We start from the raw sequence: 41,138 nt of genomic DNA, 5'->3' as shown, positions 1-41,138 counted from the left end.
ATCCACAACGCCCTCGGCAACACCGCCGGCCCCACCCCCGACCTCACCGTCCACGCCACCACCGCCTACGGCGACATCACCGCCCGCAGCCTCTGAACCACGGCGCCCGTCCCCGGCGCCACGGCTGTCGCCACCGCCGTCGCCGCCACGGGTCACCACCGCCGTCACCGCCACGGGTCGCCGCCACGGGGCAGCACCGCAGTCACCGCCAGGGGTCGGGCAGCACCGCAGTCACCACCGCAGTCACCACCACTCTCACCATCGAGGCAGGTCGAAAGAATGAGCACCACTCAGCACTACCAGGCCGCAGAGCGGCTCCTCCGCCGACCCGCCCGCCCCGGTGAGCTCGTCGTCGGCGACAAGGTCAGGCCGCAGTGGACGGACGGCGGCGCCCGCTTCCGGTACACCGTGAGCAACGGTGCCGGCCGGCGGTTCATGCAGGTCGACCCGGCGGCGGGCACCCGCGAGCCGGCCTTCGACCACACCCGGCTGGCCGCCGCGCTCGCCGCCGCCTCCGGGCAGCCGGTCGACCCCGAGGCCCTGCCGTTCGCCGCCGTCGAAACGGCCGGGAACGCCGTGGAGTTCGTGGCGTTCGGCGCGTACTGGCGCTGCGGCCTGGACGACTACGTCTGCGAGCCGGCCGAGTTCACGCCGCCGGGCAACCCGCTGGAGGTCCCGTCGCCCGACAGGAAGCACGCGGTGTTCCTGCGGGGGCACGACCTGTGGGCGCGCTCGCTGTCCGACGGCCGCGAGTGGGCGCTGACCACCGACGGCGCACCCGACCACGCGTACGGCTCCGGCCCGGCATCCACGGGCAACGCCACCCTGCTGCGCAAGATCGGCCTGCCCCATCTGCCGCCCGCGCTGGCCTGGTCGCCCGACTCGACGAAGGTCCTCACCCACCGGACCGACGAGCGGGCCGTACGGCGGACCCACCTCGTGGAGGCCGCGCCCGCCGACGGCGGCGCGCCCCGCACCCACTCCCAGCGGTACGCCTACGCCGGGGACGAGCACCTGCCGCTGGCCGAGCTGGTCGTCCTCGACGTCACCGCGGGGACGGTGGTCCGCGCGCAGGCCGAACCGCTGCTCATGCCGGTGTTCTCGCCGGTCGCGGCCCGGTGGGCGTGGTGGGCCCCGGACGGCTCGGCGGTGTACTACCTCGGCCGGCCCCGCGATCCGCGGGCGCTCACCCTGTACCGCCTCGACCCGGCCACCGGGGAGGTCGCCGCGGTGCTCACGGAGACCGGGGAGACCCGTGTGGAGCCCAACCAGTTCATGACCGAGCCGCCGATCGTGCGGGTCCTCGCCGACGAGGTGCTGTGGTACTCGCAGCGGGACGGCTGGGGCCATCTCCACCGGTACGACTTGCGCACCGGCGCGCCGCTGGGGCAGGTCACCTCCGGACCGTGGGCGGTACGGCAGATCCTGCGCGTCGACGAGGCCGAGCGGGTGGTGTACTTCACCGCCTCCGGGCTGGTGGACGAGGACCCCTACCGGCGCTCGGTGTGCCGGGTCGGTCTGGACGGTTCCGGATTCGCGAGGATCACGGACGACGCGCTGGACCACGTGGTCACCGTGGCGGACGACCGGGCGTACCCGGACGGCCAGGAGTACTTCGTCGACTCCGCGTCCACCGTCGACACCCCGCCGGTCACCCGCGTCCGTGACTGGAGCGGACGGGTGCTCGTCGAGCTGGAGCACGCCGACATCGGGAAGCTCGCCGCCACCGGCTGGACGCCGCCGGAGCGTTTCCGCGTCAAGGCCGCCGACGGGGTGACGGACATCTACGGGGTGCTGTACCGGCCGCGGGGCTTCGACCCCGCCGAGCGCTACCCGGTGGTGGACAACCTCTACCCGGGTCCGCAGGTCAACCGGGTCGCCCCGTGCTTCGACCCCGGCGGTATGGGCATGGACGCGGAGCCTCTCGCGGCGCTGGGCTTCGTGGTGGTGGCGCTGGACGGGCGCGGCACCCCGGGGCGGAGCAAGTCCTTCCACGACGCGTCCTACGGCCGGCTGGTCGACGCGGGCTGTCTGGCCGACCATGTCGCGGCGCTGCGGCAGCTGGCCGCGGACCGGCCGTGGATGGACCTGGACCGGGTGGGGGCGTTCGGTCACTCCGGGGGTGGTTTCGCCGCGGCGCGGGCGATGCTCGACTTCCCCGGGACGTACCGGACCGGGGTCGCCCTCTCCGGCTCGCATGACGCCCGCTTCTTCAATCCGGGCTTCGTGGAGGCGTACGACGGCGCGGACGCTCCCGAGGCCTGGGCCCGTACGGCCGGCCCGGACCTCACGGACCGGCCGGTGGGCAGGCTGTTGCTCGTCCACGGCGAGATGGACGACCAGGTCCACCCGCAGCACACCCTGCGGCTGGCCGAACGGCTCCTCGCGGCCGGCAAGGACTTCGAGCTGCTCCTGGTGCCCGGGGCGGAGCACACGTTCCTCGACTGCCTGGCCTTCGTGCGGACCCGCTGCTGGGACTTCCTGGTGCGCGAGCTGATGGGGACGCGACCCCCGGCGTACCGCCCCGCTCCGATCGCGGTCGGCCCCGAGCTGCTCGGTGAGATGTTCGCCTGAGCGCGACACCGGGGAGGCGGTCACGGGCAGCCGGGCATGACCCGGCGGCGGGGATGCACTAGAGTTATCTCGACATCGAGATAACTGCTTACGGCGCACCGTGGCCGCCCACCCGGTAAGGCTTACCTAACTAAGTCTTACCTTAGCGGATCGGCGAGGAGTCGTGGCGGCAGCATGGCGGTAATACGCGCACATTGATGAAGGAGACTGTCGTGTCGGCGAACAGCTTCGACGCCCGCAGCACGCTGCGCGTGGGCGACGAGTCGTACGAGATCTTCAAGCTGGACAAGGTCGAGGGCTCCGCGCGCCTCCCGTACAGCCTGAAGGTCCTCCTGGAGAACCTGCTCCGCACCGAGGACGGCGCGAACATCACCGCCGACCACATCCGGGCCCTGGGCAGCTGGGACTCGCAGGCCCAGCCGAGCCAGGAGATCCAGTTCACGCCGGCCCGCGTGATCATGCAGGACTTCACCGGCGTTCCCTGTGTCGTCGACCTCGCCACCATGCGCGAGGCCGTGGCGGCCCTCGGCGGCGACCCGGCGAAGATCAACCCGCTCTCCCCGGCCGAGATGGTCATCGACCACTCCGTCATCGCCGACAAGTTCGGCACGAACTCCGCCTTCGCGGAGAACGTCGAGCTGGAGTACGGCCGCAACAAGGAGCGCTACCAGTTCCTGCGCTGGGGCCAGACCGCCTTCGACGACTTCAAGGTCGTCCCCCCGGGCACCGGCATCGTCCACCAGGTGAACATCGAGCACCTGGCCCGTACGGTCATGGTCCGCAACGGCCAGGCGTACCCCGACACCCTCGTCGGCACCGACTCGCACACCACCATGGTCAACGGCCTCGGTGTGCTGGGCTGGGGCGTCGGCGGCATCGAGGCCGAGGCCGCGATGCTCGGCCAGCCGGTCTCCATGCTCATCCCGCGCGTCGTCGGCTTCAAGCTGACCGGCGAGCTCCCGGCCGGCACCACCGCCACCGACCTGGTCCTCACGATCACCGAGATGCTGCGCAAGCACGGCGTCGTCGGCAAGTTCGTCGAGTTCTACGGTGAGGGCGTCGCCGCCACCTCCCTCGCGAACCGCGCCACCATCGGCAACATGTCGCCGGAGTTCGGCTCCACCGCCGCCGTCTTCCCGATCGACGGCGAGACCCTGAACTACCTCAAGCTGACCGGCCGCTCCGCGCAGCAGGTCGCGCTGGTCGAGGCGTACGCCAAGGAGCAGGGCCTCTGGCTCGACCCGGCCGCCGAGCCGGACTTCTCCGAGAAGCTGGAGCTCGACCTCTCCACGGTCGTCCCCTCCATCGCCGGCCCGAAGCGCCCGCAGGACCGCATCGTCCTCGCGAACGCCGCCGCGCAGTTCGCCCAGGACGTCCGCAACTACGTGGACGAGACGGACGAGGCGGGCAAGGAGTCCTTCCCGGCCTCCGACGCCCCGGCGAACCACCCCAACGGCGCCCCGTCGAAGCCGGTCACCGTCACGGCCCCCGACGGCTCGACCTACGAGATCGACCACGGCGCCGTCACCGTCGCCGCGATCACCTCCTGCACCAACACGTCGAACCCGTACGTGATGGTCGCCGCCGCGCTCGTCGCGAAGAAGGCCACCGAGAAGGGCCTGACCCGCAAGCCGTGGGTCAAGACCACCCTCGCCCCGGGCTCGAAGGTCGTCACCGACTACTTCGACAAGGCGGGTCTCACCCCGTACCTCGACAAGGTCGGCTTCAACCTCGTCGGCTACGGCTGCACCACCTGCATCGGCAACTCCGGCCCGCTGCCGGAGGAGGTCTCCAAGGCCATCAACGAGCACGACCTCGCCGTGACCTCGGTGCTCTCGGGCAACCGTAACTTCGAGGGTCGTATCAACCCCGACGTCAAGATGAACTACCTGGCCTCCCCGCCGCTGGTCGTCGCGTACGCCCTCGCGGGTTCCATGAAGGTGGACATCACCAAGGACGCCCTCGGCGTCGACCAGGACGGCAAGCCCGTCTACCTGGCCGACATCTGGCCGACGGAGGCCGAGGTCAACGACGTCGTCGCCAACGCCATCGGCGAGGACATGTTCAACAAGTCCTACCAGGACGTCTTCGCGGGCGACGCCCAGTGGCAGGCGCTGTCGATCCCGACCGGCAACACCTTCGAGTGGGACACCGAGTCCACCTACGTGCGGAAGCCCCCGTACTTCGAGGGCATGACGATGGAGACCACCCCGGTCACCGACATCGTCGGCGCCCGCGTGCTGGCCAAGCTGGGCGACTCGGTCACCACCGACCACATCTCCCCGGCCGGTGCGATCAAGGCCGACACCCCGGCCGGCAAGTACCTCACCGAGCACGGTGTGGAGCGTCGTGACTTCAACTCCTACGGCTCGCGCCGTGGCAACCACGAGGTCATGATCCGCGGCACCTTCGCCAACATCCGCCTGCGCAACCAGATCGCGCCGGGCACCGAGGGCGGCTTCACCCGCGACTTCACCGTCGAGGGCGCGCCGGTGTCGTTCATCTACGACGCCTCGCAGAACTACCAGGCCGCCGGCACCCCGCTGGTCATCCTGGGCGGCAAGGAGTACGGCTCCGGCTCGTCCCGCGACTGGGCCGCCAAGGGCACCGCACTCCTCGGCGTCAAGGCCGTCATCACCGAGTCGTACGAGCGCATCCACCGCTCGAACCTCATCGGCATGGGCGTCCTGCCGCTCCAGTTCCCGGCCGGCCAGTCGGCCGACTCGCTCGGCCTGACCGGCGAGGAGACCTTCTCCATCGCGGGTGTCACGGAGCTGAACGAGGGCACCACGCCGAGCACGGTCAAGGTCACCACCGACACCGGTGTCGAGTTCGACGCGGTCGTCCGCATCGACACCCCCGGTGAGGCGGACTACTACCGCAACGGCGGCATCATGCAGTACGTGCTCCGCAACCTGATCCGTGGCTGAAACCGGCCTCGGCCGATGATCTGATCGGGTAGGACGCAAAGGGCCCCGCTCCTCGGAAGAGGAGCGGGGCCCTTCGTTCGTTCACCCGTGGGTGGACGAAGGATCAGAACATGAGGCGGTAGGTGTTCCAGCCGCTGGTGCCGATCACGACGCGCGGCTTGAACGGCGCGCCGGCGCTGCCCGTGCCCGAGTAGCGGTAGAGCTTGCCGGACGTGTCGCGCGCGATCAGGTCGCTGCGGCCGTCCCAGTCGAGGTCGCCCACACCCAGGAGGTAGTTGTAGGAGCCCCAGCCGCCACCGATCTTGGTGCGGCCGGTGAAGGGGGCCTTCCAGTCGCCGGTGCCCTTGTACAGCCACAGGATGCCGGAGGCGTCCTTGGCGACGATGTCGGCCTTGCCGTCACCGCTCAGGTCGCCGACGCCGGCGATCTGGTTGTAGGCGTTCCAGCCGCCACCGATCTTGGTGCGGGGAGCGACCTTGCCGTTGCCGTAGCCGAGGTACAGCCACAGGACGCCGGACGCGTCGCGGGCGATGATGTCCGCGGCCGCGCCGCCACCGAGCTGACCCGGGGAGACGATCTTGTTGTAGGCGTTCCAGCCGCCACCGATGGTGGTGAACGACGTGTCGCTGGACTCGCCGGCGGCGTACGCCATGGTGCCGGAGGTGTACCAGATCCAGGTGTCGTCGGCGATGCCGTCGCCGTCGTTGTCCGCCTGCTGGGCGTTCTTGACGCTGCCCCAGGTGCCGGTGGCCCACTCGCGGGCCTCGTAGCCACCGGAGCCGTTGGGCTCGTAGTAGTAGAGGGTGGAGCCCTGGACGCCGCCCAGGAAGCGGAGCTCGGCGTCGGCGGCGGCCGCGGTGGTGCTCGCGGCGGAGGCGGCCGGGGCGGTGGTGGTCGGCTTGACAGCCGCGGCGCTCTGCGGCGCGTCCGCCGCCACCGCGGCCGTGGTGGTGCCCACGAGGGCGGCCGTTATGGCGGCCACGGTGATACGGGACAGGACGCCCGTGCGGTTCAGGCCAGAAGAGTTGGCCACGTAGTACTCCAGATCCGAGAGGAAAAAAGGCAGGTTCCCGCCTCGCGGCCGTACGCGACGGCCGTACACGGCGGGACCCCCATGATCCCGGATCGTCCTTACAAGACCTTCACCGGGAGGCGGGTCTGTGACACAACTGTTTCGATCCCGGTCATATGTCCCTCTTTGTGCCCGCGGATCCGGCCGGCAGGTGCCGCCACCCCCGCCGCGTCCCCCAGTACGGGCTGATCTGAGGAAGTGTCAAGGGTATTGACAGACGAATGGTTGGACGAAACGCCGCAGATCGAGCCTGCTTATCCCGGAGGTCTCAACTCGGGAAAGATGGCCGTCGAAACCTGCTTTCGATCTTGCTCAGGCGAAGGGAAGTGGACTATACCTGTCGGCGTCCAGCCAGTCGTTTCCATCACACGACGGCCCGACGCCTGCACGACCCGGCTGCAAATGACCGCGGTGGCGGGGCCCTTCGCCTGTGGCGAGAGTACGGGCGACCGGTACACCGCCTGAGTCCTGAATGAAGGCGAGGACTTGAGCATGGGATCCACCTCCGCACACACCAATGAGGGCCTTGGCCGTCGCGATCTGATCAAGCGTTCTGCCGCTATCGGTCTGATCTCCGTACCGACGATGGGCTTCCTCTCCGCCTGTGCGAGCAGTGACAGTGGTGGCAACGGAAAGGTCGAGAAGGGCACGAAGTCCGAAAAGAACCCGCTCGCGGTGAACGAGTCGGCACCGCTCGATTTCGTCCTCTTCGACGGTGGATTCGGACAGCAGTACGCCAAGGACGCGGTCAAGATCTATGAGACCAATTACCCCAAGGCGAAGGTCAAGTTCACCCCGACCCAGAAGATCACCACCACGCTGCAGCCGCGCTTCAACGGTGGCAACCCGCCGGACCTCATCGACAACTCCGGCGCCGAGCAGATGGACATGGGTGTCCTCGTCGGCCAGAAGCAGCTCGCGGACCTCACCCCGCTCCTGGACGCGCCGTCCATCGACGACCCCAAGAAGACGGTCCGTGACACCCTGCGGCCGGGCATCGTCGAGATGGGCCAGTTCGACGGCCAGCCCTGCTGGATCCTGAACTACGCCTACACGGTCTACGGCGTCTGGTACTCGCAGAAGCTCCTCGACTCGCTCGACGCGAAGTACCCGGAGACCTGGGACGAGATGATCGCCGTCTGCGAGAAGGCGAAGAAGAAGGGCATCGCCGCCTGGACGTACGCGGGCAAGCACCCGTACTACGTCCCCTTCTCGCTGTACCCGATGATCGCCAAGGTCGGCGGCCGCGAGGTCCTGGACGCCATCGACAACCTGGAGCCGAAGGCCTGGGAGCACCCCGCGGTCAAGGCGTGTTTCGAGGCGTACTACGAGCTCGTGAGGAAGGGGTACATCCTCAAGGGCACCCCCGGCCTCGACCACATCCAGTCGCAGACCGCCTGGACCGAGGGCAAGGCGCTGTTCATCCCGAACGGCTCCTGGGTCGAGAACGAGGCCGCGAAGACCATGCCGGCCGACTTCGGCCTGGCCGTCTCCGGCCCGACCGGCCTCGACGCCTCGGACAAGATGCCGTTCGGCACCATCTGGGCGGCCGGCGGCGAGCCCTTCATCGTCCCGGCGAAGGCGGCGAACCCCGCGGGAGGCATGGAGCAGCTGCGCATCATGCTCAGCGAGGCCTCCTCCAAGAACTTCACCCAGTCGGTGAAGTCCCTGACGGCCCTGAACGGCGGCACCGACGGCATCGAGCTCTCCCCGGGCCTCAAGTCCGGCGTCGCGGCGCTGGAGAAGGCCGGTCAGAATGTGGTCAACCCGCGCCTGCAGGACTGGTACGTCGCCCTTCAGAAGGAGAAGATCGGTGTCGCCGGCATCGGTGAGCTGATGGCGGGCCGCGCGACCCCGGCCGAGACGATCAAGAAGATCCAGAAGTACGCCGACGAGGCGGCCCAGGACTCCTCGATCAAGCACTACAAGCACCAGTGAGCAGTGCCGGGGCCCCTTCCCGCCGACCGGGAGCGGGCCCCGGCCCCCATAGCGCGTGGCACCAGCGGCGCGCCTCCGCGGGAAGATCGGGGTCGGTAGGAATGCAACACGGCAAGTACCGTTTCATCGTGGGGTTCCTGGCGGCCCCCCTCGCGCTCTACGCGCTCTTCGTCGTCTGGCCGTTCATCCAGTCCATCTACTACTCGTTCACGGACTGGACCGGACTGAGCCCCGAATTCGGGATGGTCGGATTCGACAACTACAGCAGAATGCTGGACGACGAGGTCTTCTGGAAGTCGTTCCAGCACAGTCTGACCTTCGCGGTGGTGCTGCCGCTGGTGACCGTCGGACTCGCGCTGTTCTTCGCCTTCATGCTCAATGTCGGCGGTCGGCGCCGTAGGGGCGCGGCCATCGCGGGTGTGCGCGGATCGTCTTTCTACAAGATTGTCTATTTCTTCCCGCAGGTGCTGTCGATCGCGATCGTGGCGCTGCTCTTCCAGTTCGCGTACAACCCGAACAGCGGAGCCATCAATTCCGTTTTGAAGGGTGTCGGTCTCGGCAGTGTCCAGCCGGACTGGCTCGGCGATCCGGACCTCGCCCTCATCTGCGTGATGATCGTCCTCGTCTGGTCCACCGTCGGATTCTTCGTCGTCCTCTTCTCGGCCGGCATGGCGTCCATTCCGCGGGACTTCTACGAGGCGGCCCTGCTGGACGGCGCGAACCGTTTCACCACGTTCTTCAAGATCACCCTGCCGCTGCTCTGGGACACCGTGCAGTCGGGCTGGATCTACATGGGCATCCTGGCGCTCGGCGCGGAATCCTTCGCCGTCGTCCAGATCATGACCGTCGGCCCCAGCGGCGGCGGGCCCGACTACTCGACCATCGTCCTTCCGCTGTACGTGTACCAGAAGGCGTTCCGGGACGGTCAGGCCGCCTACGCAACGACCATCGGTGTCGCGCTCCTCCTCGTCACGCTGGCCTTCGCGGCCGTCGTGATGAAGCTGGGCCGGCGCGAGCGGCTGGAGTTCTGATGAAGACGACCGACACTGCCCCCACCGGCGTCGAGACCCCCGGCTCCCCGGGCGGCTCGGGACCCGTGGTCACCAAGGCGACGGTGGCCACACCCCGCAAGCGGTCCAAGAGCGAGGGCGCGACCCTCAACGTCTTCTCGCACGGCGTCCTGATCATCTGGGCGATCATGGTCGTCATGCCGCTGCTCTGGGCGGTCATGACCTCGTTCAAGACCGACAAGGCGATCTTCACCTCGCCGTGGGCGCTGCCCGACAAGCTGCACTTCGAGAACTGGTCGCGCGCCTGGACAGAGGCGCACATGAGCGACTACTTCCTGAACACGATCCTGGTGGTCGGCGGCTCACTGTTCGGCACGCTGCTCCTCGGCTCGATGGCGGCCTACGTCCTGGCCCGCTTCGACTTCCCGGGCAACCGCTTCATCTACTTCCTCTTCATCGGAGGGATGAGCTTCCCGATCATCCTGGCGCTCGTGCCGCTGTTCTACGTGATGCAGAACATGGCCCTGCTCAACACCCTGCACGGCCTGATCCTCGTCTACATCGCGTACTCGCTGCCGTTCACCGTCTTCTTCCTCACCGCCTTCTTCCGGACGCTGCCCAGCTCCGTCGCGGAAGCGGCCTTCGTCGACGGCGCCTCGCACACCCGGACCTTCTTCCAGGTGATGCTGCCGATGGCCAAGCCGGGCCTCATCAGCGTCGGCATCTTCAACTTCCTCGGTCAGTGGAACCAGTACCTGCTGCCGACGGTGCTCAATACCGAGCCGGAGAAGAAGGTGCTCTCGCAGGGTCTGGTCCAGCTCGCCGTCAGCCAGGGCTACAAGGGCGACTGGTCCGGTCTCTTCGCCGGTCTGGTGATGGCGATGCTCCCCGTGCTCGCCGCCTACATCATCTTCCAGCGGCAGGTGGTGGCCGGTCTGACCGCCGGCGCCGTGAAGTGATCCCGGGGCCCCTCCGGCCCCTTCCTCCCGACCCCGAAGGGCCCCCGGCGCACCGCGCGCCGGGGGCCCTTCCCGTTCCCCGGCGCCGGGGGAGAGCGGCCTCGGGCACCGTGTGACACAGACCCTCCGCCACTCAAGGTCTTGACGGGGAGCAAGCCGAAAGCGTCCCCTTAGAGTTCACATGTTGGAGAAAACGGTGGGAGTGAGTGAGTCGATGGAGACTCCGGGGTCGCAGACGTCTCTGCACAGGGCCAATCTCGAACGGGTCGTCCGGGCGGTGCGGATGGCCGGCTCGCTGACCCAGGCGGAGATCGCCCGGGCGACGGGCCTGTCCGCCGCCACGGTCTCCAACATCGTCCGGGAGCTGAAGGACGGCGGCACCGTCGACGTCACACCCACCTCCGCGGGCGGCCGCCGGGCCCGCAGCGTCTCGCTCTCCGGGGACGCCGGGATCGTGATCGGCGTCGACTTCGGCCACACCCACCTCCGGGTCGCCGTGGGCAACCTCGCCCATCAGGTGCTCGCCGAGGAGGCCGAGCCGCTGGACGTGGACGCCTCGGCCGCCGAGGGCTTCGACCGGGCGGAACAGCTGGTCAAGCGGCTCATCCTGGCCACCGGGATCGGCCCGGACAAGGTGATCGGCGTCGGGCTCGGCGTACCCGGTCCGATCGACGTCTCCTCGGGGACCCTCGGCTCGACCTCGATCCTGCCGGGCTGGAGCGGGATCAACCCCGCCGAGGAGCTCTCGGGCCGGCTCGGCGTCCCCGTGCACGTCGACAACGACGCCAACCTGGGCGCGCTCGGCGAACTCGTCTGGGGCAGCGGGCGGGGCGTCAAGGACCTGGCGTACATCAAGGTGGCCAGCGGTGTCGGCGCCGGCCTCGTCATCGACGGGCGGGTCTACCGGGGTCCCGGGGGCACCGCGGGGGAGATCGGGCACATCACGCTCGACGAGTCGGGCCCGGTCTGCCGGTGCGGCAACCGGGGCTGCCTGGAGACCTTCACCGCCGCCCGGTACGTGCTGCCGCTGCTCCAGCCCGGTCACGGCCCCGATCTGACCATGGAACGGGTCGTCCAGCTGGCCCGCGAGGGCGACCCCGGCTGCCGCCGGGTGATCGCCGACGTCGGGCGCCACATCGGCAGCGGTATCGCCAACCTCTGCAACCTTCTGAACCCGAGTCGGGTGGTGCTCGGCGGCGACCTGGCGGAGGCCGGAGAGCTGGTTCTGGCGCCCATCAGGGACTCCGTCTCGCGGTATGCGATCCCCAGTGCCGCCCGGCAGCTCTCGCTGGCTCAGGGGGCCCTCGGAGGGCGCGCGGAGGTGCTCGGCGCACTGGCCCTCGTGCTGAGTGAAATGGGCGATTCGACCCTGTTGGAGAGTGCGCTGCCGACGGCCGCGCCTGCCTCCCGTCTTGCCTTCACTTAGATAACGAACACCACCGTTGTCATCTCGTTAAGAATTTACTTCTTGACGGCAACGTTGCGGCCGAGTTGACTTCGGGACACCTCGGCCGCAACGTCGCGGCCTCGTCAGGGAGGCAACCCACATGAACGCAGTGACGCGTCGTGCCGTCATAGCAACGGCCGCGGTTTCGATGGCTCTCTCGCTCGCCGCCTGCGGCCAGGCCGGCGGCGGTGACAAGGAAGACAAGGGCAGCTCGACCAAGATCGGTCTGCTCCTTCCGGAGAACAAGACCTCGCGCTACGAGGCCCTGGACAAGCCCCAGTTCGAGAAGGCCGTCAAGGCCGCGTGCGGCGACTGCGAGGTCGTGTACAACAACGCGGTCTCCGACGTCGTCAAGCAGAAGCAGCAGTTCGACCAGCTGATCGCCGACGGCATCAAGGTCATCGCGCTCGACCCGGTCGACGCCACCAAGGCCGAGGGCTGGATCGCCGAGGCCAAGGCCAAGGGCGTCAAGGTCGTCGCGTACGACCGTGCCGTCAAGGGCGCCGACGCCTACGTCAGCCACGACAACAACAAGGTCGGCGAGCTCCAGGGCCAGGCCCTCCTCGCGGCCCTCGGCGGCAAGGCCGCCTCCGCCAACGTCGTGATGATCAACGGCGACGAGAAGGACCCCAACGCCGCGCTGTTCAAGAAGGGCGCCCACACCGCGCTCGACGGCAAGGTCGGCAAGATCGCCTACGAGGCCTCCGGCGAGTGGGACCCGAAGGTCGCCGGCGAGAAGATGTCCGCCGCGATCTCCTCGGTCGGCAAGGACAAGATCGGCGCCGTCTACTCCGCGAACGACGGCATGGCGGGTGGCATCGTCACCTCCCTCGAGAACGCCGGCATCAAGAACATCCCGGTGGGCGGTCAGGACGCCGAGGTCGCGGGCATCCAGCGGATCATCGCCGGTTCGCAGACCTTCACGATCTACAAGTCGCCGCTCCAGCTGGCCCCCGAGGCCGCCAAGTTCGCGGTGAACCTGCTCCAGGGCAAGGACCTCGGCGCCCAGGGCGCGACCGACGGCGTGCCGTCGACGCTCTTCCCGCCGGTGGTGGTCGACAAGACCAACATCCAGACCACGGTGATCCAGGACGGCATCTACAAGGCCGCCGACCTCTGCACCTCGGACCTGGCCGCCAAGTGCACGGCTCTGGGCATCAAGTAACCCCCTGAGCCGAGCCCGCCGGGCCTCATGGCCCGGCGTCACGGATCCCGCCGTCCCGCCCCCGTACAGAGGATGAACACCCCTCCAGAGGGTGACGAGCCTTCCAGAGGGTGAACGCGCCTCCCCGGAGGGTGAGCGCCTCTCGAGGTGAGCACCCCCCCCGGAGGGTGAACACCCCGTACGGCCGCCCGGCGCACGACGACCGGATCCGCCCCCCTGCCCGTCCGGCCCCCGGCCGACCCAGACCCCGCTGTCGGTCCGGGGGCCGGACGAGCTCAGCCCCCCTCGAACTTTGGCGCTGCACCGGCGGCGCGACATGCCGCCGCCCGCGCGCGGCGAAGGAGTTGGTTCACGTGTCCCAGACGCCCGTGTTGGCGTTGCGCGGGATCTTCAAGCGATTCGGAGCGGTTCAGGTCCTCTCCGGTGTCGATCTCGAAGTCCACGCAGGAGAGGTCGTCGCGCTCGTCGGCGACAACGGAGCGGGTAAGTCCACGCTGGTCAAGACGATCGCCGGCGTGCACCCCATCGACGAGGGCGTCATCGAGTGGGAGGGCGAGCAGGTCGAGATCCAGCGCCCGCACGACTCCCAGAACCTCGGTGTCGCGACCGTCTACCAGGACCTCGCGCTCTGCGACAACCTCGACGTCGTGGCCAACCTGTTCCTCGGCCGCGAGATCAAGAAGGGCGGCGTCCTCGACGAGGTCGCCATGGAGAAGCGGGCCAAGGACCTGCTCTCCACGCTCTCCATCCGCATCCCCAGCGTCCGCATCCCCGTCGCAGCCCTCTCCGGCGGTCAGCGCCAGGTCGTCGCCATCGCGCGCGCCCTGGTCGGCGACCCCAAGATCGTGATCCTGGACGAGCCGACCGCCGCCCTCGGCGTCGAGCAGACCGCCCAGGTCCTCGACCTGGTCGAGCGGCTGCGCGAGCAGGGCCTCGGCGTCATCCTCATCAGCCACAACATGGCCGATGTGAAGGCCGTCGCCGACACCGTGGCCGTGCTGCGCCTGGGCCGCAACAACGGCACCTTCCCGGTGGCCACCACCACGCACGAAGAGATCATCGCCGCGATCACCGGTGCCACGGACAACGCCGTGACCCGTCGCCAGGCGCGCAACGCGGAGGTAGCGAAGTGAGCAACACCCCTTCCACCGCGAGCGACGAGGCCTCCGTGCCCGAGCCGCGCACCGCCGACGAGCAGGCCCCGGTGACCGAGACCCCGGCCGCAGCCGCGATCCCCGCCGTCGACCCCCGCCTCCTCGTCCGCGAGCAGGGCTTCAAGGGGTACGTCGAGGAGTTCAAGCGCAAGATCCGCTCCGGTGAGATCGGCTCGCTGCCCGTCGTGGTCGGCCTGATCGTCATCGGCATCGTCTTCCAGGCGCTCACCGGCAACTTCATCACCTCGTACAACCTGGACCAGATCACGCTGTACGCGGTCGGCCCCGGCATCATGGCCGTCGGCATCGTCTTCGTGCTGCTGCTCGGCGAGATCGACCTCGCGGTCGGCTCCGTGGCGGGCCTGGCCGGCTCGGTCTGGGGCGTCCTCGGCACCGACATGCCGGACGGCCTCGCGATCCTCCTCGGCATCCTCTCCGGCACCCTCCTCGGCGCCTTCCACGGTCTGGTCTTCGCCAAGATCGGCGTGCCCGCCTTCGTCGTCACCCTCGCGGGCTTCCTCGGCTGGGCCGGCCTCCAGACCTGGGTGATGGGGGACAAGTCCACCATCCCCACGCCGATCGGCAGCTTCGTCGCCGACCTCACCAAGTACTACTTCGCCGACGTCGCCGCCGCCTACGGCCTCGCCGTGGTCGTCGTCGCCGCCTTCTACCTCGCCCAGCTGCGCGACTCCCGCCGCCGCAAGGCCGCCGAGCTGCCGCACCGCCCGCAGAGCGAGATCATCCTGCGCACCGCGATCCTCGCGGTCCTGGTCCTCGTCGCCGCCTACGGCTTCAACCAGGAGCAGGGCCTGCCGCTCTCCCTGGTCATCTTCCTGGTGATCCTGCTCGTCACCGACTTCGTGCTCCGCCGCACCACGTACGGCCGCCAGGTCTTCGCGGTCGGCGGTGGCATCGAGGCCGCCCGCCGCGCCGGTATCAACGTCTCGTGGATCCGGATCTCGGTCTTCATGATCTCCGGCACGATGGGCGCCATCGGCGGTCTCTTCCTCGCCTCCGCGACCGGCGGCGCCGACCGCTCCCTCGGCGGCGGCAACCAGCTGATGATGTGCATCGCCGCGGCGGTCATCGGCGGTACGTCCCTGTTCGGCGGACGCGGCAAGGTCTGGTCGGCGCTCCTCGGCATCCTGGTCATCCAGTCGATCGTCCAGGGCCTCAACCAGATGAACCTGTCCTCGAACGCGATCCAGTACATGATCACCGGAGCGGTCCTGCTCATCGCCGTGATCATCGACTCGGTCTCCCGCAAGACGCAGAAGACTGCAGGACGCGCCTGACGGCTCCGTCCCGCACGCAGCACAACCGGGTCACGCGCGCGCGTAACGCTCGCCACACCGCCCGGCGCCGTGAAACCGGCGCCGGGCACTGCTGCGTCCGGAGCAGTGCCCGACCCGTACAGAGCCGTACAGATCAGCGGCATGTAGGCCATGAGGGTGATGCCTCACCCCCCGGCCCGATGCCCACGATCCAAGACGGAACATTAGACTCGACAAATCGGCAAGCTCGACCAGCTCAAACGCAAGGAGGCACGGGTGGCTCTGCTGACCCGTATCAGGGGACCGCGAGATCTGGACCGGCTCTCCCCGGAACAGCTGGACCAGCTGGCCGACGAGATCAGGACGTTCCTCGTGGACGCCGTCTCCAAGACCGGCGGGCACCTCGGGCCCAACCTCGGCGTGGTCGAGCTGACCATCGCCCTGCACCGCGTGTTCGACTCCCCGAAGGACAAGGTCCTCTGGGACACCGGCCACCAGAGCTACGTCCACAAGCTGCTCACCGGCCGCCAGGACTTCTCGAAGCTCAAGATGAAGGGCGGCCTCTCCGGCTACCCCTCGCAGGCGGAGTCCGAGCACGACGTCATCGAGAACTCGCACGCCTCGACGGTCCTCGGCTGGGCCGACGGCCTCGCCAAGGCCAACGAGGTCCTGAAGAAGGACGACCACGTCGTCGCCGTCATCGGCGACGGAGCCCTCACGGGCGGCATGGCCTGGGAGGCGCTGAACAACATCGCCGCCGCCAAGGACCGCCCGCTCGTCATCGTCGTCAACGACAACGAGCGCTCCTACGCGCCCACGATCGGCGGCCTCGCCAACCATCTGGCGACCCTGCGCACCACCGACGGCTACGAGCGCTTCCTCGCCCGCGGCAAGGACATCCTGGAGCGCACCCCCGTCGTCGGGAAGCCGCTCTACGAGACCCTGCACGGCGCCAAGAAGGGCCTCAAGGACTTCATCGCCCCGCAGGGCATGTTCGAGGACCTCGGCCTCAAGTACGTCGGCCCCATCGACGGCCACGACATCGAGGCCCTGGAGTCCGCCCTGACGCGCGCCAAGCGCTTCGGCGGCCCGGTGATCGTCCACTGCCTCACGGAGAAGGGCCGCGGCTACCAGCCGGCCCTCCAGGACGAGGCCGACCGCTTCCACGCCGTCGGCAAGATCCACCCCGACACCGGCCTGCCCATCGCCTCCTCCGGCGCCGACTGGACCGGCGTCTTCGCCGAGGAGATGGTCGCGCTCGGCAAGGAGCGCGCGGACGTCGTCGCCATCACGGCGGCCATGCTCCAGCCCGTCGGCCTCGACAAGTTCGCCAAGGCCTTCCCCGAGCGGGTCTTCGACGTCGGCATCGCCGAGCAGCACGCCGCGGTCTCCGCGGCGGGCCTCGCCACCGGCGGACTCCACCCGGTCTTCGCGGTCTACGCGACCTTCCTCAACCGCGCCTTCGACCAGGTCCTGATGGACGTGGCCCTGCACAAGTGCGGTGTCACCTTCGTCCTGGACCGGGCCGGTGTCACCGGCACCGACGGCGCCTCCCACAACGGCATGTGGGACATGTCGATCCTCCAGGTCGTGCCCGGTCTGCGGCTCGCCGCGCCGCGCGACGCCGACCAGGTCCGCGCCCAGCTCCGCGAGGCCGTCGAGGTCACCGACGCCCCGACCGTGGTCCGCTTCTCGAAGGGCGCCGTCGGACCGGCCGTACCCGCCCTGCGCCGCGTCGGCGGCATGGACGTGCTCCGCGAGCCCGGCAGCGACCGACCGGACGTCCTCCTGGTCTCCGTGGGCGCCCTGGCGCCCATGTGCCTGGAGATCGCCGACCTGCTCGACCGGCACGGCATCACGACCACCGTCGTCGACCCCCGTTGGGTCAAGCCGGTCGACGAGGCCCTCGCCCCGCTCGCCGAGGGCCACCGGGTCGTCGTCACCGTCGAGGACAACAGCCGCGTCGGCGGCGTCGGCTCGGCCGTCGCCCAGGCGCTGCGCGACGCGGGCGTGGACGTGCCGCTGCGTGACTTCGGCATCCCGCCGCGCTTCCTCGACCACGCCTCGCGCGCCGAGGTCATGGCCGAGATCGGGCTGACCGCCCCGGACATCGCCCGTCAGGTCACCGGTCTGGTCTCGCGGCTCGACGGCAGGTTCGAGAGCAGCGCGCAGGCCGTGGAGCCCGCCCGCGACTGACGCCCCCCGTCACCAGGTGTCACCTCGGGGCCGATCGGCTCACTCTTCGGAGTGCCGATCGGCCCTTTCGCGTGCATTCTGACCTGAGGGCGGGCAGCCCCATGGCAGGGAGGTACGACGGTGAGCACGGACCAACAACCACGAGCCAATTCCGGAGTCTTCCGGACCAAGTCGGTCGAGCAGTCGATCCGCGACACGGAGGAACCGGAGCACGCGCTCAAGAAATCCCTGTCCGCCTGGGATCTGATGGTGTTCGGTGTCGGCGTCATCATCGGCACCGGCATCTTCGTCCTCACGGGCAAGGTCGCCAAGGAGAACGCGGGCCCGGCCACGGCCCTCGCCTTCGTCGCGGCCGGCATCGTGTGCGCGCTGGCCGCCCTCTGCTACGCCGAGTTCGCCTCGACGGTGCCGGTGGCGGGATCGGCGTACACCTTCGCGTACGCCTCGATCGGAGAGCTGCCCGCCTGGATCATCGGCTGGGACCTCGTCCTGGAGTTCGCCCTGGGTACGGCGGTGGTCGCCGTCGGCTGGTCGGGCTACGTCCGCTCGCTCATGGACAACATCGACTGGCATCTACCCGCGGCGCTCGAAGGACCGGACGTGCCGGGCGGCACCTTCGACATCCTGGCCTTCCTGCTCGTCCTGGTGCTGACCGTCGTCCTCGTGCTCGGCATGAAGCTCTCCGCCCGGATCACCGCGCTCGTCGTGGCGATCAAGGTGACCGTGGTGATGATCGTGATCGTCGCCGGTCTGTTCTTCATCGTCGGCGACAACTACAAGCCCTTCATCCCGCCGGCCGTCACCCCCGAGGGCGGCGGTTCCAACTGGGACTCCCCGCTCGTCCAGCTGATCTTCGGGTACGAGCCGACCAACTTCGGCGTCATGGGCATCTTCACCGCCGCCTCGGTCGTCTTCTTCGCCTTCATCGGCTTCGACGTGGTGGCCACCGCCGCCGAGGAGACCAAGCTGCCGCAGCGGGACATGCCCCGGGGCATCCTCGGCTCGCTGTTCATCTGCACCGTGCTCTACGTGGCCGTGGCCCTGGTCGTCACCGGCATGCAGCACTACACGGAGCTGTCCGTCAGCGCCCCGCTCGCCGACGCCTTCAAGGCCGCCGGGCATCCCTTCTACGCGGGTGTGATCAGCTTCGGCGCCGCCGTCGGTCTCACCACGGTCTGTCTGATCCTGCTCCTCGGCCAGACCCGGGTGTTCTTCGCGATGAGCCGTGACGGCCTGCTGCCGCGCTTCTTCTCCGTCACCCACCCGAGGTTCAGGACCCCGTACCGCCCGACGATCCTGCTCGGTGTGATCATCGCCATCGTCGCCGGCTTCACCAGCATCAACGAACTCGCGACCCTGGTGAACATCGGCACCCTGTTCGCCTTCGTCGTGGTGGCCGTCGGCGTGATGGTGCTCCGCCGCACCCGCCCCGACCTGCCGCGCGCCTTCCGCACCCCCTGGGTGCCGGTGCTCCCGATCCTCTCCATCGCCGCCTCGTTCTGGCTGATGCTGAACCTGCCCGGCGAGACCTGGTTCCGGTTCGCGGTGTGGATGGTGATCGGCATCGTCGTGTACTTCCTGTACGGGCGCAGTCACAGTCGGCTCGGACAGGCGGGCCGCGACGCCAGGTACTGAGGGCGATACCGAAGGCGCGGAAGGGAGCGTTCGGGAGGGCGACTAAAGTCGGCTCGTACCCGAACTCCTTCCGACGACCGGAGTGCTGGATCCCCCCATGGCGAATCGATCCCAGGCCCCCGCCGACCGTTCTCACGGCTCCTCCTCAGCCCCTCTGCTCCAGGGTGCCTGGCTGACCAGAGGGGAGGAGGGCAGGTTCAGCGCCTATCTGCCCCGGGACGGAGAGGTGGTGCGCTGGACCGAGGAGCCGGACGGCCGCTGGAGCGGCCCCGTCTCGCTCGGCGGCGACGGTCTGACCCCCTTCCTCGCGGTCGGCCAGGGCGCCGACCGCTACGTCCACCTCGTCGGCCTGCGACCCACCGCGGGGGGAGAGGGACACGTCGAGCTGGTGCACAGCGTCCAGTTCCAGACGGGCCGCCCGGCGGTGGCCTGGCGGCCGATCGGGCACTCCAACGGCAAGGGGCCGTGGACCGGCAACCCGGCCGTCGCGGTGGACGCCCAGGGCCGCGCGTACGCCTTCGTCCGCAACGGGGGCGGCGGACTGAGCGTGCGGGCCCAGAAGGACGCCGGCGGCTGGCACCCCTGGTGGGACCTGCACGGCTGGAGCACCGACCCCTCCCCGGTCGCCGTCTGCAACGGCGAGGGGCGCGTCGAGCTCCTCACGGCCACCGACAAGGGCCTTCTGCGCTACGTCCAGGAGGAGTCGGGCGCCCGCCCCGTCCGCAAGGACGTCCTGCCCGCCGAGGTCACCTTCGGCACCCTCGCGGCCGTCACCGGCCCCTCCGGGCACGTGACGCTGTTCTACGTCGACAAGGCCGGCCAGGTCCGTGCCTGGTCGCCGGGGCGCGACCTGGAGCCCACGCCCCTCGGCAAGGCGGTCGGCACCGGCCGGCTCGCCGCCACCCGCTGTCTCATCGACGGCTTCGACTGCACGGTCCTCGCCCAGCAGTCCGAGGACGGCCGGCTCGCCCTCGCCGCCTACCCGAGCGAGCAGGAGACCGAGGGCATCGAGTGGTCGGAGACGGGGGAGCCGCGGGGCGACCTCGACACCGTCCTCACCCGCGGCCTCGACGGCCGGCTGGTCGCGGCGTCCCTGGCCGGCGGGAGCTCGCCGATCATCACCCGGCAGAAGGCCGGTGCGGAGGGGCTGCTCCTGGAGAGCTGGCGCTCCATAGGGTGACCGTCACTCCCTGACGGGCACACCCCGTGAAGAGACGGGAAAAGGCCACGGCCCCGGCACCTGGAGAAGGTGCCGGGGCCGTACGCGTACGTCCTGAGGTGCTACGCGGGGACGCTCGCCACGCCCTGCGCCAGGAAACGCTTGCCGTTGACGCGCTCGGAGACGCCCTCACGGTCCAGGTACGGAGTGATGCCGCCCAGGTGGAAGGGCCAGCCCGCACCGGTGATCAGGCAGAGGTCGATGTCCTGCGCCTCGGCGACGACACCCTCCTCCAGCATCAGACCGATCTCCTGCGCCACCGCGTCCAGGACACGGTCGCGGACCTGCTCCTCGGTCAGGACGGTGTCGCCCTGGACGAGGAGGGCGGCGACCTCCGGGTCGAGCTCCGGCTTGAAGCCGTTCTCCGCGTTGTAGACGTAGAAGCCGCGCTTGCCGGCCTCGACGACGCGCTTGAGGTTCGGCGAGACGGTGAAGCGCTCCGGGAAGGAGCGGTTCAGGGTCTCGGAGACGTGCAGACCGATCGCCGGGCCGACGAGCTCCAGGAGCACCAGCGGCGACATCGGCAGGCCGAGCGGCTCGATGGCCTTCTCGGCCGTCTCGACCGAGGTGCCCTCGTCGATGACGTTCTGGATCTCGCCCATGAAGCGGGTCAGGATGCGGTTCACGACGAACGCCGGGGCGTCCTTGGTGAGGACCGCGGTCTTCTTGAGCTTCTTCGCGACACCGAACGCGGTGGCGAGGGAGGCGTCGTCCGTCTGCTCGCCGCGCACGATCTCCAGGAGCGGGAGGATCGCGACCGGGTTGAAGAAGTGGAAGCCGACCACGCGCTCCGGGTTCTGGAGCTTGGAGGCCATCTCCGACACGGACAGCGAGGAGGTGTTGGTGGCGAGGATCGCGTGCGCCGGGGCGACCGCCTCGACCTCCGCGAACACCTTCTGCTTGACGGACATCTCCTCGAACACGGCCTCGATGATGAAGTCCGCGTCCGCGAAGCCCGCCGCCTTGTCCAGGACACCGGAGACCAGGCCCTTGAGACGGTTGGCCTTGTCCTGGTTGATCCGGCCCTTGCCGAGCAGCTTCTCGATCTCGGCGTGGACGTAGCCCACACCCTTGTCGACGCGCTCCTGGTCGATGTCGGTCAGGACGACCGGCACCTCGAGGCGGCGCAGGAAGAGCAGGGCCAGCTGGGAGGCCATCAGACCGGCGCCGACGACACCGACCTTGGTGACCGGGCGGGCCAGCGACTTGTCCGGGGCACCGGCGGGGCGCTTGCCGCGCTTCTGCACCAGGTTGAAGGCGTAGATGCCGGAGCGGAGCTCGCCGCCCATGATCAGGTCCGCGAGGGCCTGGTCCTCGGCGTCGAAGCCCTTCTGCAGGTCGCCGTCCTTGGCGGCCTCGATGATCTCGAGGGCGCGGTAGGCGGCCGGGGCGGCGCCGTGCACCTTGGAGTCGGCGATGGCGCGGCCCTTGGCGACGGCCTGGTCCCAGGCCTCGCCGCGGTCGATCGCGGGGCGCTCGACGGTCACGGAGCCGTTCAGGACGGAGGCCGTCCAGATCAGCGACTGCTCCAGGAAGTCCGCGCCCTCGAACAGCGCGTCGGCGATGCCGAGCTCGAAGACCTGCTTGCCCTTGAGCTGACGGTTCTGGTTCAGGGAGTTCTCGATGACGACCGAGACGGCCTTCTCGGCACCGATCAGGTTCGGCAGGATGGCGCAGCCGCCCCAGCCGGGCACCAGGCCGAGGAAGACCTCGGGCAGCGAGAAGGCCGGAAGGGCCTTCGACACGGTGCGGTAGGTGCAGTGCAGACCGACCTCGACGCCGCCGCCCATGGCCGCGCCGTTGTAGTACGCGAAGGTCGGCACGGCGAGCGCGGACAGACGCTTGAAGACGTCGTGGCCGCCCTTGCCGATGGCGAGCGCCTCGTCGTGCTTCTTCAGCAGCTCGACGCCCTTGAGGTCGGCGCCGACGGCGAAGATGAACGGCTTGCCGGTGATGCCGACGCCGGTGATCTCACCGTTCGCGGCCTCGGCCTCGACCTGGTCGATCGCCGTGTTCAGGTTGGCGAGCGACTGCGGGCCGAAGGTGGTCGGCTTGGTGTGGTCGAAGCCGTTGTCCAGCGTGATCAGGGCGAACCGGCCCGCACCGGCGGGCAGTTCGAAGTGCCGTACGTGGGCGCTCGTGACGACCTCGTCGGGGAAGAGCTCCGCGGCGCCCTTCAGAAGCTCGGCGGTGGTGCTCACTTGCCCTCCCAGTGGGGGTTTTCCCAGATGACCGTGGCGCCCATGCCGAAGCCGACGCACATCGTGTTGAGGCCGTAGCGGACCTGCGGGTTCTCCTCGAACTGGCGGGCCAGCTGCGTCATGAGACGGACGCCGGAGGAGGCGAGCGGGTGACCGTAGGCGATGGCGCCGCCGTACTGGTTGACGCGCGCGTCGTCGTCGGCGATGCCGTAGTGCTCGAGGAAGGCGAGGACCTGGACGGCGAAGGCCTCGTTGACCTCGAAGAGGTCGATGTCCTCGATGGACAGACCGGCCTTCGCGAGGGCCTTCTCGGTCGCCGGGATCGGGCCGTAGCCCATGACCTCGGGCTCGACGCCGGCGAAGGCGTACGAGACGAGGCGCATCTTCACCGGGAGGTCGTGCTCGCGGGCGAAGTCCTCGGAGGCGATGATCGAGGCGGTGGCACCGTCGTTGAGACCGGCCGCGTTGCCCGCGGTGACGTTGCCGTGGACGCGGAACGGCGTCTTCAGGTTGGCCAGCGACTCCAGGGTGGTGCCCGGGCGCATCGGCTCGTCGGCGGTGACCAGGCCCCAGCCGGTCTCACCGGTGGAGGCGTCGGTGCGGCGCACCGAGATCGGCACCAGGTCCTGCTGGATCTTGCCGTCGGCGTACGCCTTGGCGGCCTTCTCCTGCGAGCGCACGGCGTACTCGTCGGCGCGCTGCTTGGTGATGCTCGGGTAGCGGTCGTGCAGGTTCTCGGCGGTCATGCCCATGAAGAGGGCGGACTCGTCGACGAGCTTCTCCGACACGAAGCGCGGGTTCGGGTCGACGCCCTCACCCATGGGGTGACGGCCCATGTGCTCGACGCCACCGGCGATGACGGCGTCGTACGCGCCGAAGGCGATCGAACCGGCGACCGAGGTGACGGCGGTCAGCGCGCCGGCGCACATGCGGTCGATGGAGTAGCCCGGCACCGACTGCGGCAGCCCGGCGAGGATGCCCGCCGTGCGGCCGAGGGTCAGACCCTGGTCACCGATCTGCGTGGTCGCGGCGATGGCGACCTCGTCGATCTTCGCGGGGTCCAGGCCGGGGTTGCGGCGCAGCAGCTCCCGGATGGCCTTGACGACGAGGTCGTCGGCGCGGGTCTCGTGGTAGATGCCCTTCGGGCCCGCCTTGCCGAACGGGGTGCGGACGCCGTCGACGAAGACGACGTCCCTGACGGTACGAGGCACGATGGCTCTCCTCCAGGGTGCGGGATGGCACTGCTGCGGCACACGCCTAAGCGTGCGCTTGCTTCCTCCATGCTACTTGCGGGTAACCGGGCTGCCCAGTCCCTGGGGCCCAAGCGGCGAAGGTCACATTCAGAGGATGCCACCGAGGCGGCCGCGCACCCCCGCGTACGCCCGTCCGATCGGAGGCTCCCGCGACCCGATGGTCCCGGGGCGGCGGCCGTGTCACGGCGCGGGCGCCCACCGGCAGGCGGAGTCCCGCACCGGTCCGGGGCGCGAGGCTCCGGCCCCGTCCACGGAATCGACGGCACGACCGACGGCGTCTTCGACATGGACACCGCCGGCGATCCCACCCGTTCCGCGGACGACGGAGCCCCCGACGCCCGTCCGGGCGTCGGGGGCTCTCCCGAAGGGGTCACGCGGTCGCGGTCAGCGCCTGCACCAGGAGCGGGGTCACCAGCTCCACCTGCCACCGACGGGCGCCGTGGCCCGCCAGGGCGGCGGCGACGCCGTCCGCGTCGGCCGGGGCCGGCGGCTCCCAGCAGACCCGGCGCACGGTGTCCGGGGTGATCAGGTTCTCCTGCGGAAGGTTCAGCTCCTCCGCGAGCGCCGAGACCGCCGCGCGCGCCGCCGACAGACGGGCCGCGGCGACCGGGTCCTTGTCCGCCCAGGCGCGCGGCGGGGGCGGGCCGGCCACCTGCTGGCCCGGCTGGGGAAGCTCGCTCTCGGGCAGGGCGCGGGCGCGATCGACGGCCGCCTGCCACTGCTCCAGCTGGCGGCGGCCCATCCGGTGCCCGAAACCGGGCAGCGCGGTGAGCGCGGTCACGTTCACCGGGACCGCGAGCGCGGCCTCCACGATCGCCGCGTCGCTCAGCACCTTGCCGGGGGAGACGTCCCGGCGCTGGGCGACCGCGTCACGGGCCGTCCACAGCTCCCGTACGACCGCCATCTGGCGACGGCGCCGCACCTTGTGCATGCCGGAGGTCCGCCGCCACGGGTCCTTGCGCGGCGGGGCGGGCGGGGCGGAGGCGATCGCGTCGAACTCCTGGTGCGCCCACTCCAGCTTGCCCTGCCGGTCGAGCTCCTTCTCCAGGGCGTCGCGCAGGTCGACGAGGAGTTCCACGTCGAGCGCCGCGTACCGGAGCCAGGGCTCGGGCAGCGGCCGGGTGGACCAGTCGACGGCGGAGTGGCCCTTCTCCAGGGCGTAACCGAGGACGGACTCGACCATGGCGCCGAGGCCGACGCGCGGGAAGCCCGCGAGCCGCCCGGCGAGCTCGGTGTCGAACAGCGAGGTCGGCAGCATGCCTATGTCGCGCAGGCAGGGAAGGTCCTGGGTCGCGGCGTGCAGGATCCACTCGGTCCCGGCGAGCGCCTCGCCGAGTCCCGAGAGGTCGGGGCAGCCCACCGGGTCGATGAGCGCGGTGCCCGCGCCCTCGCGGCGGAGCTGTACGAGGTAGGCGCGCTGGCCGTAGCGGTAGCCGGAGGCACGCTCGGCGTCCACGGCGACGGGGCCGCGGCCGGCCGCGAAGGCGGCGATCACCTCGGCGAGGGCTTCGTCCGTCTCGACGACGGGCGGAATCCCCTCGCGGGGCTCCAGCAACGGGATCGGAAGCCCATTCGCAGGGACATCGTCGTCCGGGGGGCCGCCCCCGGTGGTGCGCAGTGCTGTGTCTGCTGCGGTCTCTTGGGCGTCGGTCACCTGTCAAGGGTATCGGTGAACGGCAAGCGCCTGTCGACGGAACGTTCCGTCGACAGGCGCCGGCTTCGTGTCGACCGTTCCGTCAGTGGATGATCCCCGTCCGCAGGGCGACCGCGACCATGCCGGCGCGGTCCCCGGTGCCCAGCTTGCGGGCGATCCGGGCGAGGTGGCTCTTCACGGTGAGGGCCGAGAGGCCCATGGAGACGCCGATCGCCTTGTTCGACTGGCCCTCCGCGACGAGCCGGAGCACCTCGACCTCACGGCCGGAGAGCTCGCGGTAGCCGCCCGGGTGGCTCGGGGCACCCGGGGGGCGGCGGTGGCCGAGCCGCGCGGCCGCGGCGCCGATGGGGGCGGCGCCGGGTCGGGTGGGGTGGCCGATGTTGGTACGGGTACCGGTGACTACATAGCCCTTCACGCCGCCCGCCAGGGCGTTGCGTACGGCGCCGATGTCGTCGGCGGCCGAGAGGGCGAGGCCGTTGGGCCAGCCCGCGGCGCGGGTCTCGGACAGCAGCGTGAGGCCGCTGCCGTCGGGCAGGTGGACGTCGGCAACGCAGATGTCGCGCGGGTTGCCGACGCGGGGACGTGCCTCCGCGATGGAAGAAGCCTCGATCACGTCGCGTACTCCGAGGGCCCACAGGTGGCGGGTCACGGTGGAGCGGACGCGCGGGTCGGCCACGACGACCATGGCCGTCGGCTTGTTCGGGCGGTAGGCGACCAGGCTTGCGGGCTGCTCGAGGAGAACGGACACCAGGCCTCCTGGGGGGAAGGGTGCGGGACGGAGCCGGCTCGGGGAAGAAGCCGGGGGCGAACCCGTGCTGTGAAGGGGTCACTGACTCCTTCGGCAACTGGGCCGCCCGCCTTTAGGGAAAGATCACGATTTGGTGAGTAACAATTAGGGCAATTCGGACGCGTGATCGATCATCCTACGAGCGGCCCCCGCGCCGTCACCCTCACGAGGGAGTGTCCGGACACCGTTCGGACACTCCCGGGAATGGCTTGATCCCGCCCCCGAGGTGTGCCGCCTCGGCGCCACCGCGACCTCAGGGCTGCTGCGGACCCCGCCGCTGGGGCAACGAGACGACACCCGCGCCGGACACCGTCCCCGCCGCGCCCGTCCCCTGATCCGCCGGCGCGGGAGGCAGTCCCGCGATCTGGCAGAGCAGATCGCACCAGGCCGCCAGGTGTGCGCCCGTGTCCGGGACGCCGCCCAGACCCTCGCGGGGCGTCCAGGAAGCCCTGATCTCGATCTGCGTCGCGGGCCTGCGGTCCGCGAGACCGCCGAAATAGTGCGAGCCCGCCATCGTGACGGTCCCGCTCGCCTCCCCGTACCCGAGCCCCCGGGCCTCCAGGGCCCCGGTCAGCCAGGACCAGCACACCTCGGGCAGCAGCGGATCCGCCGCCATCTCCGGCTCCAGCTCGGCACGGACCAGCGTCACCAGCCGGAAGGTGCCCTTCCAGGCCTCGTGGCCGTCCGGATCGTGCAGCAGCACCAGCCGGCCGTCCGCGAGGTCCTCCTCGCCGTCCACGACGGCCGCCTCCACCGCGTACGCGTAAGGGGCGAGGCGCTGCGGGGGCCTCGTCGGGTCGATCTCGATCTCGGGTCGCAGCCGCGCCGAGCGCAGGGCCTCCACCGCCCGCCGGAACACGGGTGGAACCGGGTTCGCCTCCGTACTGTCCGCCGTTTCGTCCGTCCCTCGATCGCCGTCGGAATGATCGGAAAAATGTCCCTGAGCCGCAGCCATGCGGGGAAGAGTAGGCGGAACGAGGCCTCCGTGCAGGGAGGGACACCCTGCCCGGACGAGCGGCTTCCCGCCACATGCGAAGATTCTGGACGTGAGTGCCAACGACCGCCCCACGGGCCAGCAGACGAAGCAGCAGTCGCGGACGTACGACTCCGCGTTCCTCAAGGCATGCAGGCGTGAACCCGTGCCGCACACCCCCGTCTGGTTCATGCGGCAGGCGGGGCGCTCGCTCCCCGAGTACCTGAAGGTCCGTGAGGGCATCCCCATGCTCGAGTCGTGCATGCGGCCCGAGCTGGTCACCGAGATCACGCTGCAGCCGGTCCGCCGCCACAAGGTCGACGCCGCGATCTACTTCAGCGACATCGTCGTCCCGCTCAAGGCCATCGGCCTCGACCTCGACATCAAGCCCGGCGTCGGCCCGGTCGTCGCCGACCCGATCCGCACCCGCGCCGACCTGGCCCGGCTGCGCGACCTGACCCCCGAGGACGTCCACTACGTCACCGAGGCCATCGGGATGCTCACCGGCGAGCTGGGCGACACCCCGCTCATCGGCTTCGCGGGCGCGCCGTTCACCCTCGCGAGCTACCTCGTCGAGGGCGGTCCCTCGCGCAGCCACGAGCGCACCAAGGCGATGATGTACGGCGACCCGCAGCTCTGGGCCGACCTCCTCGACCGTCTCGCCGAGATCACCTCGGCCTTCCTCAAGGTCCAGATCGAGGCCGGCGCCTCCGCCGTCCAGCTCTTCGACTCCTGGGTCGGTGCCCTCGCCCCGGCCGACTACCGCCGCTCGGTGATGCCCGCCTCCGTGAAGGTGTTCGACGCGGTCGCCGGGTACGGCGTCCCGCGCATCCACTTCGGCGTCGGTACGGGCGAACTGCTCGGCCTCATGGGCGAGGCCGGCGCGGACGTCGTCGGTGTCGACTGGCGCGTCCCGCTCGACGAGGCCGCCCGCCGCGTCGGCCCCGGCAAGGCGCTCCAGGGCAACCTGGACCCGGCCGTCCTCTTCGCCCCGACGGAGGTCGTCGAGGCGAAGACGGACGAGGTGCTCGCCGCCGCGAAGGGCCTGGAGGGCCACGTCTTCAACCTGGGTCACGGCGTCATGCCGTCCATGGACCCGGACGCCCTGACCCGTCTCGTCGAGTACGTCCACACCAGGACGACCGTCTGACGGACCCCCGCACGGCCGACGCCTCCGCCCCACCGGGCGGAGGCGTCGCCGTTCCACGGGTACGGGACCGGCCCGCCGCGCGGACTCAGCCCGCCGCGCGGACCGCCGCCGTCGCCTTGCGGGCCGCGACCAGGACCGGGTCCCAGACCGGTGAGAACGGCGGCGCGTACCCCAGGTCCAGGGCCGTCATCGCCTCCACCGTCATCCCCGCCGTCAGCGCCACGGCCGCGATGTCCACCCGCTTCCCCGCGCCCTCCCGGCCCACGATCTGCACCCCGAGCAGCCGGCCGGTACGTTTCTCGGCCAGCATCTTCACCGTCATGGGCGCGGCCCCCGGGTAGTACCCCGCCCGGCTCGTCGACTCCACCGTCACCGTCACGAACCGCAGTCCCACCTCGCGGGCGTCCTTCTCCCGCAGGCCGGTCCTGGCGATCTCCAGGTCGCACACCTTCGACACGGCCGTGCCGACCACTCCGGGGAACGTCGCGTAACCGCCGCCCACGTTCGCCCCGATGACCTGGCCGTGCTTGTTCGCGTGCGTCCCCAGCGGTACGTACCGCTCCCGGCCCGAGACCAGGTCGAGTACCTCCACGCAGTCGCCGCCCGCCCAGATGTTCTCGTGGCCCCGGACCCGCATCGCCAGATCGGTGAGCAGCCCGCCGTGCGCCCCGAGCGGCAGCCCCGCCGCGCGCGCCAGCGAGGTCTCGGGCACCACGCCCATGCCGAGGACCACCACGTCCGCCGGAAACTCCGCCGCGTCCGTCGCCACCACGCGCACCCGGCCGTCCTCGCCGGTCAGGATCTTCGTGGCCGCCGCCGAGGCGACCGTCGTGATCCCCAGACCGTCCATCGCCCGGTGCACCAGACGGCCCATGTCCGGGTCGAGGGTCGCCATCGGCTGCTCGCCCCGGTGCAGGAGCGTCACCTGGTAGCCCCGGTTCAGCAGGGCCTCGGCCATCTCCACACCGATGTAGCCCGCGCCGACCACGACCGCCCGCCGGCCGGGCGTCCCCTCCAGCGAGTCGAGCAGCGCCTGCCCGTCGTCCAGGGTCTGCACCCCGTGCACCCCGGGCGCGTCGATCCCCGGCAACCCCGGGCGCTTCGGCCTGGCCCCCGTCGCGATCACCAGCTTGTCGAAACCCGTCCAGGTCTCCGTACCCGTCTCCAGGTCCCGTGCGAGGACCCGCTGTCCGGGCACGTCGACCTCCGTCACCTCCGTCCGCATCCGCAGGCCGATGGCGCGCTCCCGGTGTTCCTCGGGGGAGCGCGCGATCAGTTCGTCGCGGGTGCCGACGTCGCCGCCGACCCAGTACGGGATGCCGCAGGCCGAGTACGAGGAGAAGTGCCCGCGTTCGAAAGCGACGATCTCCAGTTCCCCGGGTCCCTTGAGCCTGCGCGCCTGCGACGCGGCGGACATCCCCGCCGCGTCGCCACCGATGACCACCAGTCGTTCGCTCATGCCCCCATTTTTTCAGGCTCGGTTCGCCTCCGGGGCGCTGGTGCCGGTTCGGCTCACTCGCCGGTGCCGCCGGCGGACGTACCGGTCGGCGGAGCCTCGGCGCTCTCGGAGGTCCTGGCCACTCCCGCGGCGTTCCGCTCCGTCCGCGGCTCCGGCAGGGGAGCGGGGCGGGCTTCGGCGCGCCCGGCGCGGCGCGGGCGGACGACGCGGCGCCACAGGACGTATCCGACGAGGGCCACCGCGAGCCACGGAGCCAGGGCCGCCAGGACGACGACCGCCCAGGCCACCGCGCCGGTCAGGGAGTTCCAGCCGCCGCTCAGGGCGTCGCCGAAGCCGGGGCGCCCCTCCTCGGGCTTCTCGTCCTCGGCTTTCCGCTTCTCCGAGAGCTGGAGGGCGATCGTCGCCAGGGACGTGCTGTCCTTCAGCGAGGACTGCTGCGCCAGCAGGGCCTCAAGGTCGGCCTGGCGGCGGCTCAGCTCGCCCTCCAGGGTCACCACGTCGGCCAGCTTCTCCGCCCGCTGCATCAGTGCCCGCACCCGCGCCACGCTCGCCCGCTGGGTCGCGATGCGGCTCTCCACGTCCACCACCTGGTCGGTGACGTCCTTGGCGTCCGCCTTGCGGGCCAGCAGCTTGCCCGTGCCCGCGAGCTCGGCGAGGACGGAGTCGTACCGCTCCTGGGGCACCCGCAGCACGATGTGGGAGGTGACGTACGACTCGTCGACCCGCTCCGTCGCCTCGTTCTCGACGTGACCGCCCGCGCCGGACGTCACCCGGCGGGCCGTGGCCAGCGCCTTGGCCACGTCGGCGACCTCCACGGAGAGGGACGCGGTGCGGATGACGTGCTGCTGCCGGGCGGGGGCCTTCGACGGCTCCGACGGGGCCTTCTCGGGGCCCGAGTAGCCGTCGGCGGCACCCGCCTGCTCGTCGGCGGGCTTCGCCGCGCCCATGTCGCTCTTGCTGTCCGAGCCCATGTCGCCGCTTCCGGCGCAGCCGGTCAGGACCAGTGCCGCCGTCAGCAGTGCCGCGGCCGCGGCGGTCCGCGTTCTCGCCGTCGTTCGTGCGCTCCGCATCGTGTCCCCCCCCGGGGGTGGTGGTGAGTGTTGCCACTTCGACGCCTCTTCGACGCACGGGCCCCGGGAACGGGTTGCCCTCCGGCGGTAGCGATGCGGTCACGGTCCGGCCTCGGAACGGAACAGACGGCCTGGGGAGAGGAGCCCATGGGCGATTTGAGAGAGTGGTCCCATGAACGCGGACACCACGGGACCTCATGTCGTCGTCGCCGGAGGCGGTATCGCCGGACTCGCGGCCGCCCACCGGCTGGCCGTCGCCGGCCACCGGGTGACCCTCCTCGAAGCGGGGACGCGGCTCGGCGGCAAGCTGCTCGCCGGGGAGATCGCGGGCGCCCCCGTGGACCTCGGCGCCGAGTCGCTGCTGGCCCGCCGCCCCGAGGCCGTCGCCCTCGCCCGGGCCGTCGGTCTCGGCGACCGGCTCCAGGCCCCCGCCACCACCACCGCGTCCGTCTGGTCCCGTGGCGAGCTCGTCCCGATGCCCAAGGGCCATGTCATGGGCGTCCCCGGCGACGCCCACGCGGTCGACGGCCTGCTCTCCGCCGAGGGCGTGCGCCGGATCGGTCTCGACGGCGACCTGCCGCCGACCGAGATCGGCGAGGACATCGCCATCGGCGCCTACGTGGCCGCCAGGATGGGCCACGAGGTCGTCGACCGGCTCGTGGAACCCCTGCTCGGCGGGGTGTACGCCGGTGACGCCTACCGCATCTCGATGAAGGCGGCCGTCCCCGCCCTCTTCGAGGCCGCCCGTGTCCACCCCACGCTCACCGCCGCCGTCCGCGCCGTCCAGCGGGCGGGGGCCGCCGCCGCCCCCGCCGACGTGGCGGGCGCGGCCACCGGCCTCGGCGGTTCCGTCTTCCTCGGCGTCGAGGGCGGTGTCGGCACGCTGCCCCGGGCCGTCGCCGAGGCGATCCGGGCCGCCGGGGGTGAGATCCTCACCGACGCCCCCGTGACCGGGCTGCGCCGCACCGGGGCGACCGGCTGGCAGGTCGTGAGCCGCGACCGGGTCCTCACCGCGGACGCCGTCGTCCTCGCCACCCCCGCCGGGCCCGCCGCCGCCCTGCTCACCGAACACGCGCCCGCCGCCTCCGCCGAGCTCGGCTCGATCGCCTACGCCTCCATGGCCCTGGTCACCCTCGCCTTCCGCCGCTCCGACATGCCCGTCCTGGCGGGCTCCGGCTTCCTCGTGCCGCCCGTCGACGGGCACACGATCAAGGCCTCCACCTTCTCCTCGCAGAAGTGGCGGTGGGTCGCCGACGGCGCCTCCGACCTGTTCGTGCTCCGCACCTCCGTCGGCCGCCACGGCGAGGAGGACCAGGTCCACCGCGAGGACGCCGACCTCGTCGACGCCTCCCTCAAGGACCTGGCCGCCGCCACCGGGCTCGCCGGCCGGCCGGTGGCCACCACGGTCACCCGCTGGATCGGCGGTCTGCCCCAGTACCCCGTCGGCCACCTCGCCCGGGTCGCCCGGGTCCGCGAGGCCGTGGCGGCCCTCCCCGGACTGCGGGTCGCGGGCGCCGCGTACGACGGTGTCGGCATCCCCGCCTGCATCGCCTCGGCCCATCGGGCGGCCGACGAGATCATCGCCACGTCGAAAAGGACCGACCCCGGTGCGGGGCACTCCCTGTGACGGGCGAGAATAGGCGTATGAGTGCGCCCGAAAAGATCCCGAACGCCGGTAAGAAGGCGAAGGACCTCAACGAGGTCATCCGCTACACCCTGTGGTCCGTCTTCAAGCTGCGCGACGTTCTCCCCGAGGACCGCGGCGGTTACGCCGACGAGGTCCAGGAGCTGTTCGACCAGCTCGCGGCCAAGGACATCACGATCCGCGGCACGTACGACCTGTCCGGTCTGCGCGCCGACGCCGACGTCATGATCTGGTGGCACGCCGAGACGAGCGACGAGCTCCAGGAGGCGTACAACCTCTTCCGCCGCACCCGTCTGGGCCGCGCCCTGGAGCCGGTCTGGTCGAACATGGCGCTGCACCGCCCGGCCGAGTTCAACAAGTCGCACATCCCGGCCTTCCTGGCCGACGAGAACCCGCGCGACTACGTCTCGGTCTACCCCTTCGTGCGCTCCTACGACTGGTACCTGCTGCCGGACGAGGACCGCCGCCGGATGCTCGCCGACCACGGGAAGATGGCCCGTGGCTACCCGGACGTCCGCGCCAACACGGTCGCCTCCTTCTCGCTCGGCGACTACGAGTGGCTCCTCGCCTTCGAGGCCGACGAGCTGCACCGCATCGTGGACCTCATGCGCCACCTGCGCGCCTCCGAGGCCCGGATGCACGTCCGCGAAGAGGTCCCGTTCTACACCGGTCGCCGCAAGAGCGTCGCCGACCTGGTGGCGGGCCTGGCCTGACGGCCCCGACAGACACGGTGGTGGCCCGGCTCCCGGCCGGGCGCGCCACCCCTCGACCCGGAAGATCAGACGGCGGGCGGCCTCATTGCCCGTCGCTCCAGCGACACCGGGTCCGGCTCCGGGTGCGGCGCGCATGACGCGCGCCGCACCGGCGTCATTTCCGGGGCCTTTTCGCGCCCCTTTCCCGGCCCTTCCGGCGGTGGGGCGGGAGGCCTCCGCGCTTCTCGCCCGGCCCCTCAGCCCCGGCTGCGCAGAGCGGCGCGGAGCTCCGGTTCGAGCACCCCGGGTCCACGCGTCGCGAGGGCGGTCAGGGGATCGGCCGAGGAGAGCCCCGCCAGCAGCCGCTGTCCTGCGGGGGAGGCCCAGCGGGTGTACGGGTACACCTCGATCCGTCCGATCAGCAGACAGAGCCCCGAGGCGACCAGCGGCAGGGCGAATCCGGCGAGGACCGGGGCCCGTTCGGCGCTGGGCACCAGCAGCGTCGACACCGTTCCCAGGGCCAGGCTCAGCAGGAAGCCGGTCCGCACCGTCCGCAGCCCGGCCTCGATCTCCCGGTGCCCCGCCGCGGACACGGCGAGTCCCCGGTCGACGAGGCGCTCCGCGAGCAGGCGTACGGAGTCGGCCGCGGCGACGACCGGACGCACGAGGGGAATCGGCGACTGCCCGCCGGCTCCGATGGCGCCGATCACGGCCCGCTCCAACGCGTCGTCCCGGTGGCCGGGGGAGTCCACGACCGTCGCCCAGCCGGTGTGGGCGAGCAGCAGCCGGCGTTCCCGGTGCATCGCCACCAGGGTCAGATCGGTGACCCGCAGCGGTCCGCCGGCGAGGTAGGCCGCCTCGCCGACGGTGAGGTCCGACGCGGTCCCGTGAATCCCGCCGGCCCCGTCGGCCGCGCCCGTCCCTTCGGTCCGGTCGCGACCGGGTCGGCCCGCCGCGAGCGTCGCCCGGCACAGCCGCGCACAACCGACACCGGCCACCACACACGCCACGAGCAGCAACGGAACCCAGACCATGCCCGAGTTGTACGACAGGCCGGGCGTCGCCGCCACCCGAACGGGTGATCAGCTGCTGGAGCTGGAACTGGAGCACGAACTCCCGCTGGAGCTGGAACACGAACTGGAGCTCGAACCGGAGCACGAGCTGCCGCCCCCACCACAGCTGGAGCCGCCCCCGGACGAGCAGGACCCCGACGAGCACGACGATCCGGACGAGCACGACGACCCGGACCCGCCGCCGGAGCAGGAGCCGCCACCCCCACCGCCCCCGCCACCGCACGCGCTGGTCCCCGCGCACCACACGACGGCCGCCGCGAAGTCGTCGCCCGCGTCCGAGCTGTCGTACCGGTGCGGAACGGGGCGCCTGTTCCCGCCTCCGCGCCGCCCGGGCGGCCCGTAGACCCGGGCGGCGGCCACGAGCTGTTCGCGCAGCACCGGATCGGGCAGGGCCCGGAGCCCGTGGAGTGCCACCAGCAGTCCGGCGTCGGCGAGATGGGCGTGTGCCCGCCCGTACGCGAAGACCGCGTTCCGGCCGGCCGGGGTGACCTGCCGGGCGGCGATCGTTCCGCAGACCAGGGCCGTGAATCCGGCGGCGAGCACCGCCGGCGCCACCTTGAGGAGGAACGGGAACGAGGGCCCGGCGGTGACGGCGAGGTCCACGGCCGTGAGGACGGCCGACACCGGGAACATCGCGAGGGCCGCGAGGCCGATCCCGGCGCACCACCGGAGCGTGGTGCGCCGGGTCGCCGGGTCGACGACGAGCCCGCGCGCGGCGAGCCCGTCGCCGATCTCCTGGACCGCCGGGTGCCGCATCACGGCCATGCGCAGGTGGTGCAGGGCCCCGTGCGGAGCGGCGGCGTGCGCCTGGAGCACGGCGCGTTCCACCGGGTCGTGCGCCACGGGACGGACGACGGCGACGATGCCGGGGCCGCCGACCGCCAGCCTGCCGTCCGACTGGAGGGCGGCGAGGGCGCTGTCGACGACCCGGGCGGGGCCGCCGTTGAGGAAGGCGGCCTCGTACCGGTCGTGGACGGGCCCGCCGGTTCCGCCGCGGGTCCGGGCGACCCGGACGATCAGCAGCGCGATGCCGGCGGCGGCGGCGAGATAGAACAACGCGGTCAGGACGTTCACGGGCACCTCATCTCCGTACCAGGGCGTGCCGGGCGGCCCGTACGAGCCGGGTGGCGCGGCCCGGCGGACGGTTGCCGGAACGGTCCTGCCACCACTCCGTGAGCTGCCGCTGTGCCGCCGGATCCTCCGGCCGCCCGGCGACCAGCAGATGCTCGGCGAAGTCGAGCGCGTCGCGGCGGTAGCCGCCGGACATGGGCCGGGATCTGGCGTACGCGAGGAACGCGGGCCGGAACCCCTTGCCGAGGATCTCGGGCAGCTCCGGCGCGACCTTCGCGACCACCCCGGCCCGCTTGGCCGCGAGTGCCCGGCTCTGCACCCCGAGCCGTCGGCTGTCGAACCCCTCGGGCACGGGCGTTCCGGCGACCAGCGCCGACAGCAGGGCGGCCTGGGCGACGGCGACCCGCTGCCGGGCCCCGGCGTGGGGTGCCGGCGCGGTGGCCACCGGTGCGGCGGGGGCGACGACGGGCATCGGCCCGCCCGAGACCCGGGCACCGGCCCCGATGAGCAGCGGCTGCGCCGCCGCGGCCGCCACCGGACCGCGCGGCGCCCGTACTCCGTGACCCGCGCCCCCATGACGCGCCACCCGTGACGCCCCGGTCAGGGTCGCCCGGATCGCGCGCAGTTCGTCCCCCAGCTCCTCCCCGGGAGGGAAGTCGTCGTCCCGTTCGAGCAGCACGCCCGGCGGCGCCACCCGCGACGCGAGATCCGCCAGTACGTCGAGGACCGCGCGCGGCACCGGATGCGCGTGGGTGTCGTGCCAGACCCCGTCCCGCTCCACACCGCCCGCCACATGCACGTACGCGATCGCCTCCACCGGCAGTTCCGACAGCGCGCGCGCCGGGTCCTCGCCCCGGTTGACGTGGTTGGTGTGCAGATTGGCGACGTCGACGAGGAGCCGTACCCCCGTACGCTCCACCAGCTCCGCCAGGAAACGCCCCTCGCTCATCTCCTCGCCGGGCCAGGAGATCAGGGCGGCGATGTTCTCCAGGGCGAGCGGCACGGGCAGCGCGTCCTGCGCGATCCGTACGTTCTCGCAGAGCACGTCGAGCGCGTCCCACGTCCGGGGCACGGGAAGCAGATGGCCCGCCTCGAGCTGCGGGGTCGCGGTGAGCGGCCCCCCGGCCCGTACGAACGCGATGTGTTCCGTGACCAGCGGCGCCCCGAGTGCCACCGCCTTCTCGCCGAGCGCGGCCAGCCGCGCCGGGTCGGGCCGGTCGGCGCCCCCGAGCCCGAGCGAGACGCCGTGCGGCACGACCGTGACGCCGCGCTCGCGCAGCCTGGTCAGGGAGTCGGGCAGATGGCCGGCGCAGATGTTCTCCGCGACGACCTCCACCCAGTCGACTCCGGACAGCCCCTCGACCGCCTCAGCGATCTCGGGACGCCAGCCGATGCCGATGCCGAGTTCCGTCATGTCCCCCTCCTTCGGTCCTCAGTCACCCACCTGATGACCCCGGGGAAATCGTTCGAACCCCGACAGGGGGACGTTCAGAGGTTGATTTGAGGTTCCGTTCCGGTCACGCCCGGCGCGGGAAGGCGGAGACCACCGTGCACGAGCCCGGGGCGATCTCCGTGAACCCCGCGTCCCGCACCACCGGAAGCCCGCTCGTCGTCAGAGCCGGCCACGCGTCGGCCGCCGCGGTCCGGACCACGAGCGGGAAGCCCGCCTCGCGCCAGGTCTTCCGGTCGGCGTCCGTCATCGCCCACCACAGCAGTTGCGCCCCGTGCCCGGCCTGCGCCATCGCCTTGCCCGCCGACATGTCCAGCTCGGGGCTGAACCACAGCACGGCCGCCCCGTCCGGTACGGGACCGGGCGCTGCCGGGTCGTCGAGGTCGGTGCCCGAGACCTGGAGCTTGGCGAGTTCCTTGGGCCAGCCGTCGAGCGGGACCGGCGGGAAGACCCGTACCTCCGCCTCCGTACCGGTGACGGTGATCCCCGGCAGCGCGCTCGCGCGCCGCCACTCCGCGCCGCGCGCCCGGCGCACGACCTTGCGGATCCGGGCGTCCTGCCAGTCGGTCATCACCCGGGCCCACTCGCCCTCGCCGAGGGAGCGGTCGTCGGTGAGGATCTCCAGGACGGCCCGCGCCGCGGTCTCCAGGGCGTCGGTACGGGACGGCGGGGCGTCCCGCTCGATCCGCACGACCAACGGCAGGACGAACTGGGGCTTCTCATCACGGAGATCGGTCTCGTTGCTGCTCACCGGGCAAGTCTGCCACTGCCGTCAGGAGTGATTCTTGTAGGAATGAGCGCTTCCGGGACAGGATGCCCCTCATGAAGAGTGATCTTTTCGCCGGTGAACACCTCGCCGAGACCGCAGACTTTCCGGGGATGACCCTCCAGAACGCCAAATCCGTCAAATACACCGTCAACGGCGAGATGCACGCTCGCCAGGGTTCGATGATCGCCTTCCGCGGCGATCTGCAGTTCGAGCGCAAGAGCCAGGGCATCGGCGGCCTGCTGAAGCGCGCCGTCACCGGCGAGGGCCTGGCCCTCATGGCCGTGCGCGGCCGGGGAGAGGCCTGGTTCGCGCACGAGGCGCAGAACTGCTTCATCGTCGAGATCGAGCAGGGCGACGCCTTCTCGGTCAACGGCCGCAACGTGCTCTGCTTCGACCCCACGCTGCACTACGAGATCAAGACGGTGAAGGGCGCCGGCATGACCGGCGGCGGCCTCTTCAACTCCGTCTTCACCGGATACGGCAAGGTCGCCCTCATGTGCGAGGGCACGCCGATCGTCATTCCCGTCAGCCCCCAGGCCCCGGTCCACGTCGACACCGACGCGGTCGTCGGCTGGAGCGAGCAGCTGCACACCTCGCTGCACCGCTCGCAGTCCGTCGGTTCGATGATCCGCGGCGGCTCGGGCGAGGCGGTGCAGCTCAAGCTGGAGGGCCAGGGCTTCGTGGTCGTCCGTCCCAGCGAGCTGACCCCGCAGAAGACCTCGAATTGAGGCTCGAGCGGGTCGGGCGACGGCACGGCCTCCGGGGTCCGTGGGTGCTCCGCGAGGTCGGGCTCGACCTGCCCGCCGGAACCCTCGTCCGGATCGCCGGCACGAACGGGACCGGCAAGTCGACCCTGCTGCGGGTCGTCGCCGGAGTCGACGCGCCCACCGAGGGCCGGGTCACGGGCCGCCCGCCCCGCACCGCGTACGTTCCCGAGCGCTTCCCGGTCGCGCTCCCCTTCACGGCCGTCGACTATCTGGTCCATCTGGGACGGGTCCAGGGCCTCGGCCGGTCGACGGCCCGGGTCCGCGCGGGGGAGTGGCTGGAACGTTTCGGGGCCGCCGAGCACGCCCGTACGGAGATGGCGGCACTGTCCAAGGGCACGAGTCAGAAGGTCGCCGTGGCCCAGGCCCTTCTCGCCGATCCGGACCTGCTCGTCCTCGACGAGGCCTGGACCGGCCTCGACACGGGCGCCCGCGCCGAACTGGACGCGGCGGTCCGCGAACGCCGGTCGGCCGGTGCGATGGTCGTCTTCGTCGACCACGACCCGCGACGCCTGGCGGGGGAGCCCGACGCGGTTCACGAGGTGGGGTCGGGACGAGTGCGGGAGGCCCGGGCGCGGTCCGCGGACACCGGGCGGTGGCGGGAGGCCCCGGCTCCGGCCCTCCCGGGCTCCGAGCCGGCGCCGCGGGTCCGGATCACGGTCTCCGGCGGGCACCGACCGCTCCCCGCCGGCCTCCCCGGCGATCCCGTCACCGCACCCGCGCCCGCATCCGCCCCCGGCTCCGAGGGCGTCGACGGCCCGGCCCTCACCGTCCTCACCGTCGACGCGCGGCACTCCGACGCACTCCTGGCGGCGCTGCTCGCCGCCTCCTGGCACATCCACCACCTCGGCTCCGAAGGCGTACGGGTATGACGGCGCTCCTGCGCTACCAGACGGGTCTGCTGCTCCGCTCCCAGCGTTGGCTCGCACCGCTGCTCCTGTACGCGGCCGTCCTCGGCGTCGGCGTGAACGTCGGCGAGCCCGTCCTCGGCGCGCTCGGCCTCGCCTCCGCCGCGCTCCTCCCGGTGACCGCCTGGTCCGTACGGATCTGCGCGACGCAGGAGCCGGCCGCCGCGCGGAACGTGGTCGCGGCGGCCGCGGGTCGGGGCCGTGCCCATCTCGCGGCGCTCGTCACGGGGGCCGCCCTGCCCGTCCTCGTCGGGGCGGTCGCCGTCCTCGCGGTCACGGCGACCGGCGACCGGCGCGGAGTCACCGCGCTCGCCGCCACGACGACGGGCCTCCTGGCGGCGGTGGCCTGTGCCCTGACGGGCGCCGTCGTGGGGGCGTTGGTCTCCCGCCCGTTCGTCCGGGCCCCCGGCTGGTCCTTCGCGGCCCTCGTCCTCGGCTCGCTCCTGGCCCTGGTGACCACCGGCTCACCGGCGAAGCACGCGATGACGGCCCTGATCACCGGCGCCCGCGCGGCGACCGCGGACCCGCCGTGGCTCGCCTGCGCCGGCGCCGTGCTCCTCGCGGCGGCGACGGCGATCGCCGCGTGCCGGGCCACGGCGCGGCTGGAGTGAGTAGGCTCGAAGACATGAGCGAGTCCACGTCGTACTGCGCCCCGGAGCCCGCCCCGAAGCCGGAACCGGCGACCGAGGGCCCGTTCGCCGCGTGCGTGCTGTGCCAGGAGCCGACCGAGTACCCGGAGTCGACGAAGGGCATCACCCTGTGCCCGGTCTGCGCATGGCAGGAGGCCCAGCGCAACGCCTGCTCGGGCTAGGAGGTGTCCGGAAAGTCCCGCCCGGCTCGCGACGCCCGGCACTCCCCGGGCCGTCTCTTCGCGCGCCGGTTCAGCCGCGCATGAGCTCCGAGACCTTCACGAAGCGGTAGCCGCGGGCACGGAGTTCCGGGACGATGCGTCGGATCGCCCGCTCCGTGACGGGGGCCGCGCTGCGCGTGCAGTGCATGACCACCAGGGAACCGGGCTTGACCTCGTCGAGGACCTGCTCGGCCACCGCGTCCGCGTCCTTCGCGAAGGCGTCCCCGCTGACCACGTCCCACTGGACCGCCGTCACCCCGGCGGGGCCGAGCGCGCGCAGGGCCGCGTCGTCGTAGCAGCCGCCCGGGAATCGGAAGTAGGGGACGACGTTCTCGGCCCCGGCGTCGCGGAACGCGTCGAAGGCCCGTTGCACGTCGGCCGTCATGTCGGGCCCGGCGACGGTCGGGAGTCCGTAGCAGGGGGACGCGAAGGCGTAGTGGCTGTAGGAGTGGTTCGCGATCTCGAAGCGGGGGTCGCGGCCGATGGACCTGGCCTGGTCGGGGTACTCCTCCGCCCAGCGGCCGGTCATGAACACGGTCGCGTCCACCTTCAGGCGGCGCAGGGTCGCGATGAGCTCCGGGTTGTCGAAGTGCTCGCCGCGCGCGGCCCGCGGGCCCTGGTCGGCCGTCATGTCGGCGTCGAAGGTGAGCGCGACGACCTTCTCCGCGGTCCTGGCCCGGCGTGTGTACACGGGGGTGAGGCCGCCGGGCCCCGGCGCCATGGTGGGCGGGGCGGCGCGGTCGGCCGCGGGCCTGGGCCCGGCCGCGGCGCCCGCCCCGGGGGACGCGCCGGCACC

32 protein-coding genes are annotated in these 41,138 nt (G+C 71.3%); 19 read left to right on the top strand and 13 right to left on the bottom strand.

The window, feature by feature from the left end; all coding sequences use genetic code 11:
* Positions 1 to 279 precede the first annotated feature (279 nt).
* Both IE311_RS34495 and acnA read left to right on the top strand, forming a co-directional pair.
* The gene (locus IE311_RS34495) at positions 280 to 2,574 is read left to right on the top strand and encodes a S9 family peptidase (RefSeq protein ID WP_189835829.1); all 2,295 of its coding nucleotides are present in this window, start codon (positions 280 to 282) and stop codon (positions 2,572 to 2,574) included.
* 212 nt (positions 2,575 to 2,786) lie between these two features.
* Positions 2,787 to 5,504: an aconitate hydratase AcnA gene (gene acnA / locus IE311_RS34490; protein WP_308439853.1), complete on the top strand. Its 2,718-nt coding sequence runs from the start codon at positions 2,787 to 2,789 to the stop codon at positions 5,502 to 5,504.
* A gap of 103 nt (positions 5,505 to 5,607) precedes the next feature.
* Here the strand turns inward: acnA and IE311_RS34485 are convergent, their stop codons facing one another.
* Entirely contained in the window at positions 5,608 to 6,537 is a 930-nt protein-coding gene (locus IE311_RS34485) for an FG-GAP repeat domain-containing protein (protein WP_189835827.1), read from the bottom strand.
* A 531-nt stretch (positions 6,538 to 7,068) separates the two neighbouring features.
* Here IE311_RS34485 and ngcE point away from each other — a divergent pair.
* From ngcE to IE311_RS34435, 10 genes are all read left to right on the top strand, one after another.
* Positions 7,069 to 8,514 carry an N-acetylglucosamine/diacetylchitobiose ABC transporter substrate-binding protein gene (gene ngcE / locus IE311_RS34480; RefSeq protein ID WP_189835826.1) on the top strand — a complete coding sequence of 482 codons (1,446 nt, stop codon included), beginning with the start codon at positions 7,069 to 7,071 and terminating at the stop codon, positions 8,512 to 8,514.
* 101 nt (positions 8,515 to 8,615) lie between these two features.
* Positions 8,616 to 9,545 carry a carbohydrate ABC transporter permease gene (locus IE311_RS34475; RefSeq protein WP_189835825.1) on the top strand — a complete coding sequence of 310 codons (930 nt, stop codon included), beginning with the start codon at positions 8,616 to 8,618 and terminating at the stop codon, positions 9,543 to 9,545.
* On the top strand, positions 9,545 to 10,483 hold the full coding sequence (locus IE311_RS34470) for a carbohydrate ABC transporter permease (RefSeq protein ID WP_189835824.1): 939 nt from the start codon (positions 9,545 to 9,547) through the stop codon (positions 10,481 to 10,483). Before IE311_RS34475 ends, IE311_RS34470 begins: the two co-directional genes overlap by 1 nt.
* 214 nt (positions 10,484 to 10,697) lie before the next feature.
* Positions 10,698 to 11,909, top strand: a complete 1,212-nt coding sequence (locus IE311_RS34465) for an ROK family transcriptional regulator (protein ID WP_189835832.1) — start codon at positions 10,698 to 10,700, stop codon at positions 11,907 to 11,909.
* Positions 11,910 to 12,030: 121 nt separating this feature from the next.
* The gene (locus tag IE311_RS34460) at positions 12,031 to 13,095 is read left to right on the top strand and encodes a sugar ABC transporter substrate-binding protein (RefSeq protein ID WP_189835823.1); all 1,065 of its coding nucleotides are present in this window, start codon (positions 12,031 to 12,033) and stop codon (positions 13,093 to 13,095) included.
* 344 nt (positions 13,096 to 13,439) lie between these two features.
* The gene (locus IE311_RS34455) at positions 13,440 to 14,228 is read left to right on the top strand and encodes an ATP-binding cassette domain-containing protein (RefSeq protein WP_167348157.1); all 789 of its coding nucleotides are present in this window, start codon (positions 13,440 to 13,442) and stop codon (positions 14,226 to 14,228) included.
* Positions 14,225 to 15,544, top strand: coding sequence for a sugar ABC transporter permease (locus IE311_RS34450; RefSeq protein ID WP_373314026.1), 1,320 nt, complete (start codon positions 14,225 to 14,227; stop codon positions 15,542 to 15,544). The genes IE311_RS34455 and IE311_RS34450 overlap by 4 nt, the downstream gene beginning before the upstream one ends.
* A gap of 255 nt (positions 15,545 to 15,799) precedes the next feature.
* Complete coding sequence (dxs, locus tag IE311_RS34445; RefSeq protein ID WP_189835822.1) at positions 15,800 to 17,719, top strand: 1-deoxy-D-xylulose-5-phosphate synthase; 1,920 nt, start codon at positions 15,800 to 15,802, stop codon at positions 17,717 to 17,719.
* Positions 17,720 to 17,839: 120 nt separating this feature from the next.
* On the top strand, positions 17,840 to 19,354 hold the full coding sequence (locus tag IE311_RS34440; protein WP_189835821.1) for an amino acid permease: 1,515 nt from the start codon (positions 17,840 to 17,842) through the stop codon (positions 19,352 to 19,354).
* A gap of 97 nt (positions 19,355 to 19,451) precedes the next feature.
* On the top strand, positions 19,452 to 20,534 hold the full coding sequence (locus IE311_RS34435; protein WP_189835820.1) for a PLL family lectin: 1,083 nt from the start codon (positions 19,452 to 19,454) through the stop codon (positions 20,532 to 20,534).
* Between the two features lie 101 nt (positions 20,535 to 20,635).
* Here IE311_RS34435 and IE311_RS34430 read toward each other — a convergent pair whose 3' ends face one another.
* The 5 genes from IE311_RS34430 to IE311_RS34410 all read right to left on the bottom strand — a co-directional run bounded on the left by IE311_RS34430 (position 20,636) and on the right by IE311_RS34410 (position 27,423).
* Positions 20,636 to 22,774 carry a 3-hydroxyacyl-CoA dehydrogenase NAD-binding domain-containing protein gene (locus IE311_RS34430; protein WP_189835819.1) on the bottom strand — a complete coding sequence of 713 codons (2,139 nt, stop codon included), beginning with the start codon at positions 22,772 to 22,774 and terminating at the stop codon, positions 20,636 to 20,638.
* Complete coding sequence (locus IE311_RS34425; protein WP_189835818.1) at positions 22,771 to 23,985, bottom strand: thiolase family protein; 1,215 nt, start codon at positions 23,983 to 23,985, stop codon at positions 22,771 to 22,773. Before IE311_RS34425 ends, IE311_RS34430 begins: the two co-directional genes overlap by 4 nt.
* Before the next feature lie 412 nt (positions 23,986 to 24,397).
* On the bottom strand, positions 24,398 to 25,681 hold the full coding sequence (locus IE311_RS34420) for a ribonuclease D (RefSeq protein WP_189835817.1): 1,284 nt from the start codon (positions 25,679 to 25,681) through the stop codon (positions 24,398 to 24,400).
* A gap of 82 nt (positions 25,682 to 25,763) precedes the next feature.
* Complete coding sequence (locus IE311_RS34415) at positions 25,764 to 26,429, bottom strand: response regulator transcription factor (RefSeq protein ID WP_015037008.1); 666 nt, start codon at positions 26,427 to 26,429, stop codon at positions 25,764 to 25,766.
* Positions 26,430 to 26,721: 292 nt separating this feature from the next.
* Entirely contained in the window at positions 26,722 to 27,423 is a 702-nt protein-coding gene (locus tag IE311_RS34410) for a DUF3000 domain-containing protein (protein ID WP_189835816.1), read from the bottom strand.
* Positions 27,424 to 27,514: 91 nt separating this feature from the next.
* Between IE311_RS34410 and hemE the strand changes: the two genes are divergently transcribed.
* Positions 27,515 to 28,591 carry a uroporphyrinogen decarboxylase gene (gene hemE, locus IE311_RS34405; RefSeq protein ID WP_189835815.1) on the top strand — a complete coding sequence of 359 codons (1,077 nt, stop codon included), beginning with the start codon at positions 27,515 to 27,517 and terminating at the stop codon, positions 28,589 to 28,591.
* A gap of 85 nt (positions 28,592 to 28,676) precedes the next feature.
* Here the strand turns inward: hemE and IE311_RS34400 are convergent, their stop codons facing one another.
* Together IE311_RS34400 and IE311_RS34395 are read right to left on the bottom strand one after the other, a co-directional pair.
* Entirely contained in the window at positions 28,677 to 30,050 is a 1,374-nt protein-coding gene (locus tag IE311_RS34400; RefSeq protein ID WP_189835814.1) for an FAD-dependent oxidoreductase, read from the bottom strand.
* Between the two features lie 53 nt (positions 30,051 to 30,103).
* Positions 30,104 to 31,120, bottom strand: a complete 1,017-nt coding sequence (locus IE311_RS34395) for a DUF4349 domain-containing protein (protein WP_189835813.1) — start codon at positions 31,118 to 31,120, stop codon at positions 30,104 to 30,106.
* A 172-nt stretch (positions 31,121 to 31,292) separates the two neighbouring features.
* Between IE311_RS34395 and hemG the strand changes: the two genes are divergently transcribed.
* Positions 31,293 to 32,747 (top strand): protoporphyrinogen oxidase, encoded by a 1,455-nt coding sequence (gene hemG, locus IE311_RS34390; protein ID WP_189835812.1) that lies wholly within the window; start codon positions 31,293 to 31,295, stop codon positions 32,745 to 32,747.
* Positions 32,748 to 32,764: 17 nt separating this feature from the next.
* A complete protein-coding gene (gene hemQ / locus IE311_RS34385) occupies positions 32,765 to 33,478 on the top strand; it encodes a hydrogen peroxide-dependent heme synthase (RefSeq protein ID WP_189835811.1) in 714 nt (237 codons plus the stop codon).
* A gap of 236 nt (positions 33,479 to 33,714) precedes the next feature.
* On the opposite strand, the gene IE311_RS34380 is transcribed toward hemQ, so the two are convergent.
* The 4 genes from IE311_RS34380 to IE311_RS34365 all read right to left on the bottom strand — a co-directional run bounded on the left by IE311_RS34380 (position 33,715) and on the right by IE311_RS34365 (position 37,802).
* On the bottom strand, positions 33,715 to 34,491 hold the full coding sequence (locus tag IE311_RS34380; RefSeq protein WP_189835810.1) for a TIGR04222 domain-containing membrane protein: 777 nt from the start codon (positions 34,489 to 34,491) through the stop codon (positions 33,715 to 33,717).
* A gap of 48 nt (positions 34,492 to 34,539) precedes the next feature.
* Positions 34,540 to 35,604, bottom strand: a complete 1,065-nt coding sequence (locus tag IE311_RS34375) for a TIGR04222 domain-containing membrane protein (RefSeq protein WP_308439852.1) — start codon at positions 35,602 to 35,604, stop codon at positions 34,540 to 34,542.
* A 7-nt stretch (positions 35,605 to 35,611) separates the two neighbouring features.
* Complete coding sequence (locus tag IE311_RS34370; RefSeq protein ID WP_189835808.1) at positions 35,612 to 37,015, bottom strand: DUF692 domain-containing protein; 1,404 nt, start codon at positions 37,013 to 37,015, stop codon at positions 35,612 to 35,614.
* A 103-nt stretch (positions 37,016 to 37,118) separates the two neighbouring features.
* Entirely contained in the window at positions 37,119 to 37,802 is a 684-nt protein-coding gene (locus IE311_RS34365; protein WP_189835807.1) for a peptidyl-tRNA hydrolase, read from the bottom strand.
* Positions 37,803 to 37,873: 71 nt separating this feature from the next.
* On the opposite strand from IE311_RS34365, the gene IE311_RS34360 reads away from it, so the two are divergent.
* From IE311_RS34360 to IE311_RS34345, 4 genes are read left to right on the top strand one after another with little or no spacing between them, the layout of a single operon-like run.
* Entirely contained in the window at positions 37,874 to 38,548 is a 675-nt protein-coding gene (locus IE311_RS34360; protein WP_189835806.1) for an AIM24 family protein, read from the top strand.
* Positions 38,545 to 39,456: an ABC transporter ATP-binding protein gene (locus IE311_RS34355; protein ID WP_189835805.1), complete on the top strand. Its 912-nt coding sequence runs from the start codon at positions 38,545 to 38,547 to the stop codon at positions 39,454 to 39,456. Before IE311_RS34360 ends, IE311_RS34355 begins: the two co-directional genes overlap by 4 nt.
* Complete coding sequence (locus IE311_RS34350; RefSeq protein WP_189835804.1) at positions 39,453 to 40,103, top strand: ABC transporter; 651 nt, start codon at positions 39,453 to 39,455, stop codon at positions 40,101 to 40,103. Before IE311_RS34355 ends, IE311_RS34350 begins: the two co-directional genes overlap by 4 nt.
* 14 nt (positions 40,104 to 40,117) lie before the next feature.
* Positions 40,118 to 40,303, top strand: a complete 186-nt coding sequence (locus tag IE311_RS34345) for a hypothetical protein (RefSeq protein ID WP_189835803.1) — start codon at positions 40,118 to 40,120, stop codon at positions 40,301 to 40,303.
* 70 nt (positions 40,304 to 40,373) lie between these two features.
* Here IE311_RS34345 and IE311_RS34340 read toward each other — a convergent pair.
* The coding region (locus IE311_RS34340; RefSeq protein ID WP_229902351.1) for a polysaccharide deacetylase family protein at positions 40,374 to 41,138 on the bottom strand (765 nt) is incomplete at its 5' end.

This window comes from Streptomyces zaomyceticus (assembly GCF_014656215.1).
In the GTDB taxonomy this organism is placed as follows: Bacteria; Actinomycetota; Actinomycetes; order Streptomycetales; family Streptomycetaceae; genus Streptomyces; species Streptomyces zaomyceticus.
This window is presented reverse-complemented; position numbering and strand designations above follow the sequence as displayed.

Bases quoted from the DNA above. Each gene is read 5' to 3' on its own strand.
- IE311_RS34460 (WP_189835823.1), top strand. From the start codon at position 12,031: ATGAACGCAGTGACGCGTCGTGCCGTCATAGCAACGGCCGCGGTTTCG.
- IE311_RS34410 (WP_189835816.1), bottom strand. From the start codon at position 27,423: ATGGCTGCGGCTCAGGGACATTTTTCCGATCATTCCGACGGCGATCGA.
- IE311_RS34475 (WP_189835825.1), top strand. From the start codon at position 8,616: ATGCAACACGGCAAGTACCGTTTCATCGTGGGGTTCCTGGCGGCCCCC.
- IE311_RS34360 (WP_189835806.1), top strand. From the start codon at position 37,874: ATGAAGAGTGATCTTTTCGCCGGTGAACACCTCGCCGAGACCGCAGAC.
- IE311_RS34345 (WP_189835803.1), top strand. From the start codon at position 40,118: ATGAGCGAGTCCACGTCGTACTGCGCCCCGGAGCCCGCCCCGAAGCCG.
- IE311_RS34400 (WP_189835814.1), bottom strand. From the start codon at position 30,050: ATGAGCGAACGACTGGTGGTCATCGGTGGCGACGCGGCGGGGATGTCC.
- IE311_RS34395 (WP_189835813.1), bottom strand. From the start codon at position 31,120: ATGCGGAGCGCACGAACGACGGCGAGAACGCGGACCGCCGCGGCCGCG.
- IE311_RS34465 (WP_189835832.1), top strand. From the start codon at position 10,698: ATGGAGACTCCGGGGTCGCAGACGTCTCTGCACAGGGCCAATCTCGAA.
- IE311_RS34435 (WP_189835820.1), top strand. From the start codon at position 19,452: ATGGCGAATCGATCCCAGGCCCCCGCCGACCGTTCTCACGGCTCCTCC.
- ngcE (WP_189835826.1), top strand. From the start codon at position 7,069: ATGGGATCCACCTCCGCACACACCAATGAGGGCCTTGGCCGTCGCGAT.
- IE311_RS34495 (WP_189835829.1), top strand. From the start codon at position 280: ATGAGCACCACTCAGCACTACCAGGCCGCAGAGCGGCTCCTCCGCCGA.
- IE311_RS34370 (WP_189835808.1), bottom strand. From the start codon at position 37,015: ATGACGGAACTCGGCATCGGCATCGGCTGGCGTCCCGAGATCGCTGAG.
- IE311_RS34380 (WP_189835810.1), bottom strand. From the start codon at position 34,491: ATGGTCTGGGTTCCGTTGCTGCTCGTGGCGTGTGTGGTGGCCGGTGTC.
- hemQ (WP_189835811.1), top strand. From the start codon at position 32,765: ATGAGTGCGCCCGAAAAGATCCCGAACGCCGGTAAGAAGGCGAAGGAC.
- hemG (WP_189835812.1), top strand. From the start codon at position 31,293: ATGAACGCGGACACCACGGGACCTCATGTCGTCGTCGCCGGAGGCGGT.
- IE311_RS34470 (WP_189835824.1), top strand. From the start codon at position 9,545: ATGAAGACGACCGACACTGCCCCCACCGGCGTCGAGACCCCCGGCTCC.
- IE311_RS34350 (WP_189835804.1), top strand. From the start codon at position 39,453: ATGACGGCGCTCCTGCGCTACCAGACGGGTCTGCTGCTCCGCTCCCAG.